We start from the raw sequence: 57,671 nt of genomic DNA, 5'->3' as shown, positions 1-57,671 counted from the left end.
TCCAAGTAGTTGAACGGGAGTTTTCAAAAGTCTATGAAAAATTCATTTCCCTGGGTGATAAAGCACGTGGTCAGATTGGAGCCAAAGGAATTTCATGGAATGCTGAGGAAGAATATGACTTACTGAAAAAACTATCAGGGACCAATAAACGGACCAAACATATTAAAGGATTACCAAGCTTGGATACAGACAGACAGGCTGCCGAATCAATTTTAACATTATCAAGTACAACAAACGGATCATTGGCAATGAAGGCCTGGAAAGCTCTGGAAAATAAATCCGGGCAGGAGAACCTGACAGATCTGGTTATTGAACGATCTGAGGAAAGATTTTCATTTAATGATATAACAACACAACCAAGACAAGTACTGTCCTCACCGGTCTTTAGCGGATCAGCAACCGGAAACAGACGTTATAAAAATTTCACAACAAATATTGAACACCTGATTCCATTCAGAACTTTGACAGGAAGACAGTCCTTTTATCTTGATCATGATGTGATATTAGAGTTTGGTGAAGAGTTACCTACATTCAAGCCTCCACTTCAGAAGCTGACATTTCAAAGTGGGGACAGAAAGCCAGACACAGTTGAGAATGAAATAACATTGCGTTATTTAACGCCACACTTTAAGTGGTCGTACCACTCAACATATGGTGACACACTGCCGATGCTGACCTTATTCAGGGGTGGACCACATGTATGGTTAAACAATGATGATGCACAGTCCGTTCATATAAAAGATAATGATTGGATAGAAATGTACAATCGTAATGGCGTTGTCGTAGCAAGAGCCGTTGTGAGTCACAGAATACCGAGTGGAATTGTTTATATGTATCATGTACAGGATCGATTAATAAATGTTCCTGGATCAAAAATTACGAAAACACGTGGCGGGACATTTAATAGTCCAACACGCATTCATATAAAACCAACACAAATGATTGGAGGATATGCACAGCTTAGCTATGGCTTTAACTATTATGGACCAACAGGTAATCAACGTGACGAACAAGTAATTATTCGAAAAATGGAAAGGGAAGAGGTGGATTGGCTTGAAGATTAAAGCACAATTTGGAATGGTGATGAATCTTGACAAATGTATCGGCTGTCATACATGTAGTGTAACATGTAGCAATACTTGGACAAACCGCCCCGGAACTGAGTATATGTATTGGAATAATGTGGAAACAAAACCTGGTGTAGGCTATCCGAAAGAATGGGAAAATAATGATGAGAAAAAAGGGGGATGGCACTTAAAAAATGGAAAATTAGAATTAAAAGCAGGTGGGAAATTCAGTAAGCTGATTAATATATTCTATAATAGAGATCTGGTAGAAATTGATGACTACTATGAGCCATGGTCATATACTTATGAAAACCTAGTAAACAGTCCTGAAAAGGATCATCAGCCTGTCGCTCGTCCTAAGTCCCAATTAACTGGAGAATATATGGATATTACATGGGGACCTAACTGGGAGGACGACCTGGCGGGTGTACATGAAACAGGAAAGAACGATCCTAATATGCGTAATCTAGATGAACAAATCAAATTTGAATTTGAAGAAACATTTATGATGTATTTACCGCGTATTTGTGAACACTGTCAAAATCCATCCTGTGTATCTTCTTGTCCTTCTGGGGCAATGTATAAAAGAGAAGAAGATGGTATTGTACTGGTAGATCAGGATTCCTGTCGCAGCTGGCGCTTTTGTATGACAGGCTGTCCATATAAGAAAGTATATTTCAACTGGAAAACAAACAAAGCGGAAAAGTGTACGTTTTGTTTCCCGAGAATTGAAAATGGTCAACCAACTATTTGTTCTGAAACCTGTGTTGGTCGTCTGCGTTATATCGGTATTGTGTTATATGATGCTGACAAAGTGCTTGAAGCTGCATCTGTTGAAGATGAAAAAGATTTATATGAGGCTCAATTAGGTACATTTTTAGACCCTTTTGACCCCGTTATACAAAAAGAAGCAGTTAAACAAGGAATTCCTGAGGATTGGATAGAAGCTGCACAAAAGTCACCAGTTTATAAATTAGCTGTTGAACAGAAAATCGCTTTACCTTTACATCCTGAATACAGAACAATGCCAATGGTATGGTATATTCCACCACTAAGTCCTTTTATGAATGCTTTAGGTGGACAGGTTGATTCATTAAGCCCTGATGTTATTTTCCCAACGATCAACCAATTCCGGATTCCAATTGATTATTTGGCAAGTTTATTTACAGCAGGTGATACTGGTGTGATTAAAAAGGTACTTCAGAAGCTTGTTGCTATGCGTACGTATATGCGTTCGGTTCAGCTTAATAAGCCATTTGATCATTCCATTCTAGAGGCTGCCGACATGACGGAAGAGGTAGCAGAAGAAATGTATCAGCTTTCTGCAATTGCTAAATATGAAGATCGTTATGTTATCCCTAAATCACACCGTGAGGATTCAGGTGACATGTTTTCACACCAGGGTAATGCTGGTTTTGAATTTATGGAAGCATGCCGAAGCTGTATGGGTGGCTCAGCAGAAGCTGATCCATTAGAATACTATGAAAGTGGATTTTGGAGGGAATTAGATGAAAGCTCACCAAAAGGTGTATAAAATAACATCCATATTTTTACAATATCCACAAGAAGAATGGTATGACTTTTTACCTGAGATCAAAAGGGAGATTGCAACAATCGAAAACCCTACTGCAAATGCTTATCTAACATCTTTTATGTATTACTTGGAATCTACACCGTTTGATCAGCTATGTGAAAGGTATGTAAAAACATTTGACTTTCATGGTATCACAACATTATATCTAACTTATAATGTATTTAAGGATTCACGGGAACGGGGAGAGGCTTTGGTGAAATTACGCCAGCTAGTCACAGATTCCAACCTGGAAACCGAGACAGAAGAGCTCCCAGATTATTTGCCAATGATTTTGGAGTTTTTGTCAGCAGCTGAAGATAAGTATGTACAAAGAATGTTGAAATTACATGCAAAATCAATATTAAAATTGGATCAGGATTTAGTAGAAAATGATAGCGATTATCATTTTCTACTAAAGGCTACAATTGAAATTTCAAATGAAATGATGAGAAACCGAAAAGTATCTTAAATTGAAAGGGTTGGGGTTTCATGACAAACCTTGATATATTTCTCTGGATTATATTTCCCTATATTTCATTAACCATCTTTATACTGGGACATATTTATAGATATAATACGGACCAGTTTGGTTGGACTGCGAAATCAAGTCAATTTTTGGAACAAAAAAGATTGAGATTTGGGAGCACTGTATTTCATTGGGGAATAATCTTTGTGTTTTTTGGTCATGTTGGTGGACTGCTCATACCTAAATTATGGTTTGATACAATTGGTATAACCGATGACATGTACCATTTTGGCGCTATTTGGTTTGGCGGTTTAGCAGGATTAGCAGTAGTAATAGGGGGATTCTTTCTCTTTTTACGACGGGTAGCAGTTAAGAGAATTGTAAAAAATAGTTCTGTTAGTGATTATGTTGCGCTCATCATGCTTGGTATCGTTGTTCTGGTTGGTTTCACAAATACAGCAGGGTATACAGCAACAGGTGGATCATTTGATTATAGGGTAACAATTGGCCCATGGTTAAGAGAAATTTTAACATTACGACCATCAGAAGGTATGGTATTAGCAATGGCTCAGGCACCTATTGGATTTAAACTGCATGTTTCGCTAGCCTTTGTCCTATTTGCAATTTGGCCTTTTACAAGATTGGTTCACGTATTTAGCTTACCTTTAAAATATTTGAATCGAAATTATGTTGTATATCGGAATAAAAGACCTTATCATAAAGTTAAGGTTGCAAAAAAGAAGGAAATTAATTAATGTTTTTTTAACGTCCCTGCATTTATTATATGAATGTGGGGATATTCAATAGATTTATATTAACGATTTTGATATTGGGGGAGTTTTTATGTCACGTACAGGACCAGCACTCAGGCAGTTAGCATCCCACCGTTCCATACATGAAGGAGCTTATGCTGAAGCAAGGGATATTACGGATGTAACCGACAGATTATTTTATGATGATCGCAAAGAAGACTGTTTAAAAGCAGCAAATGCCTTAATCGAGTACTGGGAAACAAGGGTTATTGCCCATGCTGATACAGAGGATGAAGGATTTTACAAGGAATTATTGGAAAATAGACCGGAAATAACAAAAGAAATACATATGCTTTCAAGGGATCATGACTTATTCCGAAAAATTGTTGGTAATATTAAAGAGCAATTGGAAGAAAAACAAATCGTAACAAAAGAAATAGTAAATCAATTTCATGCCCTGTTAGTTATTAAAGAAATTCATAACAAAGGTGAAGAGGATAATTTGTTTACAGAATAATAGTAATCCTTCTACTTAAGCTCTGTCACATAAATAGTGATAGAGCTTTTATACATAATCTTACTAATTTGGGAGATAATATAATTACTTGATAGTAAGAAGGAGCGATTACATATGACTGATATTCAAATGCCTCAATTTACCGAGCCCTATTGGCGGGATTCTGTAAAACTTCCCACATTTCCAAAGCTTGATGAGTCTATTAAAGCAGATGTTGGCATCGTTGGTGGAGGAATTACGGGAGTAACTGCAGCTTATTTATTGGCTAAACAAAACTTGAAAGTTGTATTATTGGATGCTGGAGTTATTTTAAATGGAACAACAGGGCATACAACCGCAAAGATAACAGCCCAGCATGGCTTAATCTATGATGAATTAATTCAGCATTTCGGGCCGGAGAAAGCTTTAAACTATTATAATGCTGCTGACGAAGCAAAAAAAATGATCGAACAAACCGTCGAAGGTCTCAAGATTGATTGTGATTATAAAAAAGAAGATGCCATTCTTTATACTAATTCAGAATCATATATTACAAAATTGGAAAATGAGCAAAAGGCTTACGACCAGCTTAAAATTGAGCATGAAATTACTGTCAAGATGCCACTAAATATCCCTATAAAACAAGCGTTGATTATGACAGACCAGGCACAGTTTCATCCATTAAAATATTTAAAAGTATTAGCTGAGGAAAGTGTAAAAAAAGGAGTTCAAATTTTTGAACAAACAACTGCAGTAGATGTGGAATATAATAAACATCCAAGTATTATTACAAGAGATGGTCACCGGGTTACATGCAGGTATGTAATTTCAGCATCCCATTTTCCCTTCTATGATAAGGAGAGTTTTTATTTTGCACGAATGTATCCGGAAAGATCTTACATTATAGCTGTAAAATCCCCGAAAGAATACCCTGGTGGCATGTATATAAATGCTGAGGAACCATCGAGATCGGTAAGGGGAGCGAATATTAACGGGGAAGACTTATGGCTAATTGTCGGTGAAAATCATAAAACAGGTCAAGGAAAATCCACTATGATTCATTATAATAATTTACAGGAATTTGCCAAAAAACATATTACGATAAATGATTTTATTTATCGTTGGTCAGCTCAGGACTTAACTACGCTGGATAAATTGCCATATATTGGTCCTGCTACAAAAAATGAAGATGCTGTATTAGTTGCAACAGGCTTCCGTAAATGGGGGATGACCAGTGGAACAATTGCTGCAAAAATATTAAGTGACAGGATACTGGAAAAAGATAACCCGTATCAGGAATTATTTTCTCCAGCGAGGTTTCAGGCAGATCCTTCCGTCAGAAAGTTTGCAAGAATGAATGCTGATGTAGCAAAACATATGATTAAAGGAAAACTGGAATATACAAAAAATAGCTTTGACGAGCTTTCAGCTGATGATGCAACTGTAACACGTATCAATGGAAAACGAACAGGAGTCTATAAAGATCTGGATAAGAAGATTCATATGGTTGATACAACTTGCACACATTTAGGTTGTGAGGTTGAGTGGAATTCAGGCGAGAGGACATGGGATTGTCCATGCCATGGATCAAGATTTACTTATACAGGTGAAATAGTCGAAGGACCTGCGAAAAGACCTCTTAAAAAAATTGAGAATGAATAAAAAACAACCACTAAGGTTGTTTTTTATTTGAAACTTTAGCTATAATGATAATTTGAAATAAAGGAAACAAAATCACTTTCCAATTGATGTTCAAATTTATAAATAATGTACATACTGGCTGTCGGCATCTCAATAAATGGAACAGGAACTTCCAATAAGCGACCCTCCAAAAGCTCCCGATTTATGATTGATTTTGGCAAAAAGCTCACACCAATTCCTTCTAAGACAAATCGCTTCGTAGCATAAGTTTGATTAACTTTCATGAATTTTAATGAAGGTAATTTGTATTTCAACCGTTCTTTCAGTAAATCCCAATAAGCTGGATGATTATCAGAAAACACAATATTATTTTCCAGAAGTTCCAACGCATCAATAATTGGTCCGGATTCTGCATCATAGCCATCATGTTTGCATACAAGGCTAACAGGTTCTGTATGGAATTTCACCGTTCTTACATTAGGTAAACCTGGGAGACACGATAATCCTATATCGAATTCTCCATGTTTTATTACTGATGAAATTTCAGCTGACTCCAGTACTTGAATGGATAATTCAACATCGGGAAAGGACTTCGTATATTTATGTAATATACTTGGTAATATTGTGTCTGCATACATTGGTGAAATAGCAATCCGGATTGTTTTATTATAGCCCTGTTTATATCGATTTACAGCTTCAATGCTTTGATCATATTGAGAAATCATTTGTTTTGCCTCTTGATAGTATAGCCTTCCAAACTCAGTAAGAGAGATGTTTCTACCAACTTTAATAAATAATTTTTCTCCAAGCTCTTTTTCCAATTGCCTAATTTGAAATGTAACAGCAGGTTGTGTAATAAACAATTTCTCAGCCACTTTTCTAAAATTTTCAACCTCTGCAGCCATTATAAAGGTTTTTAATACACGAGTCTCGATATTACCACCCCATTAATAAATATTATTTATTATTATACTAAATAACATTGAATTTTAATAATTGTTTCTATCAATTATACTTTATGTAGAGGAAAAGAAAGGGGAGATTAAAATGTACCAGCCTGGTTTAAAGGGAACTACAGCGGTAGAAACTAAATTATCTCAAATTGATGGTGAGCAAGGTATTTTAACGTACAGGGGAGTTCCGATACAATCAATTGTAGAAGACAACACCTATGAAGATGCAGCCTATTTCTTATTGTATGGCAATTTTCCATCAACTAAAGAATTACAACTATTTAAAGAAAAATTAAATAAAAATAGAGAATTACCCAGGCATGTTAGGAAGATCTTAGACAATATTCCTGTAGAACAAACAATGATGGACGTATTACGGACAACGGTCTCATCATTGACATCAAAGGAAATGATCGAGGATACTGCAATACAACTGATTGCTATTATACCAACAATCATTGCATATCGTTATCGGAAAATGAAAGATTTACCAATTATCAAACCTGATCCCGCACTTAATCATGTAGAAAATTTCATGTATATGCTTTCCAGTGAAGTGAATAAATCAGCGGTTAAAATGCTGGAAGCTTACTTGATCATGACGATGGAACATGGATTAAATGCATCCACTTTTTCAGCCAGGGTCACAATATCAACAGAAAGTGACCTAATAGCAGCAATCACCAGTGCGATCGGAACAATGAAAGGTCCGTTGCATGGCGGAGCGCCATCTGGAGTAATTGATTTACTTGATGAGATCGGTACGATAGATAGAATAAGTGAAATTATTCACAAGAAAATTAAAAATAAAGAGCGAATTATGGGATTTGGTCACAGAGTATACAAAACAGTTGATCCACGTGCAGAGGCATTAAAGCATAAACTCCTGGAAATAGCTAATTTGCCTGATTGGATTGAATTAGCCTCAGAGACAGAGAAAAAGGCAATTAAGATTTTAAATGAATATAAACCAAATCAAAAATTATACACAAATGTAGAATATTACGCTGCAGCAATTATGAAAACATTAGTATTAGATCCAGCATTATTCACGGCAATATTTAGCTCAAGTAGAATTGTCGGCTGGTGTGCACATGTAATGGAACAAGCGAATAACAATATGATATTTAGACCTGCAGCAAAATATATTGGTGAGTGACACGTTTAAATTGAAGTATTTTTTAATTTTATCTCAATATCAAAAGTATACTTAGGTATTGAGATAAAATTATTATAAACTTTACTACTTCCTATAATAAAGATTATGTTAACTGGAAGAAACCAAAAAAATAAGGAAGATCTTTAATTTACGTTTTCTGCATCTTTGTAAATCCAATCTGAAAATAGTTTTATGGATTTTCTCCCTCTTATATGGACTCGATAATGATCATTTTGTGTTACGAATTGAGTCTTAAACCCCTTGTTAGTAAGCATTTCTAATTAAAGAATCCATTAATGCTTTTGAACCGCCAACAAAATTTATTGTAAGAAAAGACGCAATTTTTTTCAGGTTTGCACTTGATTTTTGCATTAATTTTCTTTTTGATACCAAGCCATGGCTTTTCTTTCAATTTCCAAAACTAGCTGCTCCTTTCCTTTAATATATGATTCGACATCGTAAGGAAAACGCTTGGACAATTTCTCTTTTAAATCACCATAGCTTTTTAATACATCTGAATGCATTCGCAGGTAGTCACGGAACGCTAGATGTCGTTCGATTTCAAAATTTCCCAACTCATAAATATGGACATGATGGGTTCGATCATCCCCTCCCTTTTGGAAATATCGCCGTCCCTGTATTCCATTTTCTCCATTCGCTTCGTAACCAATGTTGATCATTTCTGAGTTAAACCCATCAATCCGGCTAATACTTTTTACCACAGGCATTATATCAATGACTGGTTTTGCACTTAGCCCTTTTACAGAAGTACTACCAATGTGATAAATTTTAATGATTTCAGAATCAAAGATGTTACGTAATTTATTGGCCTCTTCCTCAAACATCGTTGACCAATTCTTATTATATGACGTTACTTCAACCTTTCTCATTTATATCACTCCAGGCAAATTCAAACTTTGACTAATCAACCTGCTACTTTACTGCTTTCCAAATTGTCCATCTATCTTTTTCAGTTGCTGGAAACGTTTTTGGGGTTACAGCCAGCTGAAGGCAGCATTCCCCCTTTCCTATAAACATGCTATTTGGATCATGTTGTTTGTATAATAATATTTCTTTATATATCAGTCTAAATCATCTAATTTCCATAAAGTTTGACTATTTCATCTAACTTTTGTTATGTTTAATTATATAATCAAATTTCTCTGCACTTTGGATGTGAAAGGAGCAGTTTATACATGTTAAATGAAGTCTCAGTCTTCATCATGGATATAAGTAATTCATCAAAAGAAAATATTGGGAATGAATTAAGTGAATATCTAAAGCAATTAAAAATTAGCATTGCTGAGTGGACACAAAATATTGGAGTGACAAAGATTAGCCACCGTGCTGGTGATGAATTGGTCGTTGTAAGTAGTGGCTATGCATCGGCATATACACTTGCTTTCTATATAGACCGTATTTGGAAGTTCACAGATCATAAACCTTATTTCGGTCTATCATTTGGCAATATCCAAGAGGAAAATTTAAACGCAATAAACATAGAAACATGGATTCACCCATTAATGAAACAAGCAAGAAATGCCAATGATTATCTAAAAAAACAACAGAACAGAATGCTATTTCGCTTTGCATTACCCCGTTCATTAGATGAACAAGGCTTCACCGTTTTTAGCAAACAGTTCGAAACATTAATAAATACGAGTTTAACCCTAAAGCAAGAACAAATGAACACGCAAACAGAAATACAATCTCTCGTCTGTTCTTTGTATTTAATGCTCGGTCAACAAAATAAAGTAAGCCAATATCTTGAAAGAACAACAGCTACTATCTCCCATCATATGAAACAGGGTAAAACGCAAGTCATCTTGAATGCTTTCTATGACATTGTTAAGGTGCTGGATTCATTAGATACGCAAGATAAGCATCGTTTAACTGATAAGTTGCAAACAAACATTAGACAAAATATAAGGAACCATCTACACGATTATTTTCCTAAAGAAAGGAGATTAACATGACTGTACTATTGCTCCTTCTTGCACATATGATTGCTGACTTTTGGCTGCAATCGGACCAAATGGTGAAAAATAAAATAAAACATTTAAAAAAACACATACTTCACCATCTACTGACAACAGGCATTGCGCTAGCTGTTATATGGGGTTATCAATACGAGTTTCAACATATAATCTACTATTTTATTATGCCTTTTATTTTTATTATAATCACGCATCTTTTGATTGATTTGTTAAAAATAAAATTAATAGACTCCAATCCAAAAAGCGCAACGGAAAATATGGGAAGGCTCGGGTATTTTCTATTAGATCAAGCATTACATGTAATGATGATACTCACAACCTGTATCCTTTTCTTTCATATGAAAGCTACAGAAATGGCAACGAGTTTTTTAGACTTGTTTAGGATAAGTGATTTAAGCCCGTTCAACACATCATTATTTATTATCATCATTTTTATTTTGGCGACAAGTGTTAGTGGTCATATCGTAAAATATATCATCGGTTCATTGCCATCAGAACTTGCAAACTTTGAAGGCGAACTGACTTTGAGAAATCAAATGAACAATGTTAAAGAAAAAAATCAACCTAAGACCGAAAGTCGTTTTACGGAGGAATATCATTATTTTACTTACTCCACCCCACTTCGTTCGCGTGGAAAACTCATCGGCTATATAGAAAGATTGCTTGTTATTATATTAACAGTGATTGGCGCATATCCGTCTATTGCTTTTATTATCGCAGCCAAGTCGATTGCACGATTCAAACAGTTAGATGATCGAAACTGGGCGGAATATTTCTTATTAGGTACACTATCTTCTATCTTTCTAGGATTAGTGCTCGGTCTTGTTGTACAAGGAATCATTATGTAACAGCAAGGATTTGTTAACTAAATTGGCTTCTTCATTTTGCTATGATTTAATAATGCAAATCATTATAGCCAAATTAATTAATAGTATAACTATCTTAATATTAGCTTGATAAAAGCTGATAAACTATAAAGTTATGTTCCTTTCAACCTGCGAACATAACTAACGGGGTTGTATTGGATAATACATGTAGTCGCACTATAACAGCGTTTGACGTACCATAAAATCGAGTGTAAGCGGCATGCTTAGAATAATAACCAATAACCTCATCCGTATCACCTTCAATAAAAACAGTTGTACGAGTGAGGTTTTTTTCTTCACGTATTCTTGTTTGTCTGCTACTTTCCCTAATTTCATTTAAATAATTAAAGGGAGCCAACAATTATCGCTGGCTCAAACAACAATTTTCCTATCTACTTAAAATATACCTACTCTACTTCCGGATCCGGATAATCAAATCCTTTTGTATCCACTTCTACAGTTTTCATTTTCTGATCCTCAAGTGGCTTATCTGCACTATCACGCTCTGCACTAACAATTGCATCAACCGTTTTCATACCTTCAATTACTTGTCCAAAACCTGCATATTCCCCGTCCAGATGAGGAGAATTTTCTGTCATGATGAAAAATTGAGATCCTGCTGAATCTGGAGACTGGGATCGTGCCATTGAAAGTACTCCACGATCATGTTTTAAGTCATTATCAAATCCATTTGAGCTAAATTCACCCTTAATTGAATAATCTGGCCCACCTGTGCCATTTCCAGATGGATCTCCACCCTGAATCATAAAGCCAGGGATAACTCTGTGAAAAATCAGCCCATCATAAAAGCCATCTTCAACCAAGGAGACAAAATTAGCAACTGTATTGGGAGCAATTTCCGGGAACAATTCGATCGTGATTTCCTCATCATTTTCCATTGTTATAGTGACAATTGGATTCTCTTCAACTTCTGAAGGGTACTGTGTTTGTTCATCTGTACTTTCTTCAGTTTGGCTTTCTTCATTTTCCGATTGTGCTCCACAGCTTACCAGAACAATCACCATTAATATGGCAGTAATGAGTAATGTAGTAGTTTTCGAAATAAACTTCATAATAATCCTCCTTATGTCTATGATTACTGTGTAAGTGACTGGATTAATTATAGCATGTCCTAACCATTACTTACCTCTTCTATTCTTCGCATCCAATAACCTTTTAAGACGTTCACTGCTATCATTTTTTGGCTGATCATCAACTTTTTCCTCTTTTACATCTGTTTTTGGTTTTTTAGAAATCTTTTTAATTGTACTTTCTTGTTCTTTATTTATCTTACCCTTGGATAAACCGGATTTTTCAGATGTCGCTTTTTTAAGTCTCGTATATTTTTGATCAATATCTTTTTTCTTTAGCTCCTGGTCAACTGTTTTTCTTGTGCCAATAGATCGAATTCTTTCAACCGCTGCTGTTAGACCAAATCGCCTTATTGCTATCTCAATAAAAAATAATAGGAAAGCAAACAATAACAGGTGCATGAAAATAGGCTGCTCTTCATTTTTATTAATATCTATTGGTCGAAAAGCTTCTTCAGGGTCTGTTAAAACTTTTCCGTTTCCAAGTTCAGCTACATCCTGTAAAAGTGTATTATTTTGGCTTTTCAGTTCGAATTCTTTGGAATACGGTACAACAATTCCGGTTTGAAAAGTTCCAGTTACAGTTTCCCCATCTATTTTAGAAAGCTGTAAATAATAAATACCGGGATCAGATGTAAAATTAACCTCATATTCACCAGGTGATTTTACCCTGAACTTAGCATCTATTTCCTCGCCTTTTTCATTTATCACAAAGGCTTCGACTGGTAGCGTGTCCCTACTCCCAGATGTAATTTCAAGTGTAAGGGGCTTTGAGAGACTTGGAACAAAAAGGATTGTCGAAATTGAAAAGCAGGAAATCCATCGCCTAATTGAACGGGCATGGTCATACAGCGATGTATGTCTGATTTATTCAGAATCCCCCAGTCGGGCAAAAGAGTTTTTCTTTTGTAACTGGGGGTAGTTCAATTCCCTATTTTAAGTCGGCTGTCTAGAGTAATGTTCTCATTAATTTCGAGTATTAATTTTAAAAACTCCTCTTGATTTACTGGAGAAATGGAGATAACATCAAACCTGCCTGAAACCAATTCAATCTTATTAATAGATAAAGCAGGTGCTGTAAGTGGGTTTTTCTTTTTCTTTATAATTTGTATATTCTTCACTGGTATCTTTATTCGAATTGGGCCATAGCTCACTCGAATTATGTCATCATCTATCTTATATCCGGTACTGAACCAAAACCACAGTAATAGGGCCACCAGTGGCAGCATAAATACCAATGCGAATAGTTGACCATTAACAATTGGAATAACAATTGCCAATAATGCGATACCCCACATACCTATTGTAATCCATAAATCTCTCTTCGACGGGAAATACATTTCTAAATTCCTCCTGCACTAATCCTGAATGAGTTCCTTTTCATTATAGCCATTTCCTTTGAAACTTTCAAAAACCTGTATCGTATTTGATACAGGTTTTCAATCTTCAGGATAATTTATTAGATGTTTTTAAGTTTTCAGGATTTGTTTTCCCTTCTCATAAAACTGCTGCTTATCCATTTCAGGTACAAGTGCTCCACCTGTTGACCATGCAATATGTGTAACATTGCCAATAGCTTCTTGTGCCGTATAGTTGGTCTTACTAACCTGTTGAGGGCCAAGTAAACCAGCAGTTGCCGATGGTTCAACATGAATATGCTCATAATCCTGGAGCAATGCAAGTAGTTTATATAATTCATCATCCTCCATTGTGTAAATACCACTGATAAGATGCTTACTGAACGATGTGGCAAAGCTTGAAGGTCTTCCGACAGCTAATCCGTCTGCTGCAGTAAGATTATCGATACCAAAATCCTGAACGCTTACCTTATTCATTTCCCCTGTCAGTAATCCAATTAACACAGATGGAGAATGAGTTGGTTCCACAAAGAAACAATGCACATTTTCACCAAATAGTTGTTTTAATCCAAATGTGATCCCGCCTGGAGATCCGCCTACACCACAGGGAAGATAAACAAATAATGGATTATACTTATCCACCTTTATATCCTGTTTCTTTAATTGCTCTTCCAGCTCAAACGCAGCTGTACTATATCCTAAAAATAAATACTTAGAGCTCTCATCATCAACAAAGTAGCCTTTTGGATCAGCTAATGTCTGCCTCCTTCCAGTGTCAATTGCTACACTAAAGTCCCCATCGAACTCAAAAACTTTTGCACCTTTCTCACGGAGCAGGTCTTTTTTCCACTGTTTGGCATCGCGGGACATGTATACAGATACATTAAAACCAAGCTTTGCACTCATTATTCCAATACTTAAGCCAAGGTTTCCTGTTGAACCTACACCGATGGAATACTGCTGAAAGAATTCTTTAAATGATTCACTCAGGAAAGCTTCGTAATTTCCTTCCCGATTTATTAAACCTGCATCAATAGCTAATGACTCTGCATAATGAAGTACTTCATAAAAACCGCCCCGTGCTTTAATCGAACCAGCAACAGGTAATTCATTATCACATTTTAGATATAGATTACCGTTTATTTTTGAATGATAATTTGCTTCCAATGCTTCTTTCATTTTAGAAATATTTCTCAAGGGTGATTCGATTATTCCATTGGTATGATTTAATTCCGGAAACGCTTCCTTTAAGAAGGGCGCAAAACGGATCCACAATTTTTCAGCCTCAATTATATCTTCTTTTGTTAAAGGCAATTCTGGAGTAACTTGAGCTTCTATTAAATCCGGATTCAGCCATATGGTTGGCTCCAAATTCACAATTTGTTTTAATAGCGGGAAATCCTGTCTATACTCATTTAGTTCTTTTTCTGTAAATACCAATTACCTTCACCTGCTTTCACTTCTATCCTATCATTCATATATATTATTACCCAATAAAAGGTATAAAACCCAATATCCGTTTACTTTATTAATTTATTAATACGCTGCTTTAGCTTGTCGATATAATGATCACTTAGAATACCTTTAGCCCCACGGATAATTTCTGATGCATAACTTTTTGTGGGTTTTGTCTCATCAGCCTTTTTTGTTCCAATAAAAGTAATTGCCTCAATCATTTCGCTGTTATTTAATTGAAGAGAAATAACTGCCGGACGATAGGCATTTATATAAACACCTTCCCGTTCATATAAATAATCCATAGCTTCAACAGGAACTTTATAAACAACTCCCTCAACTATTTCTTCTGCTGATTCAATAATATCCGCCTTTCCCCCATCCAATGAACTTCTTGAAAATCTAAATCCATGTTGATCTAAAACGCCTTTACCAGCAATCGTTTGAAAGTATTCGTGAACGTTTGCGAGTTTAAATCGGTCATCATCCATACATGAACCATAAGCAAAATAGTATAGGGTTTTTTTTTTCAGGTATTGATAGACCTTCCAATCACCAAATGGAATAGTGAAATTGGAATCCGCTAAAGGTTTCCCTGTTATATACGTAATCGCTTCAAGTATTTTTTCGTTATCAACATGTACTGTTACCGTTTTACGCTCATACAAATTATTGGGGTCATCCTCTGTGTATCCTTCCAATTGATTAATTGTTGCTAATTGTTCATCTGATACTTGATATACTTCCCCGTAAATTTTCTCTCCATTTACCTCTTTCATAACCGGATAGCCCTTTTTCGTATCAAATAATTTCCCATGAATCCACGCCTGTCCATATAAACAAACAGCCTCATTTAAATAATGATGGTTTTTTTCATTTTTTCGTAATGTGCCGTAAACAAAAATAGCTTTCAATATATTCCTCCTCTCGTTGCCCATTAATAAAATTATAACCCAAGTGATACAAAGCACAAAGAAAATTTAAATTTTTTGCTACACTATTATTGTTTGTATATTTCAAAAGGGGATGTTTTGTTTGTCTAAGGAAAAATTAGCTTTATCAGCGATTACATTAACCTATTTTTTAATTGTTTTTGGTGGGTATGTAGCATCATCTGAATCTGGGATGGGCTGTGGACCCGAATGGCCACTTTGTAACGGAAAGGTAATTCCCGAACTACAAGGAGATACGTTAATTGAATTTGGGCATCGGGTAATTGGTGCCATACTCTTTATTATGACGATAATTTTATTTATTAAAGTGAAAAAAGAGAATAATAGACTTGCCAATAAAGTTGCCAATTATATGCTTGGATTATTGATATTACAACTGATCATGGGTGCGATCGTTGTATTTTACCATTTACCATCATTTATTATTACTCTGCATTTACTTATTGCGATGATTTTTTTAGGTTTGCTGATTTGGTTTTGGCGATATGAAGCGCCATACATTTTTAATAAAAGCAATGAAGTATTTGTAATGAAAAAGCATTTGAATATACTCATTGTACTATTATTTTTTACAATTGGAATTGGTGCATATATTAAACACCAGCATCATGGATTAGCATGTGGCTGGCTTGATTGCGGTGATGCAATATTACCTAGCTCCATTCCAGAGTTTCTACAAACTTCCCATCGGCTATTAGCAATTTTTTCTGTAGTATATATTTTATATATTACTCATAAAGTCCGATCAATGAATATTTATATATTAAAAATTCGCATGATCCTGTCACTGCTAGTTACGTTCATTCAACTTATCATCGGTATAATAACAATACTATCTTTTATATCTATATCATATGCAGTATTGCATTTAGCAGCAGCAACGTTACTATTTGCAATTATTGTGGAAGCCAGAATAGCTATTGAAAATTAACCTGAAACAGAACTCATTCTAAGTGTGGTGGGTTCTGTTTTTTTTGTGCTGCTACAGCAATAACGGCATACCCCCACCACCCTCGTCAATACCCCGGTGCCGTATAGTTAAAAATATGAGGGGTATCCCTATATACCATATGCTGGTATAAATTACTTCTAAGTTCTTAACATGAATTAATAAATATTTATACACTATATAAAACCGATGAAGAAAAGAAAAAGCTTCAGCATGTGGATGCAGAAGCTTTCGTCTAAGTCTAATCGTTTTCGTTTTATAAAAGTTTAGCCATATTTTTAAATTCCAGTTCATCGAATTTGGAAATAATTTTTTCTTTTTCATATGCCCAAAGTGCCGTATCTAGGTGACAGCTAATTGGTGCGTCACACTTAATTTCTGCCAGGTTTTTGGATAAATGAAGCATATCCATATCCGTTTTGATCTTTGTTTGAATTCCCTTTGGTAATTGTTCTAGATTTTCTAGCAACTTATCAATGGATCCATACTTCTGAATAAGCTTTAGGGCTGTTTTCTCACCGATTCCTTTTACTCCAGGATAGTTATCGGAAGCGTCGCCCATTAAACCCTTTAAATCTATTATTTGCCTTGGCTGAATTCCTTTTTTATCATAAAAATTAACATGATTAAATATCTCATAATTGCCTTGACCTTTTCGCATAATAGCTACCCGAACCTGTTCATCAACAAGCTGTAAAATATCCTGATCACCTGTAAGAATGGTTACATTATTTTCTACTCCATAGACTTTTGCCAATGTACCAATACAATCATCAGCCTCATAGTTTTTTAGACCGACATTTGGCATATTGAATGATTCGACAACTTCTTTTATCAGATCAAATTGTGGAACCAATTCTTCCGGCGGATCCCCCCTGTTTGCTTTATAACCCTCATAAAGCTCCGTACGAAACGTTTTACTGCCCATGTCCCAACAACAAACAACATGTGTAGGTTTAAACCTATCTACAGCATCAAGAAAATAGTGCATAAATTGGTAAACTCCGTTTGTTGGAATACCTTTGCTTGTCTTCATAAAATTGCTGCGAAATGCTGTTGCAAAGAAACCACGAAACAATAAAGCCATTCCATCGACAAGTAATACTTCATTTTTATTCATATTTACATATCCTTTCTATCCATGACTTTTCAAAATCTCTATAAGTGACTTATTTTTTGCAGTTAATACTTTCATATCAACAGCTGATGTCAAAGCTTCTAACTTATTATTCATTTGGATGTCAAGATGGTGTTTCGCAGCCTCTTTCATTTCATCTATCAGCTCTGTCCATTGATTGATATAAGCATCATCCATAATTATTTTATTTTCATTAATATATTCCTTGGCAATTGGTTTCAATTCCTGATAAATATTTTCTTTCATTACTTCTTTTTCATTTTTTGCAAAGAAAGCCTTTGTCCCTTTATATCCTGCAAGGGCCTTGTCAAATCGTTTCATATCAATTGACTCAAAGGCTTCTTTATAATCCGGAGTTTCAAGCTCCTGTGGAGAAAGATCAGGATAAAAAAATGTTCCGCTCGCTTCATTGCTTTTAGTTTTTATCTCATTGTAAACCTCAACCAGCAGGGTTTTAACAAATGATTCCATTCTTAAAGAAACTGCCTGAAGTTCCTGATGCAGCTCAAAGCCTGTATAATCCAGCAAATTATCCAAGCTGGTTCTTAATTGATGATTTGCACTTTTACCCATTTCGGTGATAGTGGTCGGGTTAAATGATTCCTTAAATAAATCATGGAATTTTATCCCAAGTCTCTCCATTACATAATATAATTGTTTTTCTATTTTTTGAGTAATTTGTTCTTTATAGACCGCTGTTTCAAACTTTTCTATATGGTCAACAAGCGCTGTTTTTTTGGCAAGTAATTCTTTTCGGTACGTTTCTTTTTCTTTCTCATCAAGATTAGCTGATCTCATATATTCCTGCATTGACTGAGAAGTACGATTGATATCCCATAAAGCTGATTGTACAGTTATTGCAGCAAGATCGTTATGAATGAAATGATAAAATGTATCCTCAAAAAGCTGCATTTCTTTATTCAATGCATGATTATCCAATTTATTTTCCAGTGATTGCCTGCTGGAAACAGGATATAATTTTGGGAAACGAATTCCCAAATTAATTAATTGCTCCTGCACATAATTTGTAACAAGCTGAAGCTCTTCATCATCTTCTGCCAGGTCAGCAGCATTTACGATGAAAAATATTTTATCAAGTTCAAAGGCTTCTTTCACACGGCCAAGTTGCATAAGGAAGTTCTTATCGGCATGTGATAATGCATGATTATAATAGGTTACATACAGAATAGCGTCAGCATGCTTAATATAATCAAATGCCACATTCGTATGGCGAGCATTAACGGAATCTGCACCAGGTGTATCGACTAATGTGATACCCTGTCTAGTTATGGAGCAATCATAATATAAATCGATTGATTCGGTATAACATGCTTTTGTTTCATCTGTTACAAATGCAGCAAATTCTTCGAGTGTGATTGTCCGTGTTTTTCCTATAAATTCCTTGTGTAAATAATAACCAGTAAGCATTGCTTGTAAATAGGCTTGATACATTTTATTTAATTTGGAATTCTGCTGTATTTGATTATCCTGAATCCAATTTAATAAGCCTTCCAGATTAGTTGCTGGCGGTGAAAATTGTTTTGTGATTAATTCAATATCTTTTATTAACATTTCTTCATTTTTTAAAGTAACGGCAACTGTTCCATGCTCCCGCTTATTTGTTATAGGTGTAATCCTATTTACAGTTGCTGTAGTTGGGTTTGGCGATACCGGTAGTACACGTTCACCCATTAATGCATTGGCAAAGGATGATTTACCAGCACTGAAAGCCCCAAACAACGCAATGATATAGGTACGATTATTTAATCTATCATGTTTTCCCTCTAGATCATTTATAATAGCCTGAAAGCCTGGCAAACCTTCGATAGTCTGGATTGTTTCATTTATACTTTCCAGAACATCATTTACAGAGTGTGTCGGTTTATTTCTTTTTTCTTCCATTTCATTCAATTGTATATTATTTTCATTGTTATTTTTGAGTTTAATCGGCAGGTCTGCCGGCATAATTTGTGTATGATCTGTTTCCAAATATCTTTGCAGCAGATTCCAAGCCTCTTCATCAGGATGAGATGCATCAGGAATCATGTCAATCTCCTTAAACCTTTCAGCTAATTCAGTTTTGATGGCATCCTGTTTTACTTTAAGAGACCTTTTTTGATATAAATCCTGCAGTTCCTTTTCAATATTTATTAGTTTATCCTTGTTTTTACTTTGGATTACACATTGGACATCAGCTAATAATGTACGTGCTTTATTTTTAAATCGTTGTTTAATATCTGCACTCACATCATTTGTATAATTTATGACAGAATCCCCTGTCACTTTGGCACCAGGCTTTATCAACTCAACCAGTTTATTCCCAGGGTACACAACAGATAGGTTATGAATCTGTTTTTGCACCTTTGGATCACTGAGTTTATAGTCCTTTACTAGGTTAGTAAATTTATCGCGTAACTTCCACTGTAACACTGTTTCCATATTTTCCTGAAGCGGCCTGAGAAATGCTGCTAATCTGGCATCCCTCTCCTCCGTCGTTTTTCTTTTGGCTGAAAATAATCCCACTTTAAAATCACTTTGCTGTGACTTTAAGAAAGCAGTTGCTTTATCTCTTAAATCTGCAGGCATTAAGTAAGCATTTTTCAATGTAATATTTAATTCATTTTGAAACAATTTTTCTATTTCACCTGGTTCATTTTGTAAAATAAATCTGTTTGCCTCCAGCTCATCTATCCTGGCGAAATTATTTTCCAATTCAGTCTCATCACTTACATATTGAGACAAATTCTCTTCATACTTTTGCTGAAGGAATCGTTTATGCTCTTTTATCACCTGAATGACAGATTGGTCTAAATTAAAAAATAAATCCTTTTCTTTTTCCATGATTGAAAACAACTTTTCTTTTATCTCAATAAATTGATTATTTTTTGCAACAGGATCTAGTAAGGAAGAATAAAAAATATATTCTGGAAATATTTTCCACTGATCAAACGTTTGTTTAATACTATGATTAAACTTGGAAAAGGGTAATTCCTCTTCAACATGCTTATCAATCTGGTTAATAATCACATAAAATGGAATGGACTTTTCCTGAAGAGCTTTTAGAAATTGTAAATTGACCTCTGACTTCACATGATTATAATCCATTACATAAAATAATACATCCACTAAATGTAATGATGCTTCCGTCATAACACGGTCTGCATCATCAACTGCATCAATTCCTGGTGTATCCATTAAAGAACATCCAACAGGAATAATTTGTTCTGCTGTACTGATTTCGATTTTCTTAATGGAATCCTTATCTTTGGAATACTCTTTAATCATATCAAGATCGTATGGTTCTTTGTATGCAACGGGATGATCATGATGAAAGAACACACGGGCAACTCCATCCTCTGAATTAATTTTAACAATATTTGCACTTGTCGGGATTGGGCTTTTTGGTAAAATATCTTTACTTAAAAGCGCATTAATCATCGATGATTTTCCAGCAGAAAAATGACCAGCAAAACTGATCAGTAATTCATTTTTATCTAGTTTAACGTAAAGTTCGCATATTTTATTAGCACTTTGTTCATCACCATTATCAAGCATTAGCTTGTGGTATGCAGCTAAATGAGTGAGACTGGTTTTAATTTGGTTTGTTTCTAATTCGATCACAACGTATATTTCCTTTCTCCGTTAACATTTCCAGTATTTATTATACGCAATATATGCATTCATTTCTACCATTCAATTATTCATGTTATCACCGGGGAGTAATAATTCATCCATATTATATTTTTCCATTAAAAAAACCCCTTTCCAAAGAGGTCTTTTTTAATTAATTATTCATCTGTTTTTGCAATTAATTCGATAGTAATAAACCTGATCAGATCTCCTCGGCTTAGAACACCAACAACCTGATTGCTATCATTTACTACAGGTATCTTTTTAAAATGATATCTGGAAAAAATAGCTAATGCCTTTTCTATGTTATCATCAGGCTGAACAGTGAGGATGCCTTTCTTACGCATCATTTCATTTACTTGTTTATCCAGTGCATATTTCAATTTATGTGATAGACTTTCCTTTTCACTTACGAGAACCACTGCAAACATGTCATAAACAGTTCTGCCCTTAGGCTGCAGGTAGCGGATTACATCTCCGTCACTAATAACACCTAATAATTGGTTATCATTATCGACGACAGGCACCCCACCAATTTTATTGACGACAAGTTTCTCTAACAGTTCTTTAACTGTCGTGTCTTTAGTAATACTAATTACATCATTAATCATAAAATCTTTAATCTTCATGACGTTCCTCCAAATTATGTGTCATAGAAACTTCTATTTTCTAGAATATCATAAAATTGTAATCAAGATACTTTTAAATTTACATAATAAAATTATCGTTTACTATTATAATCATCTTTTATTTTACCTATGAAGCAATTAATTAGTTAGTTCAAATTAAAAAACTTTGGTATCAAATTGATACCAAAGCTTTCATTCTTAAACCGGATATACTCCATGTTTTCTTTCTGTGAAATTAACATTTTTTGCTTCATAGACACTAAATCGACCAACTAATTCATCCCTTAGTTTATCCGGCTCTACAATAGCATCGATTACCATTTCGGAAGCTAAGCGGTAAATATCAATATTATCTTTGTATTCATCTTGCTTTTCTTTAACAAAAGCCGGTCTCTCTTCTTCTGGCAGTTCGGCAATTTTATTTGCATATACTGCATTCACTGCAGCTTCTGGACCCATTACCGCAATTTGTGCTGTTGGAAGGGCGATACAGCAATCCGGATCAAAAGCTGGTCCAGCCATGGCATACAATCCTGCTCCGTATGCTTTTCTAACGATTACTGATATTTTCGGCACTGTCGCCTCACTCATCGTTGCTAACATTTTAGCACCATGGCGAATAATACCTGCACGCTCTACTTTGGTTCCAATCATAAATCCAGGAACGTCTACTAAGAACAATAGTGGTATATTAAATGCATCACATAGTTGGACGAATTTAGCTGATTTATCAGCAGAATCAGGGAATAGAACCCCACCCTTCATTTTTGGCTGGTTTGCGATAATTCCTATTGATTTTCCATCAATTCTTGCTAAACCTGTAATTAATTCAGGAGCAAATTTCTTTTTGATTTCACAAAAGCTGTCTTCATCAATAATTCGTTTAATAAAATCATGCATGTTGAAAGGCGCATTTTGATTTGGCGGAATTAAATCAGTAATCGATTTTTCAAATGACTTTATTTCTTTTGACTCTAATGCTTTTGGTTTTTCTCTAAAATTAGCTGGAAAATAGCTTAAATAATTTCTTGCATACTCAATTGCTTCTTCCTCCGATTTCACCAAGACATCGCCAACACCAGATATTGAGCAATGCATTCTTGCCCCGCCCATTTCCTCAAGACTTACTTTTTCACCAATTACTTTTTCAGCCATTCTTGGAGACCCTAAGTACATCGATGCATTTCCGTCAACCATGATAACTAGATCACAAAATGCGGGTATATATGCACCGCCTGCAGCAGATGGACCAAATAATAGGCAAACCTGTGGTACTCGTCCAGATAATTTAATTTGGTTGTGAAATATTCGTCCTGCGCCCCGTCGTCCTGGAAACATTTCAATCTGATCAGTAATTCTTGCACCAGCTGAATCAACTAAATATAAAATTGGAATTTCCATTTTCATCGCTGTTTCCTGAATACGAATAATTTTTTCGACGGTTCTTTTTCCCCATGAACCGGCTTTAACTGTTGAATCATTGGCCATCACACAAACAGACTGACCATTTATTTTTCCAATTCCAGTAACCACACCGTCCGATGGCAAAGAATCATCCATACAATTGGCAAAAAATGCGTCTTCCATATCCATACCTTCATCAAATAATAACTTCAGTCTTTTTCGTGCAAAAAGCTTTCCCTTATCATTGTTTTTTTGATGATATTTCTCTAGTCCGCCTTTTTCTATTTTTGCAATTCTAGTTTGTAAATCCTCTATATATGACATAAAGTTACCTCCAGCTTCTATTTACCTGTATAAATGGGCTTTCTCTTTTCTTTAAAAGCTTGCAGCCCTTCAAGCCGATCTGTTGTGGGAATTGTTTCTTTGTAGCATAAATTCTCAATCGCTAACCCTGTCGAAATATCTGTTTGCATCCCTTTGTCAATAGCAGTTTTAGCTTGGCTTAAAGCAATTGGTCCATTACTCGCTATCGTTTTTGCCACTTGTAAAACATCATCCATCAAGGCCTTTGAATCAGCTAATTGTTCAACTAGCCCTATGGATAATGCTTCTTCGGCTTCGAGGGGGTTAGCAGTATAGATCAACCGTTTTGCCTGCCCTAAGCCAATTAAACGAGGTAAACGTTGTGTACCACCAGCACCTGGAATAATTGCTAGTGATGCTTCTGTTAACCCCATTTTCACATGTGTTGCAGCAATACGAAGATCGCAAGCTAGTGCTAATTCGAGGCCACCACCGAAAGCTACCCCATTTAAAGCAGCGATGACTGGCATCCGCATTGTTTCTATAGCAGTAACAGTGTCCCCAATATAGCGGACTGCAGAAATTACCTGCGCATCCGACATTCCTCTTCGTTCCTTTAAATCCGCTCCAGCACAAAATGCCTTTTCGTTTGTTCCGGTAATAATGGAACAATAAACCTCTGGATCCTGATCAATTTTTTGGATGATCTCATTCAACTCATGTAGTAATCTAGTTGATAGAGCATTTGCTGCCTCAGGACGATTAAGTGAAATAATAGCTATATGTTTATCGACTATTTCAAGATTAACTAGAGTCATAGGTACCTCCTTGTCTGGATTTGCCTCTTAGAGACTGAAGTCTAAACAAAGAACACTTTGAAAGACAAACCAATTCGTTCTTCATCTCCTTGTTTTATGTCTCCGTCTCCATGCAGTTATCTCCACTTTTCTTAATTTCTCAATTATTATTATTCAATAATTGCAATTACGTCGCCTTCGTTGACGAAATCCCCTTCAGTTACTTTAAGTTCTTTCACAATCCCAGCTTCTTCTGCACCAATCGGTATTTCCATTTTCATTGATTCCAGTATGACGATATCCTGATCTTCTTCAACATGATCCCCTTGTTTTACAGTTATTTTCCATACACTTCCTGCCATCGTTGCTTTTACTTCTTGCATCATAAATTCCTCCTATTTAGTTTTAATTGATGGTAAATAAAATTCCTGTACAAATGCTGTAGTAGTATTTCCTATTCTAAATTGATCATGATCCACAACCTCTAAAAGCATCGGGATATTCGTTTTAATACCTTCAATTTTAAAGCGTAAAAGTGCATCTTTTAATGAAGAAATTGCTTCATCTCTATCTACCCCTTTAACAATTAACTTGCTAATCATTGGATCATAATATGGGGTAACATCATAATCACTGGTAACTGCTGTTTCATTTCGGATTGCTTCACCTTCTGGTAAGTCAAATGTTGTAATATGACCTGGAGAAGGGAGGAATGTTACAGGATCTTCTGCATAAATTCGTACTTCAATTGCATGGCCTTGAATGTGGAGCTCGTCCTGAGTTATTTTCAATTTCTCTCCATTTGCAATTTGAATTTGTGCTTCGACAATATCAAGACTAGTAATCTCTTCCGTCACAGGATGCTCAACCTGAATTCTTGTATTCATTTCTAGAAAATAAAAGTTTTCATCTTGATCAACTAAAAATTCAATTGTCCCCGCATTTGTGTAACCAAGTGATTTCGCTGCATTTAGTGCTGCTTTCCCCATCGCAATCCTTGTGTTTTCCGAAATAAATGATGACGGTGCTTCCTCAACTACTTTTTGATTACGGCGTTGAATAGAGCATTCCCGTTCAAACAAGTGAACAGCATTGCCATGATGATCGGCTAATAATTGGATTTCAATATGCCTTGCATTGTCCAATTTCTTCTCCATAAACATAGAACCATCACCAAAAAATGTTAAAGCACGCTTCGAATTGCTTTCATATGCTTTTTTTAATTCTTCATCCGAGTGTACCACTTGCATACCAATACCGCCGCCACCTGCTGAAGCTTTCAGCATAATTGGATAGCCGATATCTCCAGCTGCCTCTATAGCCTCCTCAATAGAGGCTACTGCCCCGCTAGTCCCTGGTACAACAGGTACACCTGCTTCCTGCATCGCTTTTCTTGCTTCAATTTTGCTGCCCATTTGTCTCATTACTCTTGCTGAGGGACCAATGAAAATTATATCTTCCTCGCTACATTTCTTTGCAAACTGATCATTTTCACTTAAAAATCCATATCCCGGGTGAATGGCATCAACTTTAGCCTCTTTGGCAATAGAAATAATCTTTTCAGCATTTAAATAGCTCTCATATACCCGTGGAGGTCCAATTAAATAACTTTCATCTGCCATGGATACATAAGGAGCTTTTTGATCTGCTTCCGAGTAGACTGCAACTGTTAGGATATTCATTTTTTTACAAGTTCGGATAACGCGGGCTGCAATCTCACCCCGGTTAGCTATAAGTATTTTTTTAATCATATACTCTCCCCTTTTAATGCAGTTGTTGAACTACTATTTCTTTTCATTTAAACTTCTGAATCTTTCTTTCCACTTACTGTAAATTGGATAATTATATGAAAACATGAAATTTACTCTCCAATTTTAATCTAGCAGCCAAGTTGTCTAGCAATCACCAGTCTTTGGATTTCAGATGTACCTTCACCAATTTCCAATAGTTTGGCATCACGTAAGTATCTTTCTACTTCATACTCACGCATGTAACCATATCCGCCATGAATCTGAATCGCTTGATTAGCAGCTCTAAAAGCAGTTTCAGTTGCATATAATTTTGCATATGCTGCCTCTTTACTGAATGGTTTCTCATTATCTTTCAACCATGCTGCTTTATGAACCATATTTCTTGCAAGTTCAATTTCCATCGACATATCTGCAAGCTTAAATTGGATTGCCTGAAAGCTGGAAATCGATTTTCCAAATTGTGTTCTTTTTTTTGCATAGCTTAATGCTTTATTAAGTGAACCTTGAGCAATACCTAATCCTAAGGCAGCAATGGAAATTCTTCCACCATCAAGTGTATATAAAAATTGATTAAACCCTTTTTCTTCACTACCCAAAATATTGTCTCTTGGAACACGTACATTATCTAAAACAACTTCTGCCGTATCTGATCCGCGAACACCCATTTTTTCGTAACCGCTTGTGATCTTTACACCCTCAGTGTCTGTTGGAACGATTATTGCTGAAATGATATTCCTACCATTTTCGTTTTTACCTGTAACTGCAGTGACGATAACTGTTTTGGCAAAGCTAGCATTTGTAATAAAACATTTCTCACCATTAATAACATATTCGTTTCCATCGATTACAGCTGTCGTTTTTGTTCCACCAGCATCTGAACCTGCATTTGGTTCGGTTAAACCAAAAGACCCTAATGCTTTTCCTTCAGCTAGAGGGATTAAATACTTTTGCTTTTGCTCTTCTGTACCAAAATAAAAAATCGGGCTAGCTCCAAGTGATACTGCAGCAGCATAGCTTAAACCGGTACTTCCACAAACACGACCGATTTCTTCAACTGCTAATGCATAAGAAAGAGTGTCACCTTCAGATCCACCATATTCCTCAGGAAATGGAATACCCAATAGGCCAAGCTCCCCCATTTGCTCAAAAATATCAACTGGAAACTTTGCTTCTGTATCAATTTCGATGGCTCTCGGCTGTATCACTTCATCAGCAAATTCCTTAACCATCTTTTGAATCATTTGCTGTTCTTTAGATAATTCAAAATTCATGTTATTCCTCCTTATATGTAAGACCGACTGGTTGGTCTGTTTAAATCATATGATAACCACTTTGTTAAAAGAAAGATTACTTGATTACTATTTCCTCATACTTACTGACAATTGTATCTGTCTGCAGAACGGCGTGCAATATTAAGTCTACAAATATATCCCCAATCTCTTCAATCGTTTTAACCCCTGATTTCTTATACCATTTGTAAGTCCAGTTTACCATACCTAAAATTGCCATTGTTGTTATTTCAACCGGAAGATCGTCTCGAAACTCTCCCCACTCTTTGCCTTCGCTGATCGCTTGTTTAATAATTTGCTTAAATTGATCACGCTTTCCTTTAATCAGGATTTCATATTTCGGTTTTAAGTAAATATTCTCCTGATAAAACACGGAAATATGGGGTTTGTATAAATCGAATACTTTTACAAAGTCTTTAATAATTGCCTGCAATTTTTTTGTCGGTGATTCATACGTTTCATTCGCAACTGTTGCTTTTTCCAGCACATACGTAATAAACGTATCATGAATAAGAAATAACAATTCATCCTTAGAGGTAAAATGATGATAAAAGCCTCCTTTGGATGTACCAACATCTTCGACGATTTGATTAACTGTAACTCCATGAAATCCATGTTTTTCAAACAAAAGCAAAGAAGAATGGATAATTTTTTGTCGTAGATCCGTTATATACTCTTCCTCCTTTATATCATTTTATTTAACTTTATCATATTTATAGGAATACGGAAAGCGTTTTCAGTTTCCCATATAAATGGTTGTTCAAACAGGATGTGGTTTACTTAGACGTTCGACACATTGGATTTCAGTAGAGCGAGCCTTGGCGCATCCATGGTTTTCAGTGGGGCGAGCTTTAGCCCAGTCCCATGGTTTTCGGTGGGAAGAGTCTTGGCGCAGTCCCAGGACGTGTCGGCACTTATCAAAGATCCCCTATCCTGACGTGTCATTTTTATCAAACCTTTTGAACAACCTCTATAACAAAGACAGCTTTTTGCGATAAAAAGCTGTCTTCAAAATTAACTTTCAGTATCATTAAACGGTTTATGATAAACTGCTTCCTTCCACGCCTCGCTTACTTCTCCCTGATTATCCGAATCAATTACAAACGAACCATTGCTATAGCGGTCACTTGCAGAAAGCTCTAATGGGAAAATACTATGTTTTTCACCATTTATTGTTTGAAAATGTAATGTATCATTCTCATTTACAACAAAAAATCCTTTAATTCGGTGTGCTTTATTTTTTAATTCCCTTAGCATAGTGAGTCCGCGTTTTGCTCGACTTGTTTTTTCAAATTCCTTCAATTTCATTCGTTTACATGCACCACGTTGTGTGATTACAACAATGGATGGTTCAGATAAATCATCGAAAGTCTGTCCATTTACAACAAATTCACTGTCCTTTAACAGTATTGCCTTAACCCCTGCCGCACGCTGGCCAACAATGGATACTTCAGATTCATGATACCATAATCCATATCCCTTATTTGAAGCGATAAAGATATCCGAATACCCATCCGTTTGCTGAACATTAACAACTTCATCATCTTTTTTAAGATTTAAAGCAATCAATGCTTTGGAATATCTTTGGGCATCATACAGCTTAAATTCACTTCGTTTAACCATTCCATTTTTTGTAAAGAAGACCAGATAATTACCCTCTTTAAATTGGCGAACAGGAATACATTGTATAATCCGTTCATCCTTATCGATGGAAACGATGTTTGAAATATGCTGACCAATATCCTTCCATCTGATATCTGGTAATTCATGAACCAATAAATATAAATACTTTCCTTTATTCGTAAATAGCAGAATTTTATCAGTCGTATTTATTTCCAGCAATCCAACCAAATGATCTTCCTCTTTGATTGCAAAGTCTTCTCCATTGGAGGCACTGTAAGAACGCAGACTGGTTCTCTTAATATAACCATCTCTAGTAATCGAAACGAGTACATCCTCACTGGCAACAGTAACTTCAATATTAATCGTTAATTCTTCAATTTTATCTTCAATCGAAGTTCTTCGATTATCTGCAAAATTTTTCTTGATCTGTCTAAGTTCTTTTTTTATGGTTTGAAAAAGTTTTTTTTCACTGGTCAAAACTGCTTCAAGCTCAATAATGCTTTTCCGTAATTCCTCTGCCTCTTTTTCAAGTTGAGTAATATCCGTATTTGTTAAACGATATAATTGTAACATAACAATTGCTTCTGCCTGCACTTCTGAAAAGTTATACCTTGAAATAATTTGTCTCTTTGCATCCTGTTTATCTTTTGCGGAACGAATCGTCACAATTAATTCGTCCAGAATAGAAATGGCTTTTATCAATCCCTCAACAATATGCGCTCGATCTTTCGCTTTCTTTAAATCAAAAGTAGTTTGTCTTGTTACAATTTCTTTTTGATGAGAAATATAAGCATCAAGTATTTTGGGTAAGGATAATAATTTAGGCGTCTTGTCCTGGATTGCAACCATATTAAAATGATAGGTTACCTGCAAGTCCGTATTTTTATATAAATAATGTAAAACACCTTCACTATTTACCTCTTTTTTAAGTTCAATTACTACTCGAAGTCCAGTCCTATCCGTTTCATCACGAACCTCAGCAATGCCTTCTACTTTACGGTCAATACGCAGTTCATCAATTTTTTTAACCATAGTGGCTTTATTAACTTCGTAGGGGATTTCATCAATTACAATTTGTTGACGATTTCCACGAATCTCTTCAATCCGAGTCCGACCACGTATAATTATTTTCCCACGTCCTGTTTCATAGGCTTTTTTAATTCCATCAATACCTTGAATAATTCCGCCAGTGGGAAAATCAGGTGCTTTTATCACAGTCATTAACTCCTCAACAGTGGCGGCAGGCTTATCAATTTTCATTATAACCGCATCAATTACTTCAGCTAAGTTATGTGGAGGAATATCTGTTGCATATCCTGAAGAAATCCCTGTTGATCCATTCACTAATAGATTGGGGAATTTCGCAGGCAATACGATAGGTTCTAGATCAGTCTCATCAAAATTAGGGATGAAATCGACTGTTTCTTTATCAATATCACGTAATAGCTCAGAGGAAATACTAGAAAGTCTTGCTTCTGTATATCTCATCGCAGCAGCTGGATCCCCATCAATACTCCCATTGTTACCATGCATTTCCACTAACACATTTCGTACCTTCCAGTCCTGGCTTAATCGCACCATGGCCTCATATACGGAGGTGTCCCCGTGTGGATGATAGTTACCAATTACTGTACCGACCGTTTTAGCAGATTTACGAAAAATTTTATCATGGGTGTTTTTTTCTCTAAACATGGCAAATAATATTCTTCGCTGAACAGGTTTTAAACCATCCCTCGCATCAGGTAATGCTCTATCTTGAATAATGTATTTACTATACCTTCCAAATCTGTCTCCAATTACTTCTTCTAATGGAAGGTCTAAATATTCTTCTAGTTGTGGCAAATTAACCCCCCCTTATTATCAAAAATATATAATTCGTTTAATTATCATGTATAGCTCCAAGCACTACAATCGATTCAGCGGTTTGAATCATGTATGAATGTTCTTATTATCAAGTATATTGTCATCATCGTCCATGCTAAATTTAACATTGTTTTCAATCCATTTTCTTCTTGGTTCCACTTTATCACCCATTAAAGTAGTCACCCTTCTTTCCGCTCTGGCAAGATCTTCAATTGTTACCCGGATCAACGTACGGGTTTCAGGATTCATCGTTGTTTCCCAAAGCTGATCAGCGTTCATCTCTCCAAGCCCTTTGTATCGCTGAATCGTATAACCGTTTTTAAATTCTTTCAATGCTTCTTTCATTTTTTCCTCATCCCAGGCATAAACAATTTTCTCTTTTTTTCCTTTCCCTTTAGATATTTTAAACAAAGGAGGCAGGGCAATAAATATTTTTCCTGCTTCTACTAAAGAACGCATGTATCGATAGAAAAAGGTTAGTAATAATACTTGAATATGAGCACCATCTGTATCGGCATCTGTCATTATGATTATTTTATCATACTGTACATCTTCTAAATCGAAGTCTCCCCCAACCCCTGCTCCAATTGTATGGATGATTGTCGAGATTTCTTCATTTTTAAAAACATCTTCAAGTTTTGACTTCTCTGTATTAATTACCTTGCCTCTTAAAGGAAGTACTGCTTGAAATTTCCGGTCCCTGCCCTGTTTGGCTGAACCACCTGCTGAATCTCCCTCCACTAAATATAGTTCGTTTCTTTTTGGATTTTTTGATTGTGCTGGTGTTAGTTTTCCACTCAGCAATGCATCTTTTCTACGCTTTTTCTTTCCTGTTCTTGCATCTTCTCGTGCTTTTCTTGCAGCTTCCCTTGCTTCCTTTGCTTTAATCGATTTTCTGATTAATAATCCTGAAATATCAGGATTCTCTTCCAGAAAATAGGAAAGTTTTTCAGAAATAACAGCATCCACTACCGAACGAGCTTCCGATGTTCCTAGTTTGCCTTTGGTTTGCCCTTCAAACTGTAGTTTATCTTCAGGAACACGAACAGATACAATGGCTGTAAGGCCTTCTCTTATATCTGTACCTTCCAAGTTTTTTTCTTTCTCTTTTAGTAATGCGACTCTTCTTGCATAGTCATTAAATGTTCTCGTGATCGCTGAACGAGCACCTGATTCATGTGTTCCTCCATCTCTTGTCCGAACATGGTTTACGAAGGAAAGCATACTTTCTGCATATCCATCATTAAATTGAAAAGCAAAATCCACTTCAATTCCCTGCTGCTCCCCTTCAAAAGAAATAACAGGGTGAAGTACATCTTTTTCTTCATTTAAATAGGATACAAACGATTCCAGACCATTCGGATATTCATATTCTTCTTTTTCCTCTATACGCTTATCGACTAGCTGAATCTTAAGACCTTTTAACAAAAACGCAGATTCTCTCAGCCGCTCGGACAATGTTTCGAAATTATAAACAATCGATGAAAAAATGACCTGATCAGGTTTAAAATGAATGACCGTACCTGTCTTTCTGGTAACTCCCTTCTTTTCAAGAGTTCCCTTTGGCTTTCCTCCATTTTCAAACCTTTGAAAATAAGTTTGGCCATCCCGGTAAGTAGTTACTTCAAGCCATTCAGACAATGCATTAACTACAGATGAGCCTACTCCATGCAAGCCACCACTGGTTTTATACCCACCTTGTCCGAATTTACCGCCTGCATGCAATACAGTAAAAATAACTTCTATCGTTGACTTTCCGGAACTATGCATTCCTGCTGGTATCCCTCTCCCACTATCTTCCACAGAAATACTGTTATCTTTATGTATGATTACTTTAATGACATTACCATATCCCGCCAGTGCTTCATCCACTGCATTATCAACAATTTCAAACACCAAATGATGTAATCCGCGCAAATCTGTGCTTCCTATATACATACCAGGTCTTTTTCTAACAGCATCAAGACCCTCCAGTATTTGAATGGAATCATCGGTATACTGTGTTGTTTGATTAGCCAAAACAACATCTTCTCCTTTCACTTACATAACAGCTTTTAAATTTCTCCTCATTAATATAATAGAACGAATGTTTGTTTTCTGCAATCTAAATTGCTCGGAAAGACTATTGTAACACATGTTAACAAGTATACTATATATAAATTCTTATTGTATAGCCTGGACAAATGCTTAAAAAGGTGTTTTTAAAAGTCAGCAAATGACAAGTCGTAAATCTTATCCGACTTTTCTTTTTAGTTCCTCTCTGTACCTTATATAATCGGACAAAGAAAAGGATGACAACACATTGTCACCCTTTTTCAAAAGTTATTTTACTAAAACGGAGTGCACTACTTTGATACATAGATCCATAATAACTGTGAAGTCACGTTCTTTCAAATAGTCATAGGCTTCTTGATTAACAATACCCTGCTGTGCCCAGAATATTCGGCAATCTGTAAGTGCTGCTTCCTTGGCGATCTCCGGTAAGTATTGCGGCCGTCTAAAAACATTGATGATATCCACTTTTTCCGGGATATCTGTTAATTTTGAATACGCTTTTTCCCCAAGCACTTCATCAATAGTTGGATTAACTGGAATAATCTTATATCCTATATTTTGCATGATCTTCGAGATTTGAAAGGATGTTCTTTCAGGATTATCCGAAAGCCCGACAACAGCGATTGTTTTTGATTTTTCTAGTACTTCTTTCAGTCTTTCATTTGAGGGATTTTCCCATGCCATCAGTATAACCTCCTTTAATTTTCAAGCAATCCTTCATTAATCAAATATTCTCTTGCAACATTATATGGCGATTCGTCTTCATAGTCGACTTCATAATTCATCCTGCGCATCTCATCATCTGTTATTTTCCCAGCAAGTTGATTTAAAATATCTTCCAGTTCAGGATAATTCTCCAATGTTTCATTTCTTAATAGAGGTGCTCCCTGATAGGGCGGAAACAGATTTTCTGGGTCTTCTAATGTGACTAACTCTAATTCTATCATATAACTGTCCGTAGCATAAGCATCAATGATATCTACATCTCCGTTTGACAACGCCCCTTGTCTTATACCAGGCTCCATTGTGCTAATATTAGCTAAGTCAAGGTTATAAACTTCTTGCATTCCTACATAACCATCATATCTGTCTTTAAACTCCAGTGTAAAGCCTGCTGTGATTTCATCTTCTATCTGTTTTAAATCACCAATCTCCTGCAGGTTATATTGATCTGCTAATTCCCGACTTGTGGCAACTGTATAGGTATTATTAAATTCCATTGGCTTAAGTAAAGCCATATCATATTTTTCATTCATTCCTTCTCTTGCTTGTTCATATACCTCTTGCGCATTATTACTTTCAGCTTCCTGCTCCAGATGGGTCACAATAGCCGTACCGGTAAATTCAGGAAATATGTCTATGCTTCTCTCCTCTAGAGCTGAAAATACCATGGGTGTTTTGCCCAAACCGGATTTCAATTCTACCTCTAAATCCGTATGCTCCTCAATTAATAGCTTGTACATATTAATTAATATTGCCGGCTCGGAACCCAGTTTTCCACCAATAATCAGATCTGCCTTTTTTGAAGTATTCAGGATAAAAGGGGATGCAACTACAAGCACAGTAATGATGATCATAGCCATAAACGATTTAAACCCTACTTTTTTAGAAAGTCGTTCAAAGCCTCTTAATATGATATCCAATGTTATCGCTAACAGGGCGGCTGGAATTGCTCCAAGCAGAATTAAATTAACATCAGCACCACGATCAATTCCTAAAAGGATTAATTCTCCTAATCCACCTGCACCAATCAAGGCCGCTATTGTCGTTGTACCAACAATTAATACCATCGATGTTCGAATCCCTGCCATAATAACAGGCGTAGCAATTGGCAATTCTACTTTTGTTAACCGTTTAAACGAATTCATCCCCATACCTGTTGCCGCTTCTTTTAATGCCGGATTCACCTCATTAATACCGGTATAGGAATTTCTAAGTATTGGCAGAAGACCATATGCTGTTAGAGCAATAATGGCAGGTGTTGTACCAATTCCAAACAATGGAATTAAGAAGGCTAACACGGCAAGACTCGGTATTGTCTGCATGATAGCCGACACGCCAATGATAGGCTCAGCCACACGGGGATACCTTGTAAGAACTAATCCTAGCGGAACAGCAATAATGATGGCAATCATTAAAGAAATCAAAGAAATTTGCAGATGTTCCCAAATTGTTTCCAGTAGTATATCCTGACGGTTTTGAAAAACGGATATAAATTCACTCATGATTGAATCACCCCGTTTTTCATCTTCGTTTTACTTTTTAAAAAAGCAACAATTTCTTTATTACTTAAAATCCCGACCAATTTCCCTTCTTTTAGTACCGGAAACAAATCCTGATCGGTTGTTGATTCAATAATATCGGTTGCTTTATATAATGGCATGTCATTCGGAAGTGTAGTAATATCAATCGAGTTACCATTACAGACTGCTCCAGTATACATATTATTTTCATCTCTTATTACATATATTCCTGTTTTTGAATACGTGTCATTATCAAAGGAATCATTTGAAATTACATAAATCTGTGATGGATCACTAATAACATCTACAGCAGTTTGCCAAGGAGACTTTCTTTCCCCAATAAAATCTTGCACAAACTGTGTTTTCGGATGTAATATGAGCTGTTGTGGTGTATCAAATTGAACGATTTCTCCTTCATTCATTAAACAAACCTTATCACCCAAAGCCATTGCCTCGTCTATGTCATGTGTTACAAACAAAATTGTCTTCTTAATCTCTTTCTGTAAATTGCGGATATCCAATTGTAATTGCTCTCTGGTAATCGGATCCAGTGCACTAAAAGGTTCATCCATCAATATTATATCAGGATCAGCAGCCAATGCTCGAATTACACCAATTCGTTGTTGCTGTCCACCTGATAACTCCCTGGGCATTTTTCGTTGATATGTCGATGGGTCTAGGTCCACCATTTCCATTAGTTCTTTGGTCCGTTTTTGTATTTCTTTCCGTTTCCATTTTTTCATCTCAGGTACCACTGAAATATTCTCTTCAATTGTCATATGTGGAAATAACGCTATCTCCTGTAAAACATAGCCTATATTCCATCTTAACTCATGTATATTATAATTATTTATATCTTTATCATTTATATATATAACTCCAGAAGTCGGTGCAATCAATCGATTAACCATTTTCATTATTGTTGTTTTCCCACAGCCGCTTGGACCAATCAGTGTGACTATTTCTCCATTATTTACGGTTAAGGAAAAATCCTTTATCGCCTCGGTTCCATCAGGATAAACCTTTTGTACATTTTCAAAAACTATCATTTACCTCTTCCCTTATCTCAAATTCCCGATTATTATGGGTAGTATCATTTTAAACTATATACATATGCTTTTCCCCTTTTCAAGTAAAAAGAAAACATGACCAAGGCTATATTTATTCATGTTTTTACTATAAGAATGGATTTAAGGTTCTTTCATACCTGACTTCATGCTAAAATAAACAATATAGCACTCACTTAAATAATGAAAGTAGGAAAATTATGGAATATGTTATTTTTGCTATTATTGCATATTTACTGGGATCTATACCATCTGCCCTTATCGTTGGCAAGGTTGGATATAAAATAGATATACGCCAACATGGAAGTGGTAATCTTGGTGCAACAAATACGTTTCGTGTACTTGGTAAAAAAGCAGCTTTTATTGTTATGCTTTCTGATATTTTAAAAGGAACCATCGCAACATTAATACCTTTATTATTCGATGCAGATGTCTATCGATTAGCAATTGGGATATTCGCAGTAATTGGGCATACTTACCCGATTTTTGCCAGATTTAAAGGTGGAAAAGCAGTTGCAACATCAGGTGGGATTCTTTTAGGAATCAGTCCATTATTGTTTATCATTATTTTTACTTCATTTATTGTAACAGTTTATCTCACGAAGTATGTATCACTTTCTTCCATGATCACAGGTATTGTTGCAGTAATAACCTCGGTATTCCTAAAAGACGTAGGACTGATAATTGTAACAGCATTACTTGCAGCATTTGTTTTTTACCGACACAAGGATAATATTAAACGTATTAAAAATAAAACTGAGCCGAAAATAAAATGGATGTAGTCTGTTAAAATCCAATATATTGAATAAAATTTAGCTCTTAAGTATACTTAATTATACTGATGTGTCATTTTTTAGTAAACAATATAAGTGCATATGCTATACTCCGAAGCAAATTCAGACTTCAAACGAAACGAATTTTTCGACTGAACGATGGCCATCGAAATTAATGTTTGCACACCAGAGGATAAGGTTTCTAAGAAAGGAAAATATGCTTTCAAAAAAGCTTTGTAACGATAAGCTAAATTTTCCAATAGTCATAATAGAAAGGGGACCATGTAATGGATCAAACAACAAAAACATTCCCATTAAAACAATTACCAAATAAAGAGCAACGCCATCAATTATTTGGCTCAGTAAAGCCAATCGAAAAAACAAAACCTGTCGACAAAGGACAGATGGCAGATTTGCAGAATATAAAAAAGGATTTTCTTTTTGATATTGATACAGTAGGAATCGCAAATGTTAAACACCCAATAACTGTATATAGTAATTTAAATCCAACTACTCAAACAAGTATTGGTACATTTCAGTTTTCTTCAAGCTTAGATAATAATAGTAAAGGGACAAATATGAGCCGCTTCACCGAACAATTAAATATTTATCATAAGCAAGGGTTCATCGTTGATTTTGCTACACTCAAAAAGTTCACAAAGGAATTAGCTGAGCGACTGGAACAAACGGATGCAGCCATCAGCGTCATATTCCCATGGTTTTTTGAAAGAAAAGGACCTCAATCAGGATTATCAGGAATGAATCATGCTGATATCAGTATTACTGTAAACTATCAACAAGAACAGGGATTTCGGATTAATACAGGACTTTCCGCTCTTATTACAACCTTATGTCCATGCTCTAAAGAGATCAGTGAATATAGTGCCCATAATCAACGTGGAGAAGTAAGTATGGAAGTTACCTTTACAGATGATTTTAATGATCTGAACATCGATTGGAAAGAAGCTCTTTTAGAAGCAGCAGAAAGTAATGCTAGCGCCAGACTTCATCCAGTTTTAAAACGTCCTGATGAGAAATATGTTACTGAAGAAGCTTATGAAAACCCTCGTTTTGTTGAAGATATTGTTCGACTTGTAGCAGCAGATTTATATGAAATGCCCTTTGTAACCAAATTTAAAGTAAGCTGCAGAAATGAAGAATCCATTCATTTGCATGATGCAATTGCTTCTGTAACCTATGATAAGAAGCTTTAAAAATGTGTAGGAAGGTTTTATTTGATGAAATATATTTTTATTGGACTAATAAAATTTTATCGTATTGCTATTAGTCCTTTTAAACCACCTTCGTGTCGGTTTCATCCTACATGCTCTGAATACGGTTTGGAAGCATTTAAACGTTTTGGAGCAATGAAAGGAGCATACTTAACAATTAAACGAATTAGTAAATGCCACCCATTTCATCCAGGAGGGGTCGATTTGGTACCTGAGAAAAAGAAATATCCTAATCATTGAACAGTAATATCTATCTTGCAAGGTACTGAACCAGCATTAATTGAACAGTAATGTGGGGCACAGTTTATCACCATATGTCCTATACTAGCGGTCGTATGAGATAAAGAAAACACGATAAGCATATGCGAATCGAAGTTGAGTTAGATTAAAGAGATTTCCTAAAAGGACAATCGGTGATTTGCGCTGGAGCTGGACATGATTAGAACATAATTCGTATCCACAGCCCACAAATTTTATAATTTCCTAGACGATAAAAAAGGCGTTTGAACAATGCCTTTTTTTTACAAATTAAATCTTTTTATCTGATTCCACTGCTTTTCTTTTATTAATATTTCTTTTTGTTGTTCTCCAAACAAATCAAAGTGTGGATGCTTTTCATCTCTATGAATCCAATTTTCTTGAAGTCCATACGTTCTTCCCCATATCCTTAGCGTTTCTAAATTATTGCACCCAACTTTTGTAACCGAATTACAACCAGGAAATCTTTCATCCAACCAGAAGTGTGTTAAAAAGGCGATATTACCACTCTCGACATCTTTTTTCCACTGTTTCAATTCATCCCTTTTGATACCAAAAGCCATGGCTATTCCCCTTTTAACTGTTTTGTATAAGCCTCATGCCATTCTGGAAATGCTTTTCGTAGCGATAAAGGCTGAAATGTATCCTTCTTAACAACTACATGTTGAGTTGTCCCACTCACAGCAACATTGCCATTAGCATCTAATATCTTATAACCGTAAACAGTTCGAACACCATTATATTCAGCCAGCCATGTTTCCACAATTGCTTGTTCACCATACCTAATAGGTTTTTTAAATGAAACTTGTGCCTCTGTTACAGGTGAAACTATATTGTTTTTTTCCATATCCGCATATTTAAACCCTAAATTTTCGATATATTTAGTCCTGCCAATTTCAAACCATACTAAATAATTTCCGTGATACACGACTCCCATTTGATCTGTTTCCTGGTACCTAACCTCTATTTCTGAGCGGACAATAATCATACCTTTCTCCTTTCTCATACCCTTTCTATTTTCTATCGTATCATACTTTAAATTATACGAATGCTATGCTGCTTATTTTTATATAGCAATACTTAAAAAGAACCTCAAATAAATTTAAATTTATTCGAGGTTCTTTTTCCCTAATTCATATCCTTTTGATTATTATATTCATCTTTAATTTCTTCCCTCATCCCCTTAATTGCCTCTTCACGTCGCTTGTTTTTTGCTATAATCTGCTCTTTCTCTTCACCCGATGAAAATTCCATTGTATCATGTGCTTTTTCAATATTTTGGATCGTGTCCTGAACCATACTTTGAAGCTTTTCCACATTGTCACTTCGATCATCAGGTTTAGGTTTGCTACTATATTCTGGCATTTTAATTCTCCTTTCAAATAGAGCTATTTCTATTTTTTCAGTATAGGGACATTGCTATACTGGGAATTACTTCCTTGAACAAAAAATGCAAGGTGCAAAAAGCTGAACAAGACCAATCCAAATGATCGTGTCTACCATTTTTTATGCTTAAAAAAAATAAAAAATCCCTCCCTTGCTGTTTAAAGCGAAGGAAAAGATTCTTTAATTAATTTTCTTTTCATCTATTTTTCTTACTGTTTGATGCATTCTCGACTCTAAATTTTGTTCAATCTTTTCTAATAATAGATGATCCTTCAATATTTGTTGCCGATTTTCCTGTACAAGTTCCTCAAATGTTAATTTTTTCTTTAAAGAAATGGCGGTTCACTCCTTTTAATAAGAAGTATTGCCGCTTCTGCAAAAATTTATAACATTTACTCTAATATATTTGCCATTTCCTCCATAAAATCATAAGTCATCGGACCAACTTTTCGCGGCTGCTGTATCTTTCCATCAGTTCCAATAAAATAGGTTGTCGGTAATTGAAACACCCTATATTTATCACCTACCACTGCATCTTTATCAAGAGGTATTGTATAGGTATAATTAAATTCATCTATATAATCCTGCACTTTTTTTACGTTGCTTTCTGCATAGTTTACTGCTAGAATTTCGACCTCGTCACCATGTTCTTCATGAAAATCCTGCATCTCTGGCATTTCTTTGCGACATGGAGGACACCATGTTGCCCAAAAGTTCAAAATTACTTTTTTTCCTTTATAATCAGACAAGTTTAACGTCTTCCCATCCAAGGTCTCCAGTTCAAAATTAGGAGCAACTTGACCAGGTTCTAAACCGGCACTTTCAATTGGTGCTATTGATCCGCCTTCTGTGTTAACGTCTCCATTCACATTATACACATTTGATTCCTCTACCTCGGAGTTGTCTTTATTCTGTTGTACATAATTAAATAATACTATTCCAGCTAATCCTAATAATAAAATTGTTCCAAGTATTTGTTTATACATGTTGATTCTCCTTAGAATTCAAATGAACTTAAAAACATTTAATACTATTCTATTATAAATGGTATGTGGTATTCATGGATTTGTAAAGACAATCAAGTCATAGTTCGGAAAAAAGTCATTAATAATGCGTTCTTGGATGGTCAGGGTCAAGCACAGGAAATTGCAGTTGAATGAATGGAACACGCTTCTTTTTCCCGTTAAAAAAAGCTCTTACACTTTATGTGTAAGAGCTTTTTTTTAAGCTTTCAATTTATTACGCAATACCATTTGCAAAATGCCACCATGACGATAATAATCAATTTCTACATCACTGTCAAAACGTGCAACTGCATTAAATTCAGTTATTTTACCCGCTTCGTCAATTGCAGTAACTTTTACTAAATCATGGGGTTTAACTTTTTCATCAACTTCGACATTAAATGTTTCTTTTCCAGTTAACCCTAGTTTTTCAGCACTTTGTCCTTTTTCAAACTCTAATGGAAGAACACCCATCATTACAAGATTAGAACGGTGAATTCGTTCATAGCTTTCAGCGATTACCGTTTTAATACCTAAGAGGTTCGTACCTTTAGCAGCCCAGTCACGTGATGATCCCATACCGTAATCCTTACCACCAATTACGATCAATCCAATATCATCCTGCTGGTATTTCATAGCTGCATCATAAATCGGCATTACTTCTTCAGTAGGCCAGTATGTTGTATAGCCACCTTCAGTTCCCGGAGCTAGTAGGTTACGAATACGAATGTTTGCAAATGTTCCACGCATCATTATTTCATGGTTACCACGACGTGAACCATAGGAGTTAAAGTTTCTCGGTGAAACTCCTTTTTCCTGCAAATGCTTTCCTGCAGGCATATCTTTTGCAATTGCACCTGCTGGTGAAATGTGGTCAGTTGTTACAGAATCGCCAAACAATCCAATGGCACGAAGGTTGTTTAAGGCTTTTACTGTACCAGCTTCTTTTGCTAATCCTTCAAAAAATGGCGGATTTTGAATGTACGTTGATTCACTATCCCATTCAAATAAAGGTTCATCTGTTGTGTCTATTTCATTCCATCTCTCATTGGAATCAAAGACATTTTCATATTCTTTACGGAAGATTTCCGGTGTTACAACACGATTTACCTCTTTTTTAATATCATCCATTGTTGGCCATATATCATTCATATAAACAGGCCTTCCATCTTTATCTGTACCGAGGGCATCTTTAGTCAGGTCAATATCAACAGTACCTGCCAGTGCATATGCCACCACTAGTGGTGGTGATGCTAAATAGTTAGCTTTCACTAATGGATGGATACGACCTTCAAAGTTACGGTTACCAGATAGTACCGAAGAAACAGTCAGATCACTTTCAACAATTGCTTCTTCAATTTCCGGACGCAGTGGACCAGAGTTACCGATGCATGTCGTACACCCATATCCAACAAGATTAAATCCTAATTGATCCAGATAAGACTGTAATCCCGCATCTTCCAAATAGCGAGTAACAACCTTAGAACCAGGAGCTAATGATGTTTTGACATACTCTGGTACCTTCAATCCTTTTTCAATTGCCTTTTTTGCCACTAATCCTGCACCCAGCATAACATACGGATTAGATGTATTTGTACATGATGTAATTGCAGCAATTGCAAGTCCACCAGTTTTCATCACAGAAGTGTTTCCGTTTGGATGCTCAATCGTTACTTGTTTATCAAATTCTGATTTTTCCATACCAAATCCTTGATTTCCGGCAGGTGCAGTAATTGCTTTATTAAATTCTTTTTGCATATCAGATAAAGCAATCAAATCCTGTGGACGTTTAGGCCCTGATAGATTTGGTTCTAGTTCATTAAGATCAATTTCAACCAGTTCTGTATACTCAGGATCTGCTTGATCAGAAGCATACCAAAGATCATTTGATTTACAATATTTTTCCACTAAACTGATCTGTTCTTCATTTCGGCCTGTTAAACGAAGGTAATTTAGCGATTCTTCATCTACCGGGAAGAATCCACATGTTGCACCATATTCAGGAGCCATGTTGGAAATAGTAGCACGATCTGCAAGCGGCATATCTTTTAACGCTGGACCGAAATATTCCACAAATTTACCAACAACATTCTTTTCACGCAATACTTGTGTAACTTTTAAGGCTAAGTCAGTTGCTGTTGTTCCATTTGGAAAGCTTCCAGTAAACTTAACCCCAATAACTTCTGGTGCCGGGAAGTAAGATGGCTGACCAAGCATACTTGCTTCTGCTTCAATACCACCAACACCCCAACCAAGAACACCTAGGCCATTGATCATCGTTGTATGGGAGTCCGTTCCCACAAGTGTATCAGGGAATGCATCATATTCACCGTTTTCACTTTCCAAACCATGAACGACATTTGCAATATACTCAAGGTTTACCTGGTGTACAATACCAGTTGCCGGTGGTACAGCACGATAGTTATTAAATGCCTTTTGTGCCCAGTTCAAAAATTCATAGCGCTCTGCGTTTCTTTCAAATTCCAAATCCATATTGGCTTGTAACGCATTTGGTGTTCCATACTGATCTACCTGTACAGAGTGGTCAATTACTAGATCAACCGGTACCTCTGGATTGATTTTATTAGGCTCTCCCCCCATATCAACCATTGCTTTACGGAGTGATGCAAGATCAACCACTGCAGGAACCCCAGTAAAATCCTGTAATATTACACGTGAAGGTTTGAAAGGAACGTCAACTCCCTGTCCTTCTTTTGATCCCCACTTCGCAAGCGCTTTTACATGTTCGTCTTTTATTTGATGTCCGTCATGTTGACGAACAAGTGATTCCAGAAGAACACGAATAGAAAATGGCAAACGCGAAACTTTACCTAATCCAACATCTTCTAATGCTTTTAAGTGGTAATAATTATACGTTTTCCCATTTAACTCAAATTGCTTTTTAGTATTAAACGCATTATTGTTTCCCATCCAAAACTACCCCTTTCAATCATACTTTTTTTGCAGAAAGCAATGTTTCCATATTTCTTTCTGCATGTGAAACTTAGGTATTGCCAAAAATCTTGACGAATACCAGATTTTCTAATCGTATCACCCATTTTTGGTTAAATATACGACTACACATAAATTATTATTTTAAATACAAAGATCTTATACTCTATGAAAGTATAAAAATATCTCTTTATTAATTATCTTATATGAATTTGATAGAGAAGACAAATGATTCATCATCCTCCATATATATTAAAAACTTATGTAATTAGATAAGTAAAACTTATCTAATTACATATTTATCGATATAGTTAATTATACTTAAATAATTAATATAAAAGGTAATATAAAATTAGTTTTCCGGGTTTGGAAAAATAATTCGGAACGTACTCCCTTTACCGTCATTGTTTACTATTTCCAAAGACGCATTATGTCTTTCAAGTATTTGTTTTGTTATCATAATACCTAATCCAGTGCCACTTTGTTTGGTAGTAAAAAAAGGCTCACCTAATTTATGTATAATCTCTTCAGGAATACCAGGGCCTTCATCTATAACCTTTATTTCAACGTGAGAATTAAAATGGTGATACTCTAATGTTACCGTTCCTGGATTCTCCATCGCCTCTAATGCATTTTTAACCAGATTAATTAGCACTTGTTTCAGCTGCGAACGATTACAATAGATAAATCCCTGTTTCGATTCATTTTTTAGAATCGTAATATTTTTTAATTTTGCTTGTGAATCTAAGAGGTAAACGACATCATCAAACATAGTAGATACAGACTCTAGCTTTTTACTATCAGTCAACGGTTTTGATATAAATAGAAGTTCAGAGGTTATTGTTTCGATTTTTTCTATTTCTTCTATCATTATTTTATAATATTCCTCTTTCCGATTGACTCCAGCCTGTAATAATTGCAAAAAACCTTTTAAGGATGTTAAAGGATTTCGTATTTCATGAGCTATCCCTGCGGCCAGTTGTCCAGCTACAGACATTTTTTCGGAGCGGATCATCATCTCCTCTGTTTCTTTTTTGTCAGTTATATCTTTTAGAATCGAAGCAAAGTATTGCTGATTATTTTCCGTTTCTTTAAACATCGTTACAGTACATTCCGTCCAAATGAATTTTCCCTGATTATCCAGAATAGTAATCGAAAAGGTTTGGTTATTACACTTGTCTTTATCAAAATTACTCTTTATGTAACTTAAGTCCTCTGTCGATATTTTTTCGTACCATTGTGTACCTTCCAGTTCACTTACTTTGTAGCCAAACAAGCGCTCAATTGATTGAGATATATAAACAATTTTCCCCTCTCGATCCCATACAGTAATAATGTCATTATTATTTTTTTCAATCCAGTTTAATATATACTTGGGTAGTGTTGATAATCCAGAGAAACAATTCTGAGTTAGATTCGAATTGGTAATCTGTAAAGTATGTTCATTATCATTATCATTTGATTTATTTTTTTTAAAATCCACCATAATTCCCCCTCTTTCTACAAAATACATCAATTCTCTTCTTCTCTTTCAATCATATGAACTATACCAATAATTTATGACACTTGTTTATAAAACTTTTACGGATTATAATATAATTTAAGGAAAATATTCAGTTTGTATACTGATTTCATCCGTTTTGCTAATTATTAGTAATATTACTATAATTACTACTAAAAATAAATTAATTTTTTAATTTAACATAGTGTGTTTTGCAAATTAACTGTAATTCACAGGAAAGATTAGGTGAAAAATATGTCACTATTTGTAGATTATTTAATTATTTTGTGGGGATTTTTACTTCTGGGTTTAATGGGCATCGGTGGGTTCTTCATGTTCCGGAAATTTCTCAAGAGAATGCCTAAAGAAGATGGAAAGTCTGTAATGGATTGGGAAGAATATTACATGGAACAAACAAAACATATGTGGAATGAAAATGAAAAGCTTCTATTGGAAGAATTAGTTTCTCCTGTTCCAGAGTTATTCAGAGATGTTGCAAGGCATAAAATTGCGAGTAAGATTGGCGAAGTAGCCTTGAAAAAAAATCAAGAAATGATAACACAGGAAATTCTGATTGAAGGGTATATTATTGCTACACCAAAACGGGATCATAAATTCCTCAGAAAAAAATTAGCACAAAAAAATATCGATGTTACCCCATATGAACCATTCTTTAATCAATCACAAACTAATTATGCTGATAACTGGCAGGATAACTACAAAAATACAAATTAGAAAAAGCACTTAAGACTATAAATCTTTAAGCGCTTTTGTTTATGTACGTAAATATTTGCGTTTTTTATCAAGCTGTAAAAACTGATAGAGCATGGATAATCTCCAGGTTGCTATCATTCCAAATGCAAGAATGAAAAACATTCCACTCGTCTCTCCTAGCGAAATACTGCTTCCAATCGCTAATTTAACAATAATCCGGAAGAACAAAAGTCCAAACAGTATAAAAATAAAGGATTTTGATGGAATCAAATAAATGTGCTGGTTACGAATTTCAAATTTTGATGTTTTTATTAAAAATATAGAACAAATAATACCAACACTTACCGCTTCAAGAACCTGTATCCATTTAATTTGGAACTCCGGGAATATAAACATCAATGCGCCTGTACTCATAAACAATGGTGGTAAAATAATCTTCTTTACAGATGCTGGCTTTTTAGAGGCTTTAAGTCGTACAAATATCATCGTTACAGCCATAAAAGCAGCAACAACCGTACTAGCTATTACCCAAAACATGATAAATCACTCTTCCTTGTTGATCAGGTTGTAACGGTTTTATCAAATTCATTTAATACTCTATCGACCGTTTCAAACACGCGGTTTTCATCAAAAGGTTTAACGATGAAGTCTTTAGCTCCTGATTCAATTGCTTCAACAACTACTTTTTGTTGCCCCATAGCTGAACATACAATAATTTTAGCATTATGATTCAAATCCATAATTCCCTTAATAGCATCGATCCCATTCATCACAGGCATGGTAATATCCATTGTGATTAATTCCGGCATAAGTTCTTTATATCGCTCTATTGCTTCTATTCCATTTTCTGCTTCTCCAATAACTTCATGACGATCTTTTTTCAGAATTGTTGATAATGTTGCCCGCATAAACTTTGCATCATCGACGATAAGTATTTTTGCCATTCCAATGCTTCCCCCTAATCATTATTGATCATTTGCGATGGTCAAAATTATCGTAATCATTACTCCCACTACCGTAAAATAAACACCCAAATCAAATAGCATTGCAGTTGCTAGCTCTATTTCACCAAAAATTGGTACAGTAAAGTAACCGAAAGTTTGTGACAAAAATGGTACATCAAATAAAAATGATCCTAAGCCTGTCACTACAGCCAGTGCTAAGCCGATCGGAATTAATGTAACAAAATTAATCGGCAACATTTTTTTTACGGCTTCTATCCCGTAAGACATATACATTAATAACACAGCGCCGGATGTCATCAATCCACCTACAAATCCGCCTCCTGGAGAGTTGTGTCCAGCTAGTAATAAATAAACTGCAAATCCCAACAGGATAAAGGCAATTAATGATGTAGTTGTTCTTAATATAAGATCATTTGGTTTGTACATTAAATGCTCTCTCCTCCTTTATAACATATCTAATTATTAATTATAGTTTATGATCGTTTGAAAATCCATTAAAACCCATAAAATCCAAACCAACCTGCCAAAAATGATGTTAAGTCTGTCATCCAGTCAAAGAATAAGGCAATACCCATAAAAATCATAATATACCCGCCAATTTTCACTAATTTTTGACTATGTTTCTTAATCCATGTAAATCTACCTATAAAGAATGCTAATAACAGGAATGGAACAGAGAAACCAAGTATATAACTAATCATCATAACCATTCCCATATTCGGATCTGTTGCAGCCAATGACAGAACAATAGCCAGAATCGGCCCGGTACACGGTGTCCAGCCCAAAGAAAATGCTAAACCAATTAGGAAAGAACCAGCAAAACCTGCTGGGCGATTTTTGAATGTAATCTTTTTATCTTTCATTAAAAACTTAAAGTTAAATATTTCTACGATAACAAGTCCAAAAAATATAATTAAGATCGCACCAACCTGTCTTATTATATCTTGATTTGTTAATAAAAACTCAGCAATAAATGATGTCATAAAGCCCATCATTATAAAAACACTTGAAAAACCAATCAGGAAGAAAATAGTATGTAATAAAGCTTTTTTATTCATTTTTTTATTTTCTTCTTTTATTTCACTAACACTCATTCCTGTAATATAGGATAGAAATGCTGGATAGAGTGGTAACACACATGGTGATATAAATGATAAAAAGCCTGCACCAAATGCAAGAAAAATATTAATTTCAGACATAGTAATCCTCCTATTTACATCGCTAATATTAGTTTAACAGAAGGCATCCTCAAAAGAAGTAAATGAATATGACAATTATCGGAAACTTTTCTATGGTAAATAATCATACACATATGTATCCTGGATTCCCGAAAAAAAACACTATTTTATAACGAGGAATGTAATTATATAGGGATTTATACATATAAATACTCGTTACATATATTTTTGTATAACGAGGTAAGAATATTGTTATATCGGCAATTGTAGACTACCTCGTTATAAATTCCGGGAATCCAGGATGTATACAAATCCCCCTTACTTATACATAGCAAGGGGGATAGTGCAATGGCATCTTGATCCGAATATATTTTCTATATTTATATTACTTATCTTGCTGATTATTCATTGCACGCATCATTTGATTAATTTTCTTCTGTGATGGTTTTTGTCCCATTTGCATCATTAACGTACGAAGCATTTGCTCATTAATAGGTGGATTCTTTTTTAAATAGCTCATCATATATTTTCTGGCAATGAAAAATCCAAGAGCAACACCAGCGATTAACGCTGCTATAGCAATTAATACTACCCAAATTACGTCCATTTAAAGCTTTCCTCCTTCGTGTTGTCTCTTGTAAAGTATAATAAATTAAAGATGAGAATACAATACTTGTCTTTCTTGAAATTTACTGGAATTTATCACAGGAGAAATCCAACCATAATTATCAATATCTTTTCCCGTAATAAATAATACTGGTTGGAATTTCCTCAGTGCCGGAAATAGAAACTCTTCTGCATCTTGGATTGTTTTACACCGAAATTCTAAATGTTTTTCATTAATATGTAAAGAAATAGATGTCATATCTTTATATATTTCAATCTGTGTACCATTTATTTTAATTAATTCTTTTTCCCGATAATGTTTTTTAATATGTGAAACCAAAGCATTGTTAGAGAAATTCTTTGTAATATACTCAAATTGTGCTATAAGATCTATTCTATCAAGATTATATTGATAATCTCTTAAAAATCGATATAAAATATCACTTTTATGAAAATAATGCTTTGCAATTCCTTCATTTATCCAAAACACAGAATACGTATACATTAGGAATCTCTCCTTTTTATATTCTATTATACGTAAACTATTTCAAAAAAGTGTCAGATTATATTGCAAAAAAGCACTAGTTTTGTCGAAAGCATAGAAAAGGATGGCTCCTTAAAGTGGAACCATCCAAATAGTATTAAATTTTTATTTTACCAATGACTCTACATGCTGAACAACATTATCTACAGTAAATCCGTATTCTTCAATAACTTTTTCACCTTTGGCAGATGCACCGAATGTATCGATACCTAATATTTTACCATTATCGCCAACGAAACGTTCCCATCCGAATGGGGAAGCCATTTCTATCGCAAGACGGCTTTTCACTGCTGGTGGTATTACTTCATTTTTATATGCTTCATCCTGTGCATTAAAACGATCCCATGATGGCATACTCACAACACTAACATCAATTCCTTTTTCTTTTAATGCCTGTTGTGAAGCTACTGCCAATTGAACTTCCGATCCAGTTGCGAGCAACAATGCATCTGGTGTTCTTTTTTCTGATTTACTAACGACATATGCACCTTTTTTGACACCTTCGTATGCATTTTCTTTTGTACCTTCCAATGTAGGAAGATTTTGTCTTGTGAGCACTAATGCAGTTGGTGTATCTACTGATTCCAATGCTAATCTCCAGGCAGCCTGTGTTTCATTTCCGTCTGCCGGACGAATAAGTGATAACCCTGGTATTGCTCGTAATGCTGCCAGATGTTCAACGGGCTCATGTGTTGGTCCATCCTCACCTACAGCAATGGAATCATGTGTAAACACATAAGTAACAGGAGTATTCATGATGGATGCCAGACGAACTGCCGGTCTTAAGTAATCACTAAACACAAAGAATGTGCCTGCATAAACTTTTAATCCACCATGTAATGCCATACCATTCAAGGCAGCAGCCATTGCATGTTCACGTACACCGAACCAGATGTTTCTGCCTGCATAGTTTTTACGGGAAAAATCTACTTCATCATTAATTGTTGTTTTATTTGATCCCGCTAAGTCAGCACTTCCACCAAAGAAATTCGGTACAGTTTTTGCAATTGCATTGAGAACTTTACCAGAAGATGCTCTTGTTGCAAGTGTGTCTTTTTCCGGTTCGAATACTGGCAATTCTTTTTCCCAATCTACCGGAAGCTCACCCTTCATAGCTAGAGTTAGTTCATTTGCAAGCTCAGGGTATTTTTCTTTATAAGATTCTAATAAATGATTCCAGTTATCTTCGGCATCTGCACCATTTCCAGCAATTTTCTCGTTGAAATCAGCATATACTTCTTCAGGCACATGGAAATCATCATGTGTCCATTTATAATATTCTTTCGTTAATTTGACTTCATCTCCACCTAAAGGAGCACCATGAGAGGCAGCTGAAGCGGATTTATTTGGTGAGCCATATCCGATTACAGTTTTCACTTCAATTAAAGTTGGCTGTTCTTTATTTTCCTGTGCTGCTTTAATTGCATTTCTTAACTCATTTACATCGTTTCCGTCCTCCACACGAAGAACCTGCCATCCGTAAGCTTTAAAACGTTGTTCAGAGTTATCAGAGAAGGAACGGTTTAGTTCACCATCGAGTGAAATATCATTTGAGTCATATAATGCAATTAATTTTCCTAAACCAAGATGGCCTGCCAAGGAAGCCGCTTCATGTGAAATACCCTCCATCAGATCACCATCACTAACCAGGGCATAGGTGTAATGGTCAACAATTGATATATCATCTTTATTGAACTTTGCACCAAGATGAGCTTCAGCCATAGCCATTCCTACAGACATCGCAATACCCTGACCAAGAGGACCGGTGGTTGCTTCTACTCCATCTGTATGATTAACTTCTGGATGCCCAGGTGTTTTTGATCCCCATTGACGGAAGTTCTTTAAATCATCCATTGTAACGTCATATCCAGATAAATGTAATAAACTATACAAAAGCATGGAACCATGACCTGCTGAAAGTACAAAGCGGTCTCTATTAAACCATTTTGAGCTTTTTGGATTGTGATTCATAAAATCAGTCCACAATGTATATGCCATCGGAGCAGCACCCATTGGCAGGCCAGGATGACCTGAATTTGCATTTTCAATTGCATCAATTGATAGTGTACGTATCGTGTTAATGGATAGTTGTTCAGTAATATTAGACATTTTTATTTCTCCTTTCATTTCTAGATAAATTGTGTATACTCATTTATTCTATACTGAAACATCATTTGTCACAAGGTATTAGAATACTTAATGTTTAACCATTTTTAATGCTTTTTATTTCTTTCCTGTAAATCTTTAACCTTTTGTGGGGTTACATCATTACCCTCGGGATCGATTACTGTCATTGATTTAAATTCATTTTTAAATGAGCTTCGTACATTTTTTAGATATTGTTCACGGAGCTCTTTTTGTTCTTCTTTTTCTTTTGGAGTCAACCCTTCATTTTTTGACTTTTTTGCCAGTGAATTTATTCGTTCCAGTTTTTCTTTAGATATCATATAATTCAACCTCCTGCATAGGGTGAAATTTTTTACAATAAGCGAGTGCCAAAGGATCAGGGTGTCCATTTAAAAAGGCATTATCACACTAAAAGAGCAAGAACTATAACAGTTCTTGCCTTTTTATCTTACCTTGCCTGTATATTATATTCAAGTATTTTGAAACTCCTTATATCGCCTGTGCACTGTTGCCTTTGAGACAGAATAACCAAGGCCATTTAATGTATTTGTAATTTCCTCAAAGGTTAGGTTATTTTGTCTTAAGCGAACGACTTCATCAATAGGAAAGTCAACTCTTTCTCTTCCAGGTGCTTTATGCTGATTAGATAGATTCTTCCTGGGCTCGTATCCTTCTGCAATTGCTTTTTTCATTCCTCTTCTAATTTTCGCATTATGAATTTTTCTTTGATATTCTTCAACAATACCTACAATTTGCAGCACCATTGAATCTGAGTCTGAAAGCTCCAATTCCCCGTTATGGAGCGCAGTATATATAGGTATATTTAATTTTTGCAACTGATGAAATAAAGCAATTTTTGTATTTCCACGGCCTAGTCTGGTTTCATCCTGAATTAATAAACATTCTGCTTTACTCTCTGAAAAGTAGTCAAGCATTCGAAAAATCCCCTCACGATCTATCTCAAATCCGCTCATCTGCTCCTCGATACATTCCACAACTTGAAAATTATATCTTTCCGCCATTTTTACTAATTCTTGCTTTTGTCTGGCTAAAGATGTTTCCTGTGCTTTTTTATCTGTACTGACACGACAATATATAATGGCTTTCAAAATAAGATCCCCTTCACCCAATTATCCGCTAATTATCATGGAAAAACATAAAAATCCTAAAGTTAATGCAAAGGCAACTAAATAAAATGCATCTGTTTTTGTCATTTTTTCAAACATATTATCTATCCTTCCTTTTTTAAGTTTAGAACTTTTGTTCGATATATTTAGTATGCCACGAACGTATGATCCTGTCAATAGATTTTCGAACGAATGTTTGCTTTTATTGGATTATGATGGTAAACTATCATTAATAAATCCTATGTGCGAGGTGTTTAATAGATGACTAAACTTTCTAAAAGGCAACAAATGATTCTTGATTTTATTAAAGATCAGGTAAAGGAGAAAGGGTATCCACCATCCGTCCGTGAAATAGCAGTGGCGGTCGGACTTGCTTCAAGCTCTACTGTGCATGGCCATCTTGCTAGAATTGAAAGTAAGGGCTATATCAGGAGAGACCCTACGAAACCTAGGGCAATTGAAATTCTTGACTTATCAGAGGATAGTAATATCCCTAAGGAAGAAGCAAGATATGCTCCTGTAATTGGAAAAGTTACAGCGGGGCTGCCAATAACAGCCGTGGAAAATATAGAGGAATTTATTCCAATACCAGTTTCAAGTGCCGGGCCGGATGATAATCTATTTGTTCTGGTCATTGATGGTGAGAGTATGATTGAAGCTGGAATTCTAAATGGAGATATGGTAATTGTGAAACAACAATACACTGCTGATAACAGCGATATTGTTGTAGCAATGACCGAAGAAAATGAAGCGACTGTAAAACGTTTCTTTAAAGAAAAGAACCATATTCGCTTGCAGCCTGAGAACGCCACAATGGAACCATTGATTTACCAGAATGTAACCATTTTGGGGAAAGTCATTGGGTTATATAGAAATATTCATTAAAAAAGCTGCCATTTGGCAGCTTTTTATTTATTTCCAGTTATAAAATTCACTCTCAGGGGTACCGCCAACATTTCGGAAATTTTGTACGCTAAGCACATTTTGACATAAATATAGCCAAATACCTGTACGTTAGGGAATTTGGCTTATACTTTAATTTAACTTTTATTCAATGATCTTAGAGAATTCCCTGGCAAGCTATTCGAATCAAATTTATATTCCCCAAGAAAATTAATATGTCCCCATCCTAAAGGTGAAATGTGTGGAAGTAAATTTTCTTTTAGAACATCCTTTTTCTTAAACTCTTTTGTCACTTCACCCAAATATACAGTGTTCCATAAGCTTATTGCATTGATTAATATATTTAATGCACTAGCTCTTTGGAGTTGATCTTGTATGCCTCGCTCTCTGAATTCACCACGTTTACCAAAGAATAAAGCCCTAGCCAATCCATTCATGGCTTCACCTTTATTTAGCCCACGATGTATCCTTCTTCTTAATGTTTCATTTGTAATATAATCAAGAATAAAAATTGTTTTTTCAATTCTCCCAATCTCTCGAAGGGCTGTGGCTACTTTGTTTTGCCTTGCATATGAACCTAACTTCCCCATGATTAATGATCCAGAAACTCTTCCTTCCCGAATTGAATGCGCCAGCCTTAATACATCATCAAAATTTTCTTTAATAACGTTTGTGTTAATCTTACCCTGAAGTATGCCTTTTATGTTTGGAAAATCTTTGGGGGAAGAAATGGTATATAATTTTGTGTCACTTATATCTCTTAGCCTAGGTGCAAAACGAAATCCTAACAAATGACTTAATCCGAAAACCTGATCCGTGTATCCGGCTGTATCAGTGTAATGCTCTTCTATTGTAAGGTCAGATTCATGATGTAATAATCCATCTATCACATGTACAGCATCTCTGGCATTCGTATTAATAACTTTTGCATAAAATGAAGAAAATTGATCACTTGTAAAACGGTAAATTGTTGTCCCTTTCCCAGTTCCATAATGCGGGTTTGAATCTGCATGTAATGATGATACACCAACAGGTACACGCATACCATCCGAAGAGGATGTTGATCCATCTCCCCAATATGAAGCCAAGGATAGACGGTGTTGGTAGTTTACCAGTGTAGCTTGGGCCCGTGTCATTGCATCTTCATGTAATCTCCATTGCATAACATTAGCCATCTGGCGATATGAAATATCAGGCGTTGCTTCTGCCATTTTAGTTAGTCCAATATTCGTACCCATCGCCATCAAGGCAGCCATTACTATGGATTTTTCCTCACCCTTAGGTGGGTGATTTGAAGAAGCGTGAACAAATGATTCTTCAAATCCAGTCCATTCAGCAACTTCCATTAATAAATCAGTGAGTTTAACCCTTGGAAGCATATTATAAAGAGATAAGCTAAAGTTTCTAGATTCTTCGGGAGTATCTGCTTGTAGTCTCTCAACATGTATTTTTTGTTTTTCAATGTTGATACTTTCGACCTTGTCAATGTTTTTTGAAATCCAATGTAGTTTAGTATTTAAAGTTTCCATTCTTTCCTGTATATACTGATCAAAACTTACTTTTACAGCTATCTTATTCCCTTTAACCTTTGCTTTTTCCCAATCGTCCTTTGACACTAAATATTCTTCAAAGTCCTTATGTAATCGACTGCCTTCAACCCAAACATCACCAGATCGGATATAGTTTTTGAGTTCTGTTAAAGCAGCCATTTCATAATATTGACGGTTAATGTTACCTTCATCATCAAAAACATGTTTTTGCCAACGTTTAGGAACAAAATCCAAAGGTGATCCATCAGGGATTTTTCTTTTTCCGGAATCATTTAATTCACGTATCGTATCCATTGCTTTCAACAAAGGATCTGCTGATTTAGTAGATTGGAACATTAAAGAATTCAGCAGGACTGGAGTATATTTTCTTAAATAGTTATATCGTGTTTTTATTAAATCGAGGTAATCATAATCCATTGGTCTTGATAATACTTTAGCTTCTTCAATAGATTCTACAATTTTCTCCCAAGTCATTACCTGTTCAAGTGCCACGTAAGGATCGATTCCTTGTTCTTTAGCTTTGATTAAAGCCGTCCCTATATCTGCATAATGCACTACTTTTTCATTGACCGATTTACCGTTTTGCTTTTGCATTTCTTCTTGAGTTTTTCTTCCTTTTGATTGTAACACCATCATTTGTCTATCATGAATTTCAATGGCATGATCAGTTAAGTCTTGGGAAAGAGTTAATAAGTGAGCGATCAATAATGCATATCTTCTATCTTCTTTAAATCTTCTAAAGGAATGTGGTTCATACCTTGCCCCAGTTCGCGCTAATTGCAAAAGTCTATTGGGATGTATTAATGAGGTATCGGCAGTGATATTCATTTCTTTAATGTACTGTAATCTTTTTATGACCTTTAAAAAGGAATCTGGTGATGACTGACCAGGAATTTCTCGAAGCCAAGCTAATTGTGTTTTGTTATTACTTACAGTTAAATCAATCAACTTTTCTAGTCCGTGCTTATTTCTTTCAGAAAGATTACTGATTAGTATGGCATATATTTTTTTCTCTGCACGTGTTCTCGCTAACCAAACCATTCTTTCTATTGTTGGTATTGCAGGCAATATTATTTTTTCTTTTCGTAATAAATCAATTGCATTACGTACTAGATACATTGTATTTCCATTTTCTAATGCGGATTTTAAAAGAGCATTAGAAGACGTACGATAATTACTATTATTAAAATTTCTATATCCATATACTTGACGTATTTCCTCTAAATGCTCACGTCTTGTTGTATCGCGTTGAGCATATGAAGAGAAAACTTCTGGGTCTACACCAATTTGTTTAGCCACATAGGTAATAAGGTTATCTGGTATCTCTAACATGTTATTTAAAGTACATCCAGGATTTCTTAGTATGCATAATTGGAGCGCAAATCCCAGTCGATTATGGTCTCTTCTGTGGCGATTTATAACTTCAATATCATAGTCAGATAGACTGTAATATGAAGTGAATTCAAATTCCGATAAATTATTAAGGTTTAAGATATCCCTTCTTTGTTCTGGTGTCAGTAATTCTTTTACACTCAAGTTAAATCAATCCTTATAAGTAATTTTGGTATGTTCCTAATTTACTTTTTCTAAGTATCTATACAGTGAGGTTTTACTGATTCCTGTTGCTTCTGTGATTTGGTTAATTGTGTAATCCTTGCTCGTATACATTTTTATCGCCATTTCTACTTTGCCGCTATTTTTATTTGGTCTACCACCTTTCCTACCTCTGGCACGTGCTGCTTGAAGACCAGACTTTGTTCTTTCACTTATAATATCTCGTTCTAATTCTGCAATGCTCGCCATTGTGCGAAAGAAAAATTTACCCATTGCGGTTGAAGTATCAATACTGTCAGTAATAGATACAAAACCAACTCCCAAATCGTTGAATAATTCACTAAGTTCAATAAGGTGTTTTGTAGAACGTGAAATACGATCAAGTTTATATACAACAATTTTGTCGCCATTACGTAAGACTTTAAGAAGCTCTTCTAATTGAGGTCTATCTTTTCTTGTACCCGTCAACTTTTCTTTATAAATCTTTTCCACTCCAAATTTGGTTAAAGCATCAACTTGCATATCCAAGTTTTGTTCTTCCGTACTCACTCGTGCGTAACCAAAAATCAATATTCATCACCTACTTCAAGTTGTTTATAAACTTATTGTAGCACCAAAAAGGGTCTTAGTAATTAAAAGTGTGACTTTGTTTTTGGGAATGATGTAAATCAGCACATTATTACAGGTAGTCAATTTCACTTTAAATCAGGATGAAATCTGAAATAATGT

General features: G+C 35.3%; 55 protein-coding genes (1 of these 55 running past the window's edge). 15 read left to right on the top strand and 40 right to left on the bottom strand.

What is annotated here, in order from left to right; translation table 11 throughout:
* The 6 genes from AC6HVZ_RS01940 to AC6HVZ_RS01915 form a co-directional block, all read left to right on the top strand.
* On the top strand, positions 1 to 1,064 hold the 3' portion of the coding sequence (locus AC6HVZ_RS01940) for a nitrate reductase subunit alpha (RefSeq protein ID WP_497556445.1). 2,617 nt of this gene lie to the left of the window's left edge; the window shows 1,064 of its 3,681 coding nt (coding positions 2,618–3,681); the start codon falls outside the window, past its left edge; its stop codon occupies positions 1,062 to 1,064.
* Entirely contained in the window at positions 1,054 to 2,601 is a 1,548-nt protein-coding gene (gene narH / locus AC6HVZ_RS01935) for a nitrate reductase subunit beta (protein WP_497556444.1), read from the top strand. The genes AC6HVZ_RS01940 and narH overlap by 11 nt, the downstream gene beginning before the upstream one ends.
* Positions 2,576 to 3,109, top strand: a complete 534-nt coding sequence (narJ, locus tag AC6HVZ_RS01930; protein ID WP_497556443.1) for a nitrate reductase molybdenum cofactor assembly chaperone — start codon at positions 2,576 to 2,578, stop codon at positions 3,107 to 3,109. The genes narH and narJ overlap by 26 nt, the downstream gene beginning before the upstream one ends.
* Positions 3,110 to 3,129: 20 nt before the next feature.
* Positions 3,130 to 3,861, top strand: coding sequence for a respiratory nitrate reductase subunit gamma (gene narI / locus AC6HVZ_RS01925; RefSeq protein ID WP_497556442.1), 732 nt, complete (start codon positions 3,130 to 3,132; stop codon positions 3,859 to 3,861).
* An 88-nt stretch (positions 3,862 to 3,949) separates the two neighbouring features.
* Entirely contained in the window at positions 3,950 to 4,375 is a 426-nt protein-coding gene (locus AC6HVZ_RS01920) for a hemerythrin domain-containing protein (protein ID WP_497556441.1), read from the top strand.
* 114 nt (positions 4,376 to 4,489) lie between these two features.
* On the top strand, positions 4,490 to 6,016 hold the full coding sequence (locus AC6HVZ_RS01915) for an FAD-dependent oxidoreductase (protein WP_497556440.1): 1,527 nt from the start codon (positions 4,490 to 4,492) through the stop codon (positions 6,014 to 6,016).
* Between the two features lie 35 nt (positions 6,017 to 6,051).
* Here the strand turns inward: AC6HVZ_RS01915 and AC6HVZ_RS01910 are convergent, their stop codons facing one another.
* Positions 6,052 to 6,930, bottom strand: a complete 879-nt coding sequence (locus tag AC6HVZ_RS01910; RefSeq protein WP_497556609.1) for a LysR family transcriptional regulator — start codon at positions 6,928 to 6,930, stop codon at positions 6,052 to 6,054.
* 112 nt (positions 6,931 to 7,042) lie between these two features.
* Between AC6HVZ_RS01910 and AC6HVZ_RS01905 the strand changes: the two genes are divergently transcribed.
* Positions 7,043 to 8,107 carry a citrate/2-methylcitrate synthase gene (locus AC6HVZ_RS01905; RefSeq protein WP_497556439.1) on the top strand — a complete coding sequence of 355 codons (1,065 nt, stop codon included), beginning with the start codon at positions 7,043 to 7,045 and terminating at the stop codon, positions 8,105 to 8,107.
* A 371-nt stretch (positions 8,108 to 8,478) separates the two neighbouring features.
* Here AC6HVZ_RS01905 and AC6HVZ_RS01900 read toward each other — a convergent pair whose 3' ends face one another.
* The gene (locus AC6HVZ_RS01900) at positions 8,479 to 8,997 is read right to left on the bottom strand and encodes a GrpB family protein (protein ID WP_497556438.1); all 519 of its coding nucleotides are present in this window, start codon (positions 8,995 to 8,997) and stop codon (positions 8,479 to 8,481) included.
* Positions 8,998 to 9,303: 306 nt separating this feature from the next.
* Here AC6HVZ_RS01900 and AC6HVZ_RS01895 point away from each other — a divergent pair, with 306 nt between their 5' ends.
* Both AC6HVZ_RS01895 and AC6HVZ_RS01890 read left to right on the top strand, forming a co-directional pair.
* Positions 9,304 to 10,083, top strand: a complete 780-nt coding sequence (locus AC6HVZ_RS01895; protein ID WP_497556437.1) for a hypothetical protein — start codon at positions 9,304 to 9,306, stop codon at positions 10,081 to 10,083.
* Positions 10,080 to 10,952: a DUF3307 domain-containing protein gene (locus tag AC6HVZ_RS01890; RefSeq protein WP_497556436.1), complete on the top strand. Its 873-nt coding sequence runs from the start codon at positions 10,080 to 10,082 to the stop codon at positions 10,950 to 10,952. Before AC6HVZ_RS01895 ends, AC6HVZ_RS01890 begins: the two co-directional genes overlap by 4 nt.
* A 142-nt stretch (positions 10,953 to 11,094) precedes the next feature.
* Here the strand turns inward: AC6HVZ_RS01890 and AC6HVZ_RS01885 are convergent, their stop codons facing one another.
* From AC6HVZ_RS01885 to AC6HVZ_RS01860, 6 genes are all read right to left on the bottom strand, one after another.
* Positions 11,095 to 11,328 (bottom strand): hypothetical protein, encoded by a 234-nt coding sequence (locus AC6HVZ_RS01885; protein WP_497556435.1) that lies wholly within the window; start codon positions 11,326 to 11,328, stop codon positions 11,095 to 11,097.
* Between the two features lie 49 nt (positions 11,329 to 11,377).
* Positions 11,378 to 12,043 (bottom strand): peptidylprolyl isomerase, encoded by a 666-nt coding sequence (locus tag AC6HVZ_RS01880; RefSeq protein ID WP_497556434.1) that lies wholly within the window; start codon positions 12,041 to 12,043, stop codon positions 11,378 to 11,380.
* Between the two features lie 66 nt (positions 12,044 to 12,109).
* Positions 12,110 to 12,772 carry a hypothetical protein gene (locus AC6HVZ_RS01875; protein WP_497556433.1) on the bottom strand — a complete coding sequence of 221 codons (663 nt, stop codon included), beginning with the start codon at positions 12,770 to 12,772 and terminating at the stop codon, positions 12,110 to 12,112.
* 212 nt (positions 12,773 to 12,984) lie between these two features.
* Positions 12,985 to 13,401, bottom strand: a complete 417-nt coding sequence (locus AC6HVZ_RS01870; protein ID WP_497556432.1) for a PH domain-containing protein — start codon at positions 13,399 to 13,401, stop codon at positions 12,985 to 12,987.
* Between the two features lie 129 nt (positions 13,402 to 13,530).
* Complete coding sequence (gene dsdA / locus AC6HVZ_RS01865) at positions 13,531 to 14,859, bottom strand: D-serine ammonia-lyase (RefSeq protein WP_497556431.1); 1,329 nt, start codon at positions 14,857 to 14,859, stop codon at positions 13,531 to 13,533.
* A gap of 80 nt (positions 14,860 to 14,939) precedes the next feature.
* Complete coding sequence (locus AC6HVZ_RS01860) at positions 14,940 to 15,788, bottom strand: gamma-glutamylcyclotransferase family protein (RefSeq protein WP_497556430.1); 849 nt, start codon at positions 15,786 to 15,788, stop codon at positions 14,940 to 14,942.
* A gap of 121 nt (positions 15,789 to 15,909) precedes the next feature.
* On the opposite strand from AC6HVZ_RS01860, the gene AC6HVZ_RS01855 reads away from it, so the two are divergent.
* Positions 15,910 to 16,758, top strand: a complete 849-nt coding sequence (locus tag AC6HVZ_RS01855; protein ID WP_497556429.1) for a COX15/CtaA family protein — start codon at positions 15,910 to 15,912, stop codon at positions 16,756 to 16,758.
* Positions 16,759 to 17,032: 274 nt separating this feature from the next.
* Here AC6HVZ_RS01855 and AC6HVZ_RS01850 read toward each other — a convergent pair whose 3' ends face one another.
* From AC6HVZ_RS01850 to AC6HVZ_RS01785, 14 genes are all read right to left on the bottom strand, one after another.
* Complete coding sequence (locus AC6HVZ_RS01850) at positions 17,033 to 17,896, bottom strand: 5'-3' exonuclease (protein WP_497556428.1); 864 nt, start codon at positions 17,894 to 17,896, stop codon at positions 17,033 to 17,035.
* 15 nt (positions 17,897 to 17,911) lie between these two features.
* The gene (locus AC6HVZ_RS01845; protein ID WP_497556427.1) at positions 17,912 to 21,535 is read right to left on the bottom strand and encodes a dynamin family protein; all 3,624 of its coding nucleotides are present in this window, start codon (positions 21,533 to 21,535) and stop codon (positions 17,912 to 17,914) included.
* A 167-nt stretch (positions 21,536 to 21,702) separates the two neighbouring features.
* The gene (locus tag AC6HVZ_RS01840) at positions 21,703 to 22,173 is read right to left on the bottom strand and encodes a CBS domain-containing protein (RefSeq protein WP_497556426.1); all 471 of its coding nucleotides are present in this window, start codon (positions 22,171 to 22,173) and stop codon (positions 21,703 to 21,705) included.
* A gap of 198 nt (positions 22,174 to 22,371) precedes the next feature.
* Complete coding sequence (locus tag AC6HVZ_RS01835) at positions 22,372 to 23,901, bottom strand: acyl-CoA carboxylase subunit beta (protein WP_497556425.1); 1,530 nt, start codon at positions 23,899 to 23,901, stop codon at positions 22,372 to 22,374.
* A 17-nt stretch (positions 23,902 to 23,918) separates the two neighbouring features.
* Positions 23,919 to 24,698, bottom strand: a complete 780-nt coding sequence (locus AC6HVZ_RS01830) for an enoyl-CoA hydratase (protein WP_497556424.1) — start codon at positions 24,696 to 24,698, stop codon at positions 23,919 to 23,921.
* A gap of 149 nt (positions 24,699 to 24,847) precedes the next feature.
* A complete protein-coding gene (locus AC6HVZ_RS01825; RefSeq protein WP_497556423.1) occupies positions 24,848 to 25,060 on the bottom strand; it encodes an acetyl-CoA carboxylase biotin carboxyl carrier protein subunit in 213 nt (70 codons plus the stop codon).
* Between the two features lie 12 nt (positions 25,061 to 25,072).
* Positions 25,073 to 26,428, bottom strand: coding sequence for an acetyl-CoA carboxylase biotin carboxylase subunit (locus AC6HVZ_RS01820; RefSeq protein ID WP_497556422.1), 1,356 nt, complete (start codon positions 26,426 to 26,428; stop codon positions 25,073 to 25,075).
* A 128-nt stretch (positions 26,429 to 26,556) separates the two neighbouring features.
* Complete coding sequence (locus tag AC6HVZ_RS01815; protein WP_497556421.1) at positions 26,557 to 27,699, bottom strand: acyl-CoA dehydrogenase family protein; 1,143 nt, start codon at positions 27,697 to 27,699, stop codon at positions 26,557 to 26,559.
* Positions 27,700 to 27,775: 76 nt separating this feature from the next.
* A complete protein-coding gene (locus AC6HVZ_RS01810; protein ID WP_497556608.1) occupies positions 27,776 to 28,387 on the bottom strand; it encodes a TetR/AcrR family transcriptional regulator in 612 nt (203 codons plus the stop codon).
* 344 nt (positions 28,388 to 28,731) lie between these two features.
* Positions 28,732 to 31,182: a DNA topoisomerase IV subunit A gene (gene parC / locus AC6HVZ_RS01805; protein ID WP_497556420.1), complete on the bottom strand. Its 2,451-nt coding sequence runs from the start codon at positions 31,180 to 31,182 to the stop codon at positions 28,732 to 28,734.
* An 87-nt stretch (positions 31,183 to 31,269) separates the two neighbouring features.
* Positions 31,270 to 33,222 (bottom strand): DNA topoisomerase IV subunit B, encoded by a 1,953-nt coding sequence (gene parE / locus AC6HVZ_RS01800; protein WP_497556419.1) that lies wholly within the window; start codon positions 33,220 to 33,222, stop codon positions 31,270 to 31,272.
* A 303-nt stretch (positions 33,223 to 33,525) separates the two neighbouring features.
* Complete coding sequence (locus AC6HVZ_RS01795) at positions 33,526 to 33,942, bottom strand: CoA-binding protein (protein ID WP_497556418.1); 417 nt, start codon at positions 33,940 to 33,942, stop codon at positions 33,526 to 33,528.
* A gap of 14 nt (positions 33,943 to 33,956) precedes the next feature.
* Positions 33,957 to 35,483 (bottom strand): ABC transporter permease/substrate-binding protein, encoded by a 1,527-nt coding sequence (locus AC6HVZ_RS01790; RefSeq protein ID WP_497556417.1) that lies wholly within the window; start codon positions 35,481 to 35,483, stop codon positions 33,957 to 33,959.
* Positions 35,480 to 36,550 (bottom strand): ABC transporter ATP-binding protein, encoded by a 1,071-nt coding sequence (locus AC6HVZ_RS01785; RefSeq protein ID WP_497556416.1) that lies wholly within the window; start codon positions 36,548 to 36,550, stop codon positions 35,480 to 35,482. Before AC6HVZ_RS01785 ends, AC6HVZ_RS01790 begins: the two co-directional genes overlap by 4 nt.
* A gap of 218 nt (positions 36,551 to 36,768) precedes the next feature.
* Here AC6HVZ_RS01785 and plsY point away from each other — a divergent pair, with 218 nt between their 5' ends.
* The 3 genes from plsY (at position 36,769) to yidD (ending at position 38,813) form a co-directional block, all read left to right on the top strand.
* Positions 36,769 to 37,350 carry a glycerol-3-phosphate 1-O-acyltransferase PlsY gene (gene plsY / locus AC6HVZ_RS01780; RefSeq protein ID WP_497556415.1) on the top strand — a complete coding sequence of 194 codons (582 nt, stop codon included), beginning with the start codon at positions 36,769 to 36,771 and terminating at the stop codon, positions 37,348 to 37,350.
* Positions 37,351 to 37,628: 278 nt separating this feature from the next.
* A complete protein-coding gene (folE2, locus tag AC6HVZ_RS01775) occupies positions 37,629 to 38,555 on the top strand; it encodes a GTP cyclohydrolase FolE2 (RefSeq protein ID WP_497556414.1) in 927 nt (308 codons plus the stop codon).
* A gap of 24 nt (positions 38,556 to 38,579) precedes the next feature.
* Positions 38,580 to 38,813 carry a membrane protein insertion efficiency factor YidD gene (yidD, locus tag AC6HVZ_RS01770; RefSeq protein ID WP_497556413.1) on the top strand — a complete coding sequence of 78 codons (234 nt, stop codon included), beginning with the start codon at positions 38,580 to 38,582 and terminating at the stop codon, positions 38,811 to 38,813.
* A 281-nt stretch (positions 38,814 to 39,094) separates the two neighbouring features.
* On the opposite strand, the gene AC6HVZ_RS01765 is transcribed toward yidD, so the two are convergent.
* From AC6HVZ_RS01765 to AC6HVZ_RS01735, 7 genes are all read right to left on the bottom strand, one after another.
* Positions 39,095 to 39,394 carry a hypothetical protein gene (locus AC6HVZ_RS01765; RefSeq protein WP_497556412.1) on the bottom strand — a complete coding sequence of 100 codons (300 nt, stop codon included), beginning with the start codon at positions 39,392 to 39,394 and terminating at the stop codon, positions 39,095 to 39,097.
* A gap of 2 nt (positions 39,395 to 39,396) precedes the next feature.
* Positions 39,397 to 39,837 (bottom strand): acyl-CoA thioesterase, encoded by a 441-nt coding sequence (locus tag AC6HVZ_RS01760; protein ID WP_497556411.1) that lies wholly within the window; start codon positions 39,835 to 39,837, stop codon positions 39,397 to 39,399.
* Positions 39,838 to 39,959: 122 nt separating this feature from the next.
* Complete coding sequence (gene tlp, locus AC6HVZ_RS01755; protein ID WP_497556410.1) at positions 39,960 to 40,196, bottom strand: small acid-soluble spore protein Tlp; 237 nt, start codon at positions 40,194 to 40,196, stop codon at positions 39,960 to 39,962.
* A gap of 201 nt (positions 40,197 to 40,397) precedes the next feature.
* Positions 40,398 to 40,553 carry an FbpB family small basic protein gene (locus AC6HVZ_RS01750; RefSeq protein ID WP_497556607.1) on the bottom strand — a complete coding sequence of 52 codons (156 nt, stop codon included), beginning with the start codon at positions 40,551 to 40,553 and terminating at the stop codon, positions 40,398 to 40,400.
* A 56-nt stretch (positions 40,554 to 40,609) separates the two neighbouring features.
* Positions 40,610 to 41,203: a TlpA family protein disulfide reductase gene (locus tag AC6HVZ_RS01745; RefSeq protein ID WP_497556409.1), complete on the bottom strand. Its 594-nt coding sequence runs from the start codon at positions 41,201 to 41,203 to the stop codon at positions 40,610 to 40,612.
* A 237-nt stretch (positions 41,204 to 41,440) separates the two neighbouring features.
* Positions 41,441 to 44,152: an aconitate hydratase AcnA gene (gene acnA, locus AC6HVZ_RS01740; protein ID WP_497556408.1), complete on the bottom strand. Its 2,712-nt coding sequence runs from the start codon at positions 44,150 to 44,152 to the stop codon at positions 41,441 to 41,443.
* 373 nt (positions 44,153 to 44,525) lie between these two features.
* Positions 44,526 to 45,656 carry an ATP-binding protein gene (locus tag AC6HVZ_RS01735; protein WP_497556407.1) on the bottom strand — a complete coding sequence of 377 codons (1,131 nt, stop codon included), beginning with the start codon at positions 45,654 to 45,656 and terminating at the stop codon, positions 44,526 to 44,528.
* A 273-nt stretch (positions 45,657 to 45,929) separates the two neighbouring features.
* Between AC6HVZ_RS01735 and AC6HVZ_RS01730 the strand changes: the two genes are divergently transcribed.
* On the top strand, positions 45,930 to 46,409 hold the full coding sequence (locus tag AC6HVZ_RS01730) for a DUF2621 family protein (protein WP_497556406.1): 480 nt from the start codon (positions 45,930 to 45,932) through the stop codon (positions 46,407 to 46,409).
* A gap of 39 nt (positions 46,410 to 46,448) precedes the next feature.
* On the opposite strand, the gene AC6HVZ_RS01725 is transcribed toward AC6HVZ_RS01730, so the two are convergent.
* From AC6HVZ_RS01725 to AC6HVZ_RS01685, 9 genes are all read right to left on the bottom strand, one after another.
* Positions 46,449 to 46,925: a CcdC family protein gene (locus AC6HVZ_RS01725; protein WP_497556405.1), complete on the bottom strand. Its 477-nt coding sequence runs from the start codon at positions 46,923 to 46,925 to the stop codon at positions 46,449 to 46,451.
* A 23-nt stretch (positions 46,926 to 46,948) separates the two neighbouring features.
* On the bottom strand, positions 46,949 to 47,332 hold the full coding sequence (locus AC6HVZ_RS01720; RefSeq protein ID WP_497556404.1) for a response regulator: 384 nt from the start codon (positions 47,330 to 47,332) through the stop codon (positions 46,949 to 46,951).
* A gap of 21 nt (positions 47,333 to 47,353) precedes the next feature.
* On the bottom strand, positions 47,354 to 47,779 hold the full coding sequence (locus tag AC6HVZ_RS01715; protein WP_497556403.1) for a Na(+)/H(+) antiporter subunit B: 426 nt from the start codon (positions 47,777 to 47,779) through the stop codon (positions 47,354 to 47,356).
* 68 nt (positions 47,780 to 47,847) lie between these two features.
* Positions 47,848 to 48,552 carry a cytochrome c biogenesis CcdA family protein gene (locus AC6HVZ_RS01710; RefSeq protein ID WP_497556402.1) on the bottom strand — a complete coding sequence of 235 codons (705 nt, stop codon included), beginning with the start codon at positions 48,550 to 48,552 and terminating at the stop codon, positions 47,848 to 47,850.
* 364 nt (positions 48,553 to 48,916) lie between these two features.
* Complete coding sequence (locus AC6HVZ_RS01705; protein WP_497556401.1) at positions 48,917 to 49,138, bottom strand: YneF family protein; 222 nt, start codon at positions 49,136 to 49,138, stop codon at positions 48,917 to 48,919.
* Positions 49,139 to 49,183: 45 nt separating this feature from the next.
* Complete coding sequence (sirA, locus tag AC6HVZ_RS01700; RefSeq protein ID WP_497556400.1) at positions 49,184 to 49,642, bottom strand: sporulation inhibitor of replication protein SirA; 459 nt, start codon at positions 49,640 to 49,642, stop codon at positions 49,184 to 49,186.
* A 144-nt stretch (positions 49,643 to 49,786) separates the two neighbouring features.
* A complete protein-coding gene (gene tkt / locus AC6HVZ_RS01695) occupies positions 49,787 to 51,790 on the bottom strand; it encodes a transketolase (RefSeq protein WP_497556399.1) in 2,004 nt (667 codons plus the stop codon).
* 104 nt (positions 51,791 to 51,894) lie between these two features.
* Complete coding sequence (locus tag AC6HVZ_RS01690; RefSeq protein ID WP_497556398.1) at positions 51,895 to 52,128, bottom strand: DUF896 domain-containing protein; 234 nt, start codon at positions 52,126 to 52,128, stop codon at positions 51,895 to 51,897.
* A 150-nt stretch (positions 52,129 to 52,278) separates the two neighbouring features.
* Positions 52,279 to 52,917, bottom strand: a complete 639-nt coding sequence (locus AC6HVZ_RS01685; RefSeq protein ID WP_497556397.1) for a YneB family resolvase-like protein — start codon at positions 52,915 to 52,917, stop codon at positions 52,279 to 52,281.
* A 279-nt stretch (positions 52,918 to 53,196) separates the two neighbouring features.
* On the opposite strand from AC6HVZ_RS01685, the gene lexA reads away from it, so the two are divergent.
* Entirely contained in the window at positions 53,197 to 53,820 is a 624-nt protein-coding gene (lexA, locus tag AC6HVZ_RS01680; RefSeq protein ID WP_497556396.1) for a transcriptional repressor LexA, read from the top strand.
* Between the two features lie 155 nt (positions 53,821 to 53,975).
* Here the strand turns inward: lexA and AC6HVZ_RS01675 are convergent, their stop codons facing one another.
* Together AC6HVZ_RS01675 and AC6HVZ_RS01670 are read right to left on the bottom strand one after the other, a co-directional pair.
* Positions 53,976 to 56,924, bottom strand: coding sequence for a Tn3 family transposase (locus tag AC6HVZ_RS01675; protein WP_188944400.1), 2,949 nt, complete (start codon positions 56,922 to 56,924; stop codon positions 53,976 to 53,978).
* A gap of 36 nt (positions 56,925 to 56,960) precedes the next feature.
* On the bottom strand, positions 56,961 to 57,512 hold the full coding sequence (locus AC6HVZ_RS01670; RefSeq protein WP_188944398.1) for a recombinase family protein: 552 nt from the start codon (positions 57,510 to 57,512) through the stop codon (positions 56,961 to 56,963).
* Positions 57,513 to 57,671 lie beyond the last annotated feature (159 nt).

The sequence above is a fragment of the Oceanobacillus sp. NCCP-135 genome, assembly GCF_059698015.1.
Note: the sequence above shows the minus strand (reverse complement) of the source record. Positions and strands in the feature narration are given on the sequence as shown.

Coding starts and splice junctions, on each gene's coding strand:
- AC6HVZ_RS01850 (WP_497556428.1), bottom strand. CDS start 17,896: ATGAATAAAAATGAAGTATTACTTGTCGATGGAATGGCTTTATTGTTT.
- AC6HVZ_RS01895 (WP_497556437.1), top strand. CDS start 9,304: ATGTTAAATGAAGTCTCAGTCTTCATCATGGATATAAGTAATTCATCA.
- AC6HVZ_RS01795 (WP_497556418.1), bottom strand. CDS start 33,942: ATGGCATGGGAAAATCCCTCAAATGAAAGACTGAAAGAAGTACTAGAA.
- AC6HVZ_RS01840 (WP_497556426.1), bottom strand. CDS start 22,173: ATGAAGATTAAAGATTTTATGATTAATGATGTAATTAGTATTACTAAA.
- AC6HVZ_RS01820 (WP_497556422.1), bottom strand. CDS start 26,428: ATGATTAAAAAAATACTTATAGCTAACCGGGGTGAGATTGCAGCCCGC.
- AC6HVZ_RS01760 (WP_497556411.1), bottom strand. CDS start 39,837: ATGAGAAAGGAGAAAGGTATGATTATTGTCCGCTCAGAAATAGAGGTT.
- yidD (WP_497556413.1), top strand. CDS start 38,580: ATGAAATATATTTTTATTGGACTAATAAAATTTTATCGTATTGCTATT.
- AC6HVZ_RS01915 (WP_497556440.1), top strand. CDS start 4,490: ATGACTGATATTCAAATGCCTCAATTTACCGAGCCCTATTGGCGGGAT.
- AC6HVZ_RS01730 (WP_497556406.1), top strand. CDS start 45,930: ATGTCACTATTTGTAGATTATTTAATTATTTTGTGGGGATTTTTACTT.
- AC6HVZ_RS01790 (WP_497556417.1), bottom strand. CDS start 35,483: ATGAGTGAATTTATATCCGTTTTTCAAAACCGTCAGGATATACTACTG.
- AC6HVZ_RS01725 (WP_497556405.1), bottom strand. CDS start 46,925: ATGTTTTGGGTAATAGCTAGTACGGTTGTTGCTGCTTTTATGGCTGTA.
- AC6HVZ_RS01825 (WP_497556423.1), bottom strand. CDS start 25,060: ATGCAAGAAGTAAAAGCAACGATGGCAGGAAGTGTATGGAAAATAACT.
- lexA (WP_497556396.1), top strand. CDS start 53,197: ATGACTAAACTTTCTAAAAGGCAACAAATGATTCTTGATTTTATTAAA.
- sirA (WP_497556400.1), bottom strand. CDS start 49,642: ATGTATACGTATTCTGTGTTTTGGATAAATGAAGGAATTGCAAAGCAT.
- acnA (WP_497556408.1), bottom strand. CDS start 44,152: ATGGGAAACAATAATGCGTTTAATACTAAAAAGCAATTTGAGTTAAAT.
- AC6HVZ_RS01835 (WP_497556425.1), bottom strand. CDS start 23,901: ATGTCATATATAGAGGATTTACAAACTAGAATTGCAAAAATAGAAAAA.
- AC6HVZ_RS01920 (WP_497556441.1), top strand. CDS start 3,950: ATGTCACGTACAGGACCAGCACTCAGGCAGTTAGCATCCCACCGTTCC.
- AC6HVZ_RS01905 (WP_497556439.1), top strand. CDS start 7,043: ATGTACCAGCCTGGTTTAAAGGGAACTACAGCGGTAGAAACTAAATTA.
- AC6HVZ_RS01785 (WP_497556416.1), bottom strand. CDS start 36,550: ATGATAGTTTTTGAAAATGTACAAAAGGTTTATCCTGATGGAACCGAG.
- AC6HVZ_RS01815 (WP_497556421.1), bottom strand. CDS start 27,699: ATGAATTTTGAATTATCTAAAGAACAGCAAATGATTCAAAAGATGGTT.
- AC6HVZ_RS01745 (WP_497556409.1), bottom strand. CDS start 41,203: ATGTATAAACAAATACTTGGAACAATTTTATTATTAGGATTAGCTGGA.
- folE2 (WP_497556414.1), top strand. CDS start 37,629: ATGGATCAAACAACAAAAACATTCCCATTAAAACAATTACCAAATAAA.
- AC6HVZ_RS01890 (WP_497556436.1), top strand. CDS start 10,080: ATGACTGTACTATTGCTCCTTCTTGCACATATGATTGCTGACTTTTGG.
- narJ (WP_497556443.1), top strand. CDS start 2,576: ATGAAAGCTCACCAAAAGGTGTATAAAATAACATCCATATTTTTACAA.
- tlp (WP_497556410.1), bottom strand. CDS start 40,196: ATGCCAGAATATAGTAGCAAACCTAAACCTGATGATCGAAGTGACAAT.
- AC6HVZ_RS01720 (WP_497556404.1), bottom strand. CDS start 47,332: ATGGCAAAAATACTTATCGTCGATGATGCAAAGTTTATGCGGGCAACA.
- AC6HVZ_RS01710 (WP_497556402.1), bottom strand. CDS start 48,552: ATGTCTGAAATTAATATTTTTCTTGCATTTGGTGCAGGCTTTTTATCA.
- tkt (WP_497556399.1), bottom strand. CDS start 51,790: ATGTCTAATATTACTGAACAACTATCCATTAACACGATACGTACACTA.
- AC6HVZ_RS01880 (WP_497556434.1), bottom strand. CDS start 12,043: ATGAAGTTTATTTCGAAAACTACTACATTACTCATTACTGCCATATTA.
- AC6HVZ_RS01690 (WP_497556398.1), bottom strand. CDS start 52,128: ATGATATCTAAAGAAAAACTGGAACGAATAAATTCACTGGCAAAAAAG.
- AC6HVZ_RS01715 (WP_497556403.1), bottom strand. CDS start 47,779: ATGTACAAACCAAATGATCTTATATTAAGAACAACTACATCATTAATT.
- AC6HVZ_RS01900 (WP_497556438.1), bottom strand. CDS start 8,997: ATGAGAAAGGTTGAAGTAACGTCATATAATAAGAATTGGTCAACGATG.
- AC6HVZ_RS01765 (WP_497556412.1), bottom strand. CDS start 39,394: ATGGCTTTTGGTATCAAAAGGGATGAATTGAAACAGTGGAAAAAAGAT.
- narI (WP_497556442.1), top strand. CDS start 3,130: ATGACAAACCTTGATATATTTCTCTGGATTATATTTCCCTATATTTCA.
- AC6HVZ_RS01830 (WP_497556424.1), bottom strand. CDS start 24,698: ATGACTCTAGTTAATCTTGAAATAGTCGATAAACATATAGCTATTATT.
- AC6HVZ_RS01870 (WP_497556432.1), bottom strand. CDS start 13,401: ATGTATTTCCCGTCGAAGAGAGATTTATGGATTACAATAGGTATGTGG.
- plsY (WP_497556415.1), top strand. CDS start 36,769: ATGGAATATGTTATTTTTGCTATTATTGCATATTTACTGGGATCTATA.
- AC6HVZ_RS01705 (WP_497556401.1), bottom strand. CDS start 49,138: ATGGACGTAATTTGGGTAGTATTAATTGCTATAGCAGCGTTAATCGCT.